Here is a 45,291-nt window from a genome sequence, read left to right on the forward strand (position 1 = left end):
AGAACAGCTTTGACGGCAAGCCCGTGGCTGTGATCGGAACCTCGCCGGGGGCCATTGGTACGGCGGTGGCGCAATCGGCCCTGCGGCCTATTCTGGGTTTCCTTAATGTGGCGCAGCTGGGCCAGCCCGAGGCCTATATCCAGTTCAAGCCGGACCTGATCGACGCCGACCATAAGGTGACCAATGCGGACACCGAGGGCTTCCTTCGCAAATATATGCAGACCTTTGTGGACTTTGCGTCCCAGCACAAAGGCTGAGTACCGCGCATTAAAAAAGGCCCGCTGTTTCCAGCGGGCCTTTATCTTTAGGGCTCTGTGCCGATCAGGACAGGCTGCTACGCGCGGCCAGCGAACGGTTCCAGCGCAGCACCAGCAGGGTGACGATGGTGCCCGACAGCAGATAGGCACCGCCAGCCCACAGGCCGAACTGGGCCGAGATCCACAGCGCTGCCAGCGGCGCGAAGCCCGCGCCGAACAGCCATGCCAGATCCGACGTCAGCGCCGAGGCGGTATAGCGGTTACGCGGCTTGAAGCTGGAGGCGATGACGCCCGAAGCCTGACCAAAGGCCAGACCCAGCAGGATGTAGCCGATGACCAGATAGGCCATCTCGCCCATCGGGCCGCCGTCCAGCAGGGGCAGGGCGGCGACGGCGAAGATGCCGATACCGACCGAGGTGGCACCCAGCAGCTTGCGGCGACCGAAACGGTCCGCCAGCACGCCCGAAGCGACAACCGAGGCCACGCCGATGGCGGCTGCGATCAGTTGCAGCACCAGGAAGCGGGCCACGCTGTCCTCGGTGTAGAGGAAGACCCACGACAGCGGATAGACGGTGACCATGTGCACCATGGCGAAGGTCGCCAGCGGGGCAAAGGTACCGATCAGGATGCGCGGGCTTTCTTCCTTCAGCGTCTGGCCGATCGGGCTGGGCTTCAGCTCCGAGCCATGGAAGGCCGACTGGAAGGTCGGCGACACCACGATGCGCAGGCGGGCGAACAGGGCCACCACGTTGATGGCGAAGGCCACGAAGAACGGATAGCGCCAGCCCCATGCGAAGAAGTCCTGCGGGGTCAGCTTGGAGATGAAATAGGCAAACAGGGCCGAGGCCACGATCAGGCCCAGCGGAGCGCCGAGCTGCGGGACCATGGCGTACCAGCCCTTTTTGTTTTCCGGTGCCGACACAGCCAGCAGCGAGGGCATGCCGTCCCAGGTGCCGCCCAGGGCGATACCTTGAGCCACGCGCAGCACCATCAGCATGACAGCAGACCAATAGCCTGCGCTCTGATAGCTGGGCAGGAAGCCGAAGCAGACCGTCGACAGACCCAGCAGCATCAGGGCGATGGTCAGCTTGGTGCCGCGGCCGAACTTGCGGTCAATGGCGATGAAAAGCGAGGAGCCGATCGGGCGGGCGATGAAAGCCAGCGCGAAAACGGCAAACGAAAGAAGAGTTCCGCCCAGCGGACCCGCGTACGGGAAGATCAACTGCGGGAAAACCACAACCGAGGCGATGGCGTACACGAAGAAGTCGAAAAACTCCGACGTGCGCCCGATAATTACGCCAACAGCAATTTCACTCGCGTCGATTTTGCCATGTCGCGCGTTGATCTGACTGGCGTCCCGTTCGAGGGACTCGGAAGAAGGCGCGCCTGAAGCGTTCATGACAGATGCCGTTCTCTGCGACCGGGCGTCTAAGCGCCCATATTGATAGAATGAATGAGCCGCTCCTTTGCTCCGCTGCGTGTGCGCGGGGGATAGGACGGATTGTCCAATGTAAGTGGTTTGTCTTTGGGCCTACGGGGCCGTGGCAATGACCGAAACCTTGCCTGCAACCCCCGTCAATCCGGTCCGCCGCGCGCTTAGATCGCGTTTGCTGCGGCCGCTCGCCCTTGCGCCACTGATGGCCGCCCTGTCGGGCTGTGAGGCGATCGTTCTGGCTCCGGCCGGCGATATCGCCATGCAGCAACGCGACCTGCTGGTGGTTTCGGTGCTTCTCATGCTCATCGTCATCGTGCCGGTTATGGCCCTGACGATCTTCTTTGCGTGGAAGTACCGGGCCTCCAACAAAAAGGTCGAAAAAGACTACGACCCCGACTGGGATCACTCGACCCACCTTGAGCTGGTGATCTGGGCCGTTCCGCTGCTCATCATCATCTGCCTTGGCGCTGTGACCTGGGCCGGTACCCACCTGCTGGACCCGTACCGCCCGCTGGACCGCATCCATGAAACCCAGGCCGTCACCGAAGATCACGAGACCCTTCAGGTCGAAGTGGTCGCTCTGGACTGGAAGTGGCTGTTTATCTACCCGCAATACGGGGTGGCCACGGTCAATGAGCTGGTCGCGCCGGTGGATCGTCCGATCCGCTTCCACTTGACGTCGTCGGGTGTGATGAACAGCTTCTACGTCCCTGCCATGGCCGGCCAGATCTATGCCATGCCGGGCATGGAGACCAAGCTGCACGCCGTGATCAACCGTCCGGGTGACTATGTGGGCTTCTCGGCCAACTATTCGGGCGACGGCTTCTCGAACATGCGCTTCGCCGCCCGTGGCGTTGATGACCAAGCCTTTGAGCAATGGATCGCCAAGGTTCGCGCTGGCGGCACCCCGCTGGACCGCGAAACCTATCTGGAGCTGGAACGTCCCAGCGAGAAGGTGCCGGTGATCTATTATTCGGCTGTCGAGCCGACCCTGTTCAACGCTGTCGTCAACATGTGCGTCCAGCCGGGCAAGATGTGCATGGGCGAGATGATGGATATCGACCGCAAGGGTGGTCTGGGCCTGCAGGCCGCCAAGAACACCCTGCCGCTGGTGTATGACAAATACGCCCGTCGCGGCGATGCCGTCTTCGGCTCGGGCGAAAGCTATGTGATGCAGATCTGCACCCCGCTGCAGGCTGAACGCGCTGCCGTCGAGGCCAATATGCGCCGCGCCAACACCTCGCGCGTCATCTCGCAATCCGAACCGCTGAACCGTCTGACCGGTGCCGGTCTGTCGGCCCCGGGTACCAAGCCGGCGCTGGAGCGCGTTGGCTTCCAACCCCTTACTGACGCGACGGGCCGTACGCCTGTCTCGCAATCCTGAGTGCCGTCATGGCTGTTGAAGAAACCATAAACCTCTCGCCCCTGCTGGGGCGGCTAAGTTGGGATGCCATTCCGCACGAGCCTATCGTGTGGGGCACCTTCGCTGTCGTGGCGCTGGGGGGCATCGGCCTCCTTGCCCTGCTGACCAAGTTCAAGCTGTGGGGCTATCTCTGGAAAGAGTGGTTCACCACGGTCGACCACAAGAAGATCGGGATCATGTATATGATCCTGGGTCTGATCATGTTCCTGCGCGGCTTTGCCGATGCGGTCATGATGCGCCTGCAGCAGGCGATCGCTTTCGGCGGTTCCGAAGGCTATCTGAACGCGCACCACTACGACCAGATCTTCACCGCCCACGGCGTGATCATGATCTTCTTCGTGGCCATGCCGATGATCACGGGCCTGATGAACTATCTGGTTCCGATGCAGATCGGCGCGCGTGACGTGTCCTTCCCCTTCCTGAACAATTTCTCGTTCTGGATGACGGTTTCGGGCGCGGTGCTGGTCATGGCCTCGCTGTTCGTGGGCGAGTTTGCCCGCACCGGCTGGCTGGCCTATCCGCCGCTGTCGGGCATCGCCTACAGCCCGGGTGTCGGCGTGGACTACTATATCTGGGCGCTGCAGATCGCGGGCGTCGGGACCACGCTGTCAGGGATCAACCTGATCGCCACCATCGTGAAGATGCGCGCTCCGGGCATGGGCATGATGAAGATGCCGGTGTTCACCTGGACCTCGCTGTGCGCCAACGTCCTGATCGTGGCCTCCTTCCCGATCCTGACCGCGACGCTGGCCCTGCTGACCGCTGATCGTTACGTCGGCACCAACTTCTTCACGAACGACTTCGGCGGCAACCCGATGATGTACGTGAACCTGATCTGGATCTGGGGTCACCCGGAAGTCTACATCCTGATCCTGCCGCTGTTCGGCGTGTTCTCGGAAGTCGCCTCGACCTTCTCGGGCAAGCGCCTGTTCGGCTACACCTCGATGGTCTACGCGACCGTCTGCATCACCATCTTGTCGTATCTGGTGTGGCTGCACCACTTCTTCACCATGGGCTCGGGTGCGTCGGTGAACTCGTTCTTCGGCATCACCACCATGATCATCTCGATCCCGACCGGTGCGAAGATCTTCAACTGGCTCTTCACCATGTATCGCGGCCGCATCCGTTTCGAGCTGCCGATGATGTGGCTGGTGGCCTTCATGCTGACCTTCGTCATCGGTGGCATGACCGGCGTGATGCTGGCTGTTCCGCCGGCTGACTTCGTGCTGCACAACTCGCTGTTCCTGATCGCCCACTTCCACAACGTCATCATCGGCGGTGTGCTGTTCGGCCTGTTCGCCGCCATCAACTACTGGTGGCCCAAGGCCTTCGGCTTCAAGCTGGACAAGAAGTGGGGCCTCGTCAGCTTCTGGTGCTGGGTGGTCGGCTTCTGGGTCGCCTTCACCCCGCTCTATGTGCTGGGCTTCATGGGCGTGACCCGTCGTATGCGCGTCTTTGACGATCCAGCCTATCAGATCTGGTTTGTCATCGCCGCCGTCGGCGTCGGCATCATCGCCTGCGGTATTCTGGCCATGCTGATCCAGTTCGCTGTGTCGATCATCAAGCGCGAGCAACTGCGCGATGAATCGGGCGATCCGTGGAACGGCCGTACGCTGGAATGGGCGACCTCGTCGCCGCCGCCGGCCTATAACTTCGCCCGCACCCCGATCGTGCATGACACCGACACCTGGGCCGACATGAAGTCGCGCGGCTATGTCCGTCCGACCTCGGGCTTCGAGGCCATCCACATGCCGTCCAATACCGGCACGGGCGTGATCCTCGCAGGTCTGTCGACCGTCTGCGGTCTGGCGCTGATCTGGTACATCTGGTGGCTGGCTGGCCTGAGCTTCCTGGCCATCATCGGCTACGCCATCTTCCATACCTTCAACTACCGCCGCGACTACTACATCCCGGTGGAAGAGGTTCAGGCGACCGAGGATGCTCGCACCCGCGCCCTGGCCCAACTTCAGGCAAAGGGGTAATCCGATGAGCGCTGCACAAGCTCCCATCCATCCCGACTACGTCGATCCCAAGGGCGGCCCGCTGTGGCACGCCGACCATGACCCGCATCTGCCGGAAGGCCACAGCACCTCGCTGGGCTTCTGGATGTATCTGATGAGCGACTGCCTCATCTTCGCGATGCTGTTTGCGGTCTTCGCCGTGATCGGTGGCAACTATGCCGCCGGTCCGGCACCGAAGGATCTGTTCGACCTGAACCTGATCGCGGTGAACACGGCCATGCTGCTGTTCTCCTCGATCACCTACGGCTTCGCCATGCTGGCGATGATGAAGGGCAAGGTCGGCCAAACCATGGGTTGGCTGGCCATCACCGGCCTGTTCGGTCTGGCCTTCCTCGGCATCGAACTCTACGAGTTCCGCCACCTGATCCATGTGGGCGCGACGCCGCAACGCAGTGGCTTCCTGTCGGCCTTCTTCATCCTTGTCGGCACCCACGGCCTGCACGTGACCTTCGGTATCATCTGGCTGGTGACGCTGATGGTGCAGGTGAAAATGAAGGGCCTGATCCCGGCCAACAAACGTCGCCTGATGTGCCTGTCGATGTTCTGGCACTTCCTCGACGTGATCTGGATCGGCGTCTTCACCTTTGTCTATCTGATGGGGATGCTGCGATGAGCGGACACGACACCCACAACGAACACCATGACGACCACCACGAGGCCGAGGGCTATCACGGTTCCTACCGTGACTATCTGATCGGCTTCATCGCCTCGGTGGTTCTGACGGCCATTCCGTTCGCTCTGGTCATGACGGGCGTCCTGCCGCCCCAGACCACGGCGCTGACCATCGTGGCCTTCGCCGCGGTGCAGATGGTCGTTCACATGATCTATTTCCTGCACCTGCATCCGAAGTCGGAAGGGGGCTGGAACATGCTGGCGATCATCTTCACCATCGTGGTGGTGGCGATCGCGGTCGGCGGCTCGATCTGGGTGATGTGGCACATGAACACCAACATGATGCCGGTTCACCAGATGCCGTCCTTTGGCTGAGGTCATGACATGATAGACGGGAAGTTCATTCCTCCCGCGCGTAACGAAGGCGGTCACCCGACGGGTGGCCGCCTTTGGCGCGTTATGGTGGTCACGGTTTTTCTGCTGGTGTTCGCCGGCTTCATGGGGCTGGGCATCTGGCAGGTGCAGCGGCTGGGCTGGAAGCTGGCCCTGATCGAGCGGGTCGAGAACCGCATCCATGCCGATCCGGTCGATGCCCCCGCGCCCGATGTCACCATCACCCGCGACGGTCACGAATACCTGCGGGTCAAGGCGGGCGGCACCTATCGCTATGACCTTGAGGTGCCGGTGAAGGCGGTCACCGAACTGGACGGCGGCTGGTGGATCATCACCCCGCTGGAAACCGACCGTGGCTTTACCGTTCTGGTGAACCGGGGCTTTGTGCCCAATGACATGAAGAGCGCCGCCCCGCGCCCCGATGGCGAGGGCAGGGTCGAGGTGACGGGCCTTCTGCGCCTGTCTGAGCCCAAGGGCGGCTTCCTGCGCGAAAACGATCCGGCGGGTGGAAACTGGTATTCCCGCGACGTGGCTGCCATCGCTGCCGCCAAGGGCATCGACGCCGCGCCCTATTTCATCGACGCCCAACCCGCTGATGGCACCGCCGCCTCTGGCTGGCCGCGCGCGGGCATGACCGTGGTGAAGTTCGCTAACAGCCATCTTGTCTATGCCCTGACATGGTTCGGCTTGGCAGCGGGCACGCTGGTGGGCATGGTCCTCATGCTGCGCGAGCGCCGTCGCAAGGAGAAGGCAAGGCTGTGAAGATCGGGTCCCTGTTCGACCTCCTGACCGGACAGACCGACGGGGCACCGCTCCCGCCGGGCGCGGCAGGACGGCGCAATATGCTGCTGCTGATTCAGCTGCGCTGGTTCGCCGTGATCGGGCAGGCCCTGACCATCGCCATCGTCCACTGGGGATTTGGCCTGTCGCTGCCTTTGGGCTGGCTGTTGCTGGCGCCTGCGGCACTGGTGGTGCTGAACCTCGTCAGCTATCCGGTCGTGTCGCGCCGCGCCGCCATTACCGACGGCGAAATCTTCACCGCCCTGTGTATCGATGCCGCCGCCCTGACGTGGTTGCTGTATTTCAGCGGCGGGGCCAGCAATCCATTCTCCGCCCTGTTCGTCATGCAGATCGTGCTGGCGGCGGTTCTGCTGCGCCGCCGCTATGTGTGGATCTTCGTCCTGGGTACCAGCGGCATCCTCGCCGCCCTGACCCTGTTCCACAAACCGCTTCCCCTGCCCGAGGGGGCGGACGAGCGGCTGGGGCTGTTGGTGCAGGGATCGCTGATCAACTTCATGCTGATCGCCGTGCTGCTGGCCGCCTTCGTCAGCCGCACTATCCGCAACGTCCGCGCTCGTGACGCCTGGATGGCCGACAGCCGCCAACAAGCTGCCGAACAGGAACACATCGTCCGCATGGGCCTGTTGGCCTCGGGCGCAGCGCATGAACTCGGCACGCCTCTGGCTTCCATTAGCGTGCTGCTGGGCGACTGGCGGCACATCGACGCCATCCGTTCCGATCCCGAACTGGTCGCAGACGTCGAGCAGATGCAGTCCGAAGTGGACCGCTGCAAGGTGATCGTCACCAACATCCTGATGGCGGCAGGTGCGGCGCGTGGCCAGTCGCCCAAGGTGATGCGCCTGTCGACCTTCCTCAATGACGTGGCAAGCGAGTGGCGCGAACGCGGCGTCGGCACCATGACCGTGGATGTTCTGGGCCCCAATCCACGCGATCCGCACATCATCGCCGACGAAGCCTTCCGTCAGGTACTGAGCGCCCTGATCGACAATGCCGCCGAGGCCGATGCCCGCGCCCTGACCCTGAACGCGGTGGCCGATGGCGAACAGATCATCCTGACTTTCACCGACGACGGCCCCGGCTTTCCCGAGGAAATCCTGTCGCGTCTGGGCCAGCCCTATCAGAGCACCAAGGGGCGGGCAGGGGCCGGACTGGGCCTGTTCCTGCTGGTAAACACCATGCGTACGCTGGGCGGCGAGGTCGTGGCCGAAAATCGCCGCGAAGGTGGGGCAAGCATACAGCTGCGCTTGCCGACCGAGGCCCTGACCCCGAAATGAGCACCATGACCGATGATGCCCGCAGCCTGCTGATTGTCGAGGACGACGAGTCCTTCGCCCGCACCCTGCGCCGTTCGTTCGAGCGGCGCGGCTATCAGGTGCTGTCGGCCCGCAGCCCCGAGGATATGCGGCTGGTGCTGGCCAACCAGCGCCCGCAGTACGCCGTGGTGGACCTGAAACTGGGCACGTCCTCGGGCCTGACCTGCGTACAGGAACTTCATGCCTTCGATCCGGAGATGGTGATCGTCGTCCTGACGGGGTTCGCCAGCATCGCCACAGCGGTCGAGGCCATCAAACTGGGTGCCCGCCACTATCTGGCCAAGCCCGCAGGTACCGACGAGATCGAGGCAGCCTTCTCCCGCGAGAGCGGCGATGCCTCGGCCCCGCTGACCGCCCGCCCCACCTCGATCAAGACACTTGAGTGGGAGCGCATCCACGAAACCCTCGTGGAAACCGATTTCAACATCTCCGAGGCCGCTCGCCGCCTCGGCATGCACCGCCGCACCCTCGCCCGCAAACTGGAAAAACGCCGCGTGACCTGAGGGCTCGCCCAAGGGCTGGCTTGGTCTGGGGGGCGTGCTCGCGTATAGGGTCGCCCTATCTTCCCTAAAGCCTGTTCCAGAGTTTGATGACCTATCCCGCGCACAGATTGTCCGTCGCCCCGATGATGGACTGGACCGACCGGCATTGCCGGGCGTTTCATCGTGCGCTGTCTAAGCGGACGCTGCTCTATACGGAGATGGTGACGGCTCCGGCGGTTATTCATGGGGATCGTGACTATCTGCTGGGCTTTTCGGACGCCGAGCATCCGGTGTCGCTGCAACTGGGTGGATCCGATCCCAAGCAGTTGGCCGAGGCTGCCAAGATCGGCGAGGACTATGGCTATGACGAGATCAATCTGAACGTCGGCTGCCCCTCGGACCGCGTACAGTCGGGCCGTTTCGGTGCCTGCCTGATGAAGGAGCCGGAGCTGGTGGCCGAATGCATGGCCGCCATCAAGGCCGCTGTCTCGGTGCCTGCCACGGTCAAATGCCGCATCGGCGTCGATGATCAAGACCCGAACGAGAGCCTGTTCGCCACGGTTGATGAATGCGCCAAGGTCGGCATCACCGACTTTACCGTCCATGCCCGCAAGGCGTGGCTGAAAGGACTTTCGCCAAAGGAAAACCGCGACATCCCGCCGCTGGACTATGATCTGGTGAAGCGCCTGAAAAAAGAGCGCCCGCACCTGACCATCGGCATCAATGGCGGCATCGCCTCGCTGGAACAGGCGCTGGAGCTGCTGGCTCCCTATGACGGCGTGGCGCTGGATGGCGTGATGATCGGCCGTGCCGCCTATCACGAGCCGGCCCTTCTGGGGCAGGCCGACCGCCTGATCTATGGCGAGGACGTCGCCGACACCGACATCTTCGACGCGCTGGAAGCCTATAAGCCCTATATGGCCGAGCAACTGGCGCGCGGCATCAACCTTGTGGCCATGACCCGCCACATGCTGGGGGCCATGCACGGTCGCCCCGGCGCGCGGGCCTTCCGCCGTATCCTGACGGTCGAAGGGGTGAAGTCGGGCGCGGGTCTGGATGTTCTGGACCGCGCCATCGAGGCCGTGCGAGAGGCCGAGGCCCGCCGCGCGCAGGACGACCAAGCCGCGTGATCGACGTTTCCCTGACCGAACTGGTGATGATGCTGGCTGCCCTTGTGGGGGCAGGGGCGGTTGCCGGCGTGATCGGGGGACTGTTCGGCGTGGGCGGCGGCACGGTTCTGGTGCCCGCCCTGTTCTATGCTTTCAGCGTGCTTGGGGTTGGCGGCGAGCACAATCTGCATGTCGCCATCGGCACCAGCCTTTTGACCATTGTCGCCACCTCGCTGCGATCGCTGGCCACGCACCGCAAACATGGCGCGGTGGACGAGGTGGTGCTCAAGACGTGGACGCCGTGGGTGGCGCTGGGCGGTTTGGTCGGGGCCTTTATCGCGGGCGGCTCGCCCATGTCGGCTCTGGCCATTGTCTATGGCGTCTGCCTGTTGGCCATCGCGGCGCAGATGGGGCTGCTGCCGGAACACGTCACGCTTCGCAAGGACTTGCCGACCGGATGGGGACGCCGGATCGTCGCCAGCATCATCGGTGTGCTGAGTGCCATGATGGGTATTGGCGGGGGCAGCTTTGGCGGCCTGACCATGACCCTGTGCGGGCGACCGATCCATCAGGCGGTGGCTACATCCTCGGGCTTTGGTCTGGCCATCGGGGCGGCGGCGTCTTTGGGCTATCTGGTGTTCGGTTGGGGGGCTTCGGGCGTGCCGCCTCTGACGCTCGGATACGTTAATATTCCGGCCGCCATCATCATGGGTCTGTTAACGGGTTGGACCGCGCCTTACGGGGCGCGATTGGCGCACAGGCTGGACCGCAAGCGTCTAAGAAAAGCCTTTGCAATCTATCTGTTAACGACTGCCGTACTGGTGGTTGTAAAGGCTCTGGCCTGACAATCCGGCCTACGTATATCTACGTAGTAAATAGCTAAGTTTTGTAAAAGCATCGTTGGTCTAACAGCGGATGCCCGATTGTGGCGTCTTTGTGAGTAACCGCGTGCTTCAAAATCTCTCTGTGCCGAAGAAATTGGTGCTGTCCTTTGCCACCGTGATCGCGGCCTGCGGCGTGGCGACACTGGTCGTACTGTGGGCCGTCATGGCCATCCATAAGGCGCAGGAGGCAGACGAGGTTTCGCGTGACATCACCGATGCCATCTATGAACTGCAGCACGCCCTGCTGAGCCAGCAGATGAGCATGCGCGGTTTTGTGGTGAACCAGAAGCCGGAGTTCAAAGACGCGTTCGAAACCCATACTCTGGCCGTCGACAAAGGCCTGACCCATTTCGCGGCGGCGGACGTCGAGGGCAGCTTTGCCGAGCAGCTGGGCATCCTCACGGATGCGACGACCAAAAACACCAACGACCTGAAGCGGATGATCAGCCGCGCGGATGATCCGGTCGAGCGCGAGAATATGATGGGAGTATTCGGCGTGACCGGAAGCCCCAATATCCGCGCCATTCAGGAAACCATGGCCCAGACCCAGAAGGTGCTGGCCGAAGTGGGCGAACAGAACCGCGAGCGCCGCGCCCGCGCCTATGCCAGTGCCTATACGGCCTTTGCGGTCGGTGGCGTTCTGGCCTTTCTGGTGGCGATCGGTTCGGCCATCTGGCTGACCCAAGCCCTGTCCCGACCGGTGGTGGCCATGACCCGCGTGATGACCCGTCTGGCCAAGGGCGAGACCGATGTGAGTATCCCGGCTGTCGGTCGCGGTGACGAGATCGGAGCCATGGCTGGCGCGGTCCTGACCTTCCGCGATCAGGCGATTGAAAACGCCCGTCTGGAAGTCGAGGCGGAAGAAGCCCGCCAACTGGCCGAGCGCGAGCGCCAGAAGCATGCCGCCGAAGCCGCCGAGATCGCGCGCTTGGATGAAATCGCCATGACGGCTGTGGGGCAGGGTCTGGCCGCCTTGGCGGGCGGTGACCTGAGCCATCGCGTGACCATCAATGTGCATGCCAAGGCGCAGGCCCTGAAGGACGACTTCAACACCGCCGCCGAGCGTCTGGATGCGGCTGTGCGTGTGATCATTGATCGCGCCTCGGCCATCGGTGCCGCCGCCCAGCAGGTCAGCGATGCCGCCGACGAACTGTCGCGCCGGACCGAGCGTCAGGCTGCCTCGCTGGAAGAGACGGCGGCTGCCGTGGACCAGATCAGCACGACCGTCGCCTCGTCCGCAGAGGCGGCGCAGGAATCGGGCGCAGTGGTGCGTGAAGCCCACCTGATGGCGCGCGACGGTCAGGATGTCGTGGGCCGTGCGGTGACCGCCATGGGCCAGATCGAGGATTCATCCCGCCAGATCGGGGCCATCATCGGCGTGATCGACGAGATTGCCTTCCAGACCAATCTACTGGCGCTGAACGCGGGCGTGGAAGCCGCGCGTGCGGGTGATGCGGGGCGTGGCTTTGCCGTGGTGGCGTCCGAAGTGCGTGCGCTGGCGCAGCGTTCGGCGGATGCCGCCCGCGAGATCAAGGGCCTGATCCAGACCTCGGGCCAGCATGTGGAGCAGGGGGTGCAACTGGTCGCCCGCAGCGGCGAGGCCCTGTCGGACATCGCCCGCCAGATCGAGAAGGTCACGGCGCTCGCGGAATCCAGCGAGGCCTCCGCGCGTCAGCAGGCGCTGGGCCTGTCGGAGGTTAACGCCGCCGTGAACCAGATGGACCAGATGACCCAGCAGAACGCGGCCATGGTCGAAGAGTCGACCGCCGCCAGCCGTTCGCTGGCACAGGATGCCAGCGAGCTGGATCGCCTGATGGGACAGTTCCGCATCTCGCAGGAACAGCGCGCAGTGATGGCGGCCTAGGCCAAGTTGTCGGGGATGCGGTTGCTGACATAGGGGCGGTCAGTAACCGTGCGCCCTCCTTGCTCGCAACGCGCGCATTCCATCCGCCTTTCAAGGCCTTAGCCAAAAGTCGTAAGTAGATTACCCTGCCTTATTGCTAAGGTTTGAAACAGACAGGGGCATGTATCGGGGGCGCAGTCAGATTTGCGTTTTCGAGTACTCCCCCGTGCTACAAGATCTATCCGTACCAAAGAAATTGGTACTCGCCCTGACCGCGGTCATCGCGGCGTGTGGCATTGCCACCATCATCGTTCTTTGGGCCGTCCTGGGCATCCAGCGTGCCCAGCAGCAGGAAACCGAAGCCCGAAATATCACCGCCGCGATCAGCGAGGTGCATGTCGCACTGTTGAACAAGCAGATGGCGATGCGCGGCTATGTCGCGACCCTGAAGCCTGACTTCAAACAGATGTTCGAACAGCACGCCGCCGCCTATCGCGCCGGTGTGGTCAATCTGGCCGCCGCCGATGTCGACGGTCTGTTCAAGGAACAGCAGGCCGTTCTGTCCGAAACCGGCGAAAAGGTGGATGCCGACCTCTTGGCCATGATGGACCGCGCAGCGCGTCCGGAAACCCGTCAGGAAGTTCTCGACCGCCTGAGCGTGCGCGGCTCGTCCGAAATCCAGGCTGTGAACGCGGAAGGCCGCAAGGTGCTTAACGCGCTGGAGGATATGCGCGTTGAAAACGACAAGCGCCGCGAAGCCGCCTATCGTCAGGCCTATCTGGCGTTTGGTCTGGGCGGGCTGGTGGCCTTTGCCGTTGCCGTCGCCTCGGGCGTGTGGCTGACCGGTGCCCTGTCGACCCCGGTTGTGGCTATGACGCGCGTCATGACGCGTCTGGCGCAAGGGGACATGGACGTCGTTGTGCCGGCGGTCGGTCGCAAGGACGAGATCGGCCAGATGGCCGATGCCGTTCTGACCTTCCGCGAGCAAGGCCGCGAGAAGGCCCGTATCGAAGCCGAGGTCAGCGCTGCCCGTGCCGCAAGCGAACAGGAACGCCTCGCCCACGAAGCGGAAACCGCCGAAATGGCCCGTCTGGACGGCATCGCCATTGGTGCCTTGGCCGAGGGGCTGTCGCGACTGGCGGGGGGTGTGCTGTCGCACCGCATCACGGTCGATGTGCACGCCAAGGCCCAGCCGCTGAAGGATGACTTCAACGCCGCGGCCGAGAAGCTGGAAAGCGCGGTCGCCATTATTGTGGATCGCGCATCGGCTATCGGTGCCGCCGCCCAGCAGATCAGCGAAGCATCCGACGACCTGTCCCGCCGCACTGAACAACAGGCCGCCTCGCTGGAAGAAACCGCCGCTGCGGTCGAACAGATCACCTCGACGGTCGCCCGCTCCGCCGAAGGCGCGCTGGAGGCTGGCAGCATGGTGCGCTCGTCCCAGACCTTTGCGCTGGAAGGCAAGACGGTGGTGAACCGTGCGGTTCAGGCCATGGGCCAGATCGAGAATTCCTCGAACCAGATCGGTGCCATCATCGGTGTGATCGACGAGATCGCATTCCAGACCAACCTTCTGGCTCTGAACGCCGGTGTCGAAGCGGCCCGTGCGGGCGATGCCGGTCGCGGCTTTGCCGTGGTGGCATCGGAAGTCCGCGCACTGGCCCAGCGTTCGGCAGAAGCGGCCAAGGAGATCAAGACCCTGATCCAGGCTTCGAGCCAGCAGGTTGTGGCGGGTGTCGATCTGGTCAACCAGACCGGCCGCTCGCTGGAGCGCATTGCCGAGGAGATCACCCGTCTGACCTCTATCGCCGTCGAGATCGAAGCCTCGTCGCGTGAACAGGCAACGGGCCTCGCCGAGGTCAATGTGGCTGTCTCGCAGATGGATCAGGTGACCCAGCAGAACGCTGCCATGGTTGAGGAATCTACCGCGGCCAGCCGCTCGCTGGCACAGGACGCTTCCGATCTGGATCGACTGATGAACCAGTTCCAGATCTCGCGACAACGTCTTGCTGCTGCCGCCGCCTAATTAGGCATAGTCTAAATATTTTGATGTTATGAATAGCGCAGTTTTTGGGATAACAAGTCTATCTCGATAACTGCGCTATTTGTATTATTATGTATATTCACTTATAAGCACGCTAATATTTGAAATAGACTAAGGTCTTAAAAGCGTCGATCGTAACTTTGTTGTGTAAGTAACCGATCGATGTTCATCCAAAATTTGTCAGTACCAAAGAAGTTGGTGCTTTCTTTCGCGGCGGTCATAGCGGCCTGCGGTGCCGCGACCCTCGTTGTCCTCTGGTCCTTCCTGGCGATTCATAAGGCGCAGGACGAGGAACACCGCGCTAAGGAAATCACCGCTGCCATTACCGAGGTTCAGGTTGCACTGCTGAACGAGCAGCTGACCCAGCGCACCTTCATGGCCACCCAGAAGCCCGAGTTCAAAGAGGCCTTCGAAGGGTATGTCCAAGCCTATAAGACCGGCGTGACGAATCTGGCGGCTGCGGACGTGGAGGGCCTGTTCAAGGAACAGCAGGCCGTGTTGGCGCAGGGCGGCGAAGCCTTCATTAACGATGCGCGCAACCGTATGGCGCTGGCCGCCGATCCGGTTCAGCGCGCAACCCTGATGAATGAACTGACGGTCAATGGCACCGGCGACATCGTCGGTGTGAAGTCGAACGGTCGTGCCGTGCTGAACGCGCTGGCCGAAATGGACAAGATCAATATCGAGCGCACGCGTGCGGCCTATGCCAAGGGCTATACCGCCTTTGCTCTGGGCGGTGCGCTGGCCTTTGCGATCGCCCTCCTGTCGGCCGTTTGGCTGACCCGCAACCTGTCCACGCCGGTCGTGGCCATGACCCGTTCGATGAACCGTCTGGCCCATGGCGATCTGGACGTTGCCATCCCCGCTGTCGGCCGCAAGGACGAGATTGGCGAGATGGCGTCTGCGGTGCTGACCTTCCGCGACAATGCCATCGAGAACCGCCGTCTGGCCGACGAGGCTGCGGCCACCCGCGCCGCTGCCGATCAGGAACGCGAGGCCGTCGAAGCCGAACGCGCCCGCCGCCAGCAGGAATCCATGCATGCCGTTAACGCGCTAGGGGAGGCGCTGGCCGAACTGTCCAAGGGCAATCTGACCTATCGCATCACCACGGACATCACCGGCAATGCCAAGCCGCTGAAGGATGACTTCAACGCCGCCGCTGACAAGCTGGAGAATGCTGTCGCTGTTATCGTCGACCGCGCCTCGGCCATCGGTTCGGCGGCCCAGCAGATCAGCCAGGCTTCGGACGACCTGTCGCGCCGTACCGAGCAACAGGCCGCATCGCTGGAAGAAACTGCCGCTGCGGTGGAACAGATCACCGCGACCGTCAGCCGCTCGGCAGAAGGTGCGGTCGAGGCGGGCATGATGGTCCGCACCTCGCAGGACTATGCCAACCAGGGCGGTGCCGTGGTGGAGCGCGCCGTTCAGGCCATGGGCCAGATCGAGGACTCCTCCAACCAGATCAGCGCCATTATCGGTGTGATCGACGAGATCGCCTTCCAGACCAATCTGCTGGCTCTGAATGCCGGTGTGGAAGCGGCCCGTGCGGGCGATGCCGGTCGTGGCTTTGCCGTCGTCGCCTCGGAAGTTCGCGCGCTGGCCCAGCGTTCGGCGGAAGCGGCCAAGGAGATCAAGGCCCTGATCAATGCCTCGACCACCCAGGTCGGGCAGGGCGTCAATCTGGTGAACGAGACCGGCGAGGCGCTTCGCCGTATCGCCGACCAGATCCAGCAGCTGACCCATATCGCGGTGCAGATCGAGTCGTCGTCCAAGGAACAGGCGACGGGTCTGGCCGAGGTCAATGTGGCCGTCTCGCAGATGGATCAGGTGACCCAGCAGAACGCCGCCATGGTGGAAGAATCCACCGCTGCCGCCCGCTCACTGGCGCAGGATGCGATGGAACTGGATCGACTGACCCATCAGTTCCAGATCAGCAACCAACGCATCCAGTCGGTCGCCGCCTGATCGGCGGACGACAAGTTACGTTAAAAAGAAAGCCCCCCCGACATCGTCGGGGGGCTTTTTATATGGGCAAAGCCGCCGGATCAGGCCGCTTGGCTGACCACAATGGTGTCCAGTGCGGCGATCAGGTCGTTGATGATGTCGTCCTCATGCTCGAGGCCGACCGAGATGCGGATCAGGCCATCGGTGATACCAGCGGTGACGCGGGCTTCGGGCGTCATGGCGGCATGGGTCATGGTGGCCGGATGGGCGATCAGGCTTTCCACACCGCCCAGCGATTCCGCGAGGGTGAAGATGCCGACCGTGTTGATCACGCTGCAGACGGCATCGATACCGCCAGCAATCTCGAAGCTGAGCATGGCACCGAAGCCGCGCTGCTGGCGGGCGGCCAGCGTATGGCCGCTGTGCGACTTCAGGCCCGGATAGTGGACGGCCTTGACCGCCGGATGGGCTTCCAGACGGGCGGCAAGGTTGCTGGCCGTGGTCTGCTGGCGCTCGATACGGGTGAACAGGGTGCGCAGGCCGCGCAGCGTCTGATAGGCATCGAACGGCGAGCCGGTGATGCCCAGACAGTTGGCCCACCATGCCAGTTCCTGATGCACCTCGGCATCGGCGCTGATGACCGCACCGCCGACCACGTCGGAGTGGCCGTTGATGTATTTGGTGGTCGAATGGACGACGATGTCCGCGCCCAGCGACAGCGGGTTCTGAAGCGCGGGCGACAGGAAGGTGTTGTCGGCCACCACCTTGGCCCCGACCGCATGGGCGCGGCGCGCGACATCGGCAATGTCGGTCACGCGCAGCAGCGGGTTGGACGGGGTCTCCACCAGCACCAGCTTGGCACCATCGGCGAGGGCGGCATCCAGTGCCGCGCCGTCGTTCTGGTCCACAAAGGCCAGACGGAAATGACCCTTGCGGGCGCGGGCCGACAGCAGGCGGTGCGTGCCGCCGTAGCAATCGTGCGGCGCGATCAGCAGGTCATCCGGCGACAGCAGGCTGAGCGGCAGGTCTACCGCGGCCATGCCGGTGGCAGTGATGACAGCCCCTGCGCCGCCTTCCAGCTCGGTCAGGGTCTCGGCCAGCACGTCGCGGGTCGGGTTGCCCGAGCGCGAATAGTCGTATTGGCGCTTCTGGTCGAAGCCCGCGAACGAATAGTTGGACGACAGGTACAGCGGCGGCATGACCGAGCCGTGGGCCGTATCGGTATCGACGCCCGTGCGGGCGGCGATGGTGCGGGGATCGGCGAAGCGGGCGCGGGTCATTGGTCAACGTCCTTGAGTACTGAAGTCAGGATATCGCCCACGAACTTGTCTTCCTTCAGGAAGGCGTCGTGGCCGTAAATGGAATCCGCTTTCACAAAGCGGAACAGGTTGGGCAGGCGGTTGGCCAGCTCCTCCATGTCCTCGATCGGGCACAGGCGGTCGCTGTTAAAACCGATCAGGGTGACAGGCGCGGTGATGGCTTCCGGCTCGATCCGGTGGCGGTCGATGGAGTCCGACAGGGTCAGCCAGCGGGCGGGCGTGGTGCGGTCGCGATAGGCCTTGCCGCGCGCCGTCAGATAGTCGCAGACGGGATAGGCCTGACCCGCGTGGCTGGGAGCCTCGTTGTCGAAACGGGCGTCGAACTCCTCGGGCGTGCGATAGGTGGTCATGGCCAGCTCGCGGGCCAGACCGATGGCCTCGTCGATCTTTCCGGTTTCCAGACCCAGCTGCAGGATCCGGCGCTGGATGCCGCGCCATGCGGTAGCCAGCGGATGTGGACGGTGGGCCGCCGAGACGACCACCAACTGATCGGCCCAGTCGGGGAAAAGCTCGCCAAAGGCCAGCGCGATCATGCCGCCGTAGGAACAGCCGATGAAGGCGGCCACCTTCTCGACGCCCAGATGGTCCAGCAACAGCGCCAGCAGGCGGGCCTGATCCTGGGTGGTGATGGTCAGCGGCTCTTTGGGCTCGGACACGTCCGGCCCAAATTCTGGAGCAAAATCAAAGGCCAGAACGCGATAGCGGGTCAGGTCGATCGGGGCGCGGACGCCGACGGCACCCGACCACCAGCCCAGACCCTTGGTTTCCGTGCGGTGGACATAGCGGTCAGCGGAAATACCGCCGGCGACCACCACCAGCGGGGCATTGGCCTTGCCGTGCAGGCGGCCCACGACCTGTTTCTGGGTCAGCTTGCCGCCGAAATCGAGTTCGAAATCATCGGGGATGGGAACGAAGACATCATGGGCCCCGTCACGGCTCAGCAGCTCGGAGGGACGACGCGCAGGTTTGGCCCGACAGGAAGGGTCGGTTTGCGGCGTGTCGTTGGTTTTCAGGGCCAGGGTCATTGCGGGGGTCGTTTGCTCTGCGTTTCAGTCTCGGCTCACCCCGAAACTCTTGCAGTGACAGACCCGTGGTGCGCCGCCTTGTCGACGCTCCACTCATCTCTCGCGGTGTTCGAAAACACCCCGCAGGAGTTGGCACCGTTTCGGCTGGAAACCGATGGTTGCCCCGACGTCAAAGGGCCTAATCCCTCGGTCGGTCTTGATGAGTGAGCGCAAACTGATGTTTGGAAGAGCGCGGGTCAAGTGGAAAATTTCACCTCGTTTCGATTTCTATTGGTAAGCGGACGCCATAACCGGTCTTCGGCAGGCGGATTTTAAAAAATTTTGCTGAACGGGGGTTGACGCAGTGCAGCATCGTCCGTCACCCTAGGATCAACGAAACGCAACCTTGGACGCCTCTCAGTGGTGAACCGCATCGACAGCTTCGGCCTTACCCGCATCGCTTCGGCGATGGGTTTTGGCGCGTCTGTGATTACCGGCACTACCACTATTGGTACCACCACCATGCCCGTCCGGGCGGGAACAGGTTGACGCGCGCCGACTAGGCGAAAAGCACGAAACCCGAACCCCGCCCGGAGCACCCGAGGCGGGTTTTTTATTGCCCGATCCATCCGACTTCCCTCCCGAAAACGAATACCGATCCCAGGAAAAAGCCCATGTCCGCCAATCTTGCCCTCGTCGCTGAAAATCAGAAACCGCAACCGGCCCTCGATGCCGAGGTGGTGGTGCTGAAATTCGGGTCTTCCGTCCTGAAGAGCCCCGCTGACGCTCCGGCGGTGGCCAGCGAGATCTATGGCCATGTCCGTCGTGGTCGTAAGGTGGTGGCCGTGGTCTCGGCCCTGGCCGGCGAGACGGACAAGCTGCTGGGCGAGGCCCGCGCTCTGGGTCTGGATCACGACAATGAACTGCTGCCCGCCTATGTGGTTCTGGGCGAGGAGCGTGCAGCAGCTCTGGTGGCGATCGCCTGTGACCGCGTGGGTCTGGATGCGGTCGGCCTATCGGTACAGCAACTGGGGATTTCGGCAGAGGGCCCGTCGCAGCACGCCCGTCCGGTGGCGTTGAAGAACAACAACCTGCGCGAGGCTCTGGCCCAGCATGAGGTGGTTGTGGTGCCGGGCTTTGGTGCTGTGCGCGAATGTGGCCGTGTGGCGCTTCTGGGCCGTGGTGGCTCGGACCTGACGGCGGTGGTTCTGGCTGTCGAACTGGGTCTGGACAAGGTGCGTCTGGTCAAGGACGTAGACGGTCTCTACGACCGCGATCCGGCTTCGGCCTCGGGCACGCCGCAGCGTTACCGTCGCGCTTCGTGGGAGACGGCCCGCCAACTGGGCGGCGCGCTGGTCCAGCATGACGCCATCGATCTGGGCGAGGCCCGCAATGTCGAAATCGAAGTGGCGGCTCTGGGCCGCGCCGAGGGTACGGTGGTGGGCCACCGCAACGCCCCTCCGGGTCCGGTGGTGGCTGAAAAGCCGCTCAAGGTGGTGGTTGCCGGATGCGGCGTGGTCGGCGGCGGCCTTCTGAACCGCCTTCTGTGGGACAGCGGCTTTGAGGTGGTCGGTGTTCTGGTGCGCGATCCGCTGAAGCGCCGCGATGTGGAATGTCCGCAGGAACTGTTCAGCAATGACGTCGACGCCCTTCTGGCCAAGAAGCCCGATCTGGTGGTCGAGGCCCTGTCCGAAGGTCAGGCTGGCCATGACCTGATCCGCCGCGCTCTGGAGCAGGGCTGTGACGTCGTCAGCGCCAATAAACAGGCCGTGGCCCTTGATCCGGAAGGTCTGCAGAAACTGGCCGACGCCAATGGTGCCCGCGTGGCATGGTCGGCCTCGGTCGGCGGCGGCTCGCCGATGATCGAGACGCTGCGCGCTGCCCGTGCAGCAGGCGAGGTGGCCGGTTTCGAGGCCGTTCTGAACGGCACCGTCAACTTCATGCTGCAACGTCTGGGCGAGGGCGCAGCCTTCGCTGATGCTCTGGCCGATGCCCGCGCCGCAGGCTTTGCCGAGGAAGATCCGTCGTCGGATCTGGAAGGCCGCGATGCTGCCGCCAAGGTGAAGCTGCTGTCCTATGAAGCTTTTGGCCGCGTGCCGGACGAGGTGCCCAGCGACGTGCTTTCGGCGGCAACGCCGGTCGGTCACGCGCCGGTGCGCCAGATCGGTGCCTGCTTCAACAAGGGCGGCCAGTTGGACGCCAGCGTGCGCCTGAACGACAACCTTCAAGATGCCCTGTTCCAGTCCTTGAACGGCGAGCGTAATGCGCTCAAGGTCCACGGCGCGGACGGTCGTGTCTGGCTGTGCAAGGGACGCGGTGCGGGTCGCTGGGCGACGACGGAAAGCGTTCTGGCTGACGTCGCCGACATCGTCCGCGCACGACGCGCAGCGGCAGAGTTGGTCTAAACCTTATGGCAGTTTTCACGCCCGTTCTGGATGCCGAGGCCAAGACCTTTCTCAAGGCTTGGCCCATATCGGAAGTGATTGAATTCACACCGATTGCCGAAGGTGTTCAGAACACGAACTATCGGGTCTGGACCCGCGACAGCGCCTATGTCCTGACCCTGTTTGAGGGGCGTGAGGAACAGGCCGGACTGCCGTATTGCCTCGGCCTGATGCAGCATCTGGGGGCGGCGGGTTTTGCCACGCCGTCGCCGGTGGCCGATCTGGACGGGCGCTTGCAGGGCGAGCTGAAGGGCCGTCCCGCAGCACTGGTCGAATGGGCGGCAGGTGCGTGGAAGCGCCGTCCGTCCGAGGCTGATGTGCGTTTGGCCGGAGCGACTCTGGCTGATCTTCATCTGAAATCGCGCGGCTTTGGCCAGACGCGGGACAACCCCGTCGGGCCTCGCCGCTGGCGCGAACTGGCCGACCGCATCGCCGAGCGGGCGCAAGGGGCGGATGCCGCCATGCTCGACCAGATCGAGCAGTTGATGCCCGAACTGGAAAAACTGTTCGATCCGCAGCTTTTGCCGCAGGGCGCGATCCACGCCGACTATTTCCCCGACAATGTCCTGTTCGACGGCGACAGGATCGGCGGGGTGATCGACTTCTATTTTGGCTGCACGGGCGCGCTGGCCTATGATCTGGCTGTTGCGCTCAGCGCGTGGGGCTTTGACGCCGAGGGGCGTGCCGACGAGGCGGCGCTGTCGGCCTTCCGTGCCGGTTATGAATCAGTACGCCCGCTGTCGGCGACGGAGGCAGAGCTTCTGCCGCTATTGGGTCAGGCCTCGGTGGTGCGCTTTACCCTGACCCGCCTCCATGACCGTCTGTTCCATGATCCGGCGCATTTCGTGACGCCCAAGGATCCGAATCCCTTCTGGAAGCGGATGGAATGGTGGCAGTCCCCCGTCAGCGCCTGACGGGGGTTTTGCCGGTTACAGGCGGGCCAGCATCCAGATGGCCATGCCGATCATCATCAGGTTTTCCGTCAGCGACAGCGCGCCTAGGGGCACGCGGCTGTCCGAACCGACGCAGGCGCATTTCAGTTCGCGCTTGTCGATATAGACGGCCTTGAACACCGACCACGCGCCGATGGTGGCGATGAACAGGGCGACGGGGGCGGAAATCCACGTCAGCACATGGGCCGTCATCAGAACGCCCGCGCCCAGTTCCGCGAACGGATAGACCCATGCATAGGGCACCCAGCGGCGGGCCAGCAGGTCATAGTTCAGGAAACCCGTGGCAAAACCGTCGAGATTCTGGAGCTTCAGCATGGCCAGCGCGCACATGCTCAGGCTGATGAACCATTCGGCGGCATGCAGGGTGAAGGGCGATTGATAGGCTTGATAGCTGACCGCCATCGCCATCAGGGCGGTGACGAAGAACACCATCAGTACGGGCGTATAGGTGGTCGATTTCGGATCGGGCACCTTCACCCCCAGATAGCGGCGGGTGTCGTCAAAGCCGCCGATCCGCTTGCCATCGATGAAGATCTGCGGGGTGGATTTGACATCGTGCTTGGCCTTGAACGCGTCGGTTTCCTCGCGCGTCAGCAGCAGATGATCTTCCACCTTATAGCCCTTGGATTTCAGCAGCGATTTGGCCCGCAGTCCCCAGGGACACATGCTCTTGCCTATCGCCATCCGATACAGGACGGCCTTCTTTTGTGGTGCAGCCATTTCGGCGCTCCTCATCTTGATGCGTTACGACTGCACCCTATCTAGCCCCTGTACCATGGTACGGAGTCAACATGGCGGGAATGACAATTGGAAAACTGGCCGAGGCGGGCGGTGTCGGGGTCGAGACCGTGCGTTTCTACCAGCGCCGCGGTCTGCTCAAGACGCCGCCAAAATCGGGCGGGTTCCGCTATTATGACGATGCCGACCTGGAGCGCCTGCGTTTCATCCGTTCGGCGCAGAAGGCGGGGTTCACCCTGACCCGGATCGAGGAGCTGGTGGCGCTGGACCCGACGCGCGACCGCAGCGAGGTGCTTCATCTGGCCCGCGAACGCCTGGCGGAGATCGAGGAGCGCCTGCGCGAGCTGGAGAGCGTGCGCGATGCCCTGCGCGATCTGGCATCGCACTGTGCCAGCGGGGACGGCGAGGTCTGCCCTATCCTTGACGCCTTTCAGGGACCGACAGCGCACTGCAGGGCCTAGACCCCGCTGCACCATCGCCGTAAAGCCGTTGGCGGGGGTGGCGTATGCTGTTCAAGGAAAAGATGTTTCTGGCGAACTGTGACCCGGTTCGCCGTTTGCCGCCGTTCGAGCTGGAAAAGCGTTTCCTGATGTCCATCGCCCTGTCCAAGGGCGCGATCCTGACACCGAACCTGCTGCTAGATAATGCGGGCATGGGGCGGTTGCTGGACAATTCGCTCGTCCGGCGCTGGTCCATGAGCAAGGAAGGGCGCGGGGGTGTGGTCATCCGCGTGCCGGGCGCATCGGCTCCGGAGTCGATGGAAGACTATTTCGACAACCTGCCGCCCCACCACTATCTGACACGGTTCCAGTGCCGCAAACAGGACCTGTCGGGGCTGGACCTGGCGCAGTTCAAGTCCGAGCTGCACCGGCTGGATCGCAATCTGCGCCGCATCAGACCCGTCTATAGTCCGGTCAGACTGCACGGCCAGTCGCTGTCCGATGCCATCATGGCCTCGGCCTCCTTCACTCAATGGTGCGAGGACAAGCCGGAGCTGGAGGCCCCGCTGCGACAATTGCAGGACCGGGCACCCGAGCTGGGATCGCGCTCGCTCTGGTATGGCGCGTGCGAGGAGCTGCTGGGGGCCGATGCACCGCAGTTCAAGCTGGAGGTGATCGACGCCTGCTACAACGGGCTGTTCGTCGCATCGGGCGAGGCCTTCGTGATGGACCGCATCCCCGTGCTCGACAATGTGCCGGTCAGCCTGCTGTCGGTGGGCGTCGGCGCAGTTGCCTTTAGCGAGCAGCGCAAACTGTTTGAGTATGCGCTGAAGGGTTTTGATCTGGTCACTGCCTTTGGTGCGGGGCAGTTGGTCGAGTTTCTGACCGACGAGGCGGCCAGTTTTGTCGAGAACAAACTTCAGGATACATCGTTCAAATGGGCGACACGCCGGAACTGGTTCGGCCTGTACCCGCGCCTGACCCAGTCCATGGGGATAGAGATACGATGATCGTCTATGAAAACCCGTGGTTCCGCGTCGTGAAGGACGGCCCGTTCCATATCGTTGAGGAAAACACGGGCGGCGAAGGGGCGGCGGTACTGCCGCTCGTCGGAGACGCCATCCTGTTGCTGGAGATGAAACGCCCGTCGCAGGGTCATCAGCTGACCCTCGAAATCCCGCGCGGTTTTGGCGAGGCCGGCGAGGATGCCCTGACCTGTGCGCGGCGCGAACTCAAGGAGGAGACGGGTTACGACCTGCCGCTTTCGGCCTTCACCCTGCTGGGCCATGTGCGCCCCAATACGGGGATCATGTCCTCGCGTATTGCCCTGTTTCTAGCGCGGATCGATGCCGCGACCCCACACGCCGAACCGGACAAGGAAGCGGCGGGGCGCAGGCTTTTGCCGCTCGCGGATGTGGACACCGCCTTGGCTGAGGGCCAGATCGAGGACGGCTTTACCCTGTCGGCCCTGGCGCTGTTTCGCGCCAAGGCCGCGGGTTCACTCTAGAAACTGCCGACGGCGTCGCGGGCCGAGGCATAGTCGCTGTCGATGATCGACAGGCGCTCGGGCTTGTCGCCCAAGGCGGCGATCACCGGAGCAGGCTCGGGCGTGATGCCCAGAACGCTTTCGACATAGCCGCCGAACTTCGACGGGTGCGCCGTCGACAGGGCGACGACCGGTGCGCCGTTGCGGTCGATCTTGCGGGCCGCATGAAGGGCCACGGCGGTGTGCGGACAGACGACACGGCCCCACGCCTCATAGGCATGGCGGATTTCGGCGGCGGTGGTCGCTTCGTCCACCGAGACCGCAGCCGTCTCGCTGTTCAGCGCCTTGCGAAGGTCATCGGGCAGGGTGACGGTGCCGTCGCGGGCAAAGCCCTCGAAGATATCGCGGGTCTGGTCGGCATCGCGGTTCGAGGCTTCAAACAGCAGTCGCTCGAAGTTCGACGGGGCTTGCACATCCATCGACACACTGGCGCTTTCGACCGCCGGACGACGGTCATAAAGGCCCTCGTTGATGGCGCGGGCGAGGGCGTCGTTCTGGTTGACCGCGGCGGTCATACCGGCGACGGGCAGGCCCATCTTGCGCGCGGCGATACCGGCAAAGGCATCGCCGAAGTTTCCGGTCGGCACCACGAAATGTGCGGCCTGTCCCAGTTGCAGGGTGGCCGAGACATAATAGGGAATCTGTCCGGCCAGACGGCCCCAGTTGATCGAGTTGACCGAGGAAAGTCGCCCGCGTTCGCGCAAGGGTTCATCGGCCAGAAGCTGTTTGACCAGACGCTGGCAGTCGTCGAAATCGCCTCGGACGGCAAGGTTCAGGATATTGTCCGCCTCGACTGTGGTCATCTGTTTGCGCTGGATCGGCGACACGCGATCCAGCGGGTGCAGAACGACGAGCTTGATCCGCTTCTTGCCCGCAAAGGCGCGCACGGCGGCGGCACCGGTATCGCCGCTGGTGGCCGTCAGCAGGGTCAGCGTCTCGCCCGAGGCTTCCAGCGCCTCGTCCGACAGGGCCGCGACCAACTGCATGGCCAGGTCCTTGAACGCCGCCGTCGGACCACGGAAGAGTTCGAGCACGAACAGCCCCGATTCCAGTTCGACCAGCGGCGTCACCAGCGGGTGGTCAAAGCCCTTGACCAGATGGGCGACGGCACGCTCGACCGCGCCTTCGGGCAGGCTGTCACCGACAAAGGGGCTCAGCACTTCGCGGGCGATAACCGAATAGTCGGCGTCCTTTGTCTGTTTCAGGCTGGATAATGTCGGCCATGCGGTCGGCATATAGAGACCGCCGTCGGGGGCGATCCCGCGCAGCAGCGCATCGGCAAAGGTTTCATTGGCGGCGTGGCCGCGCGTCGACAGGTATTGGTCAGGCGATTGGGTCATCACCCTGCATGTCTAGACTGATAGAGGGGCGGCGTCATGGATTATGTTGCGCTGCAAAGCATGGATTCTGTCTTTTCGTGCAAGAAGTTGCCTGTTCTGCGATGGGCAGTGGATTTTGGGGCACATTCAGGCCAAGGGTAGGGCCATGAACCGTCGCTCCCTCCTTATGCGCGCTGCGTTTTTGGCCTCTGCTGTCGCGGGTGGTTTCTGGCTCAAGGACAAGCTTGTCTGGTCACGTCCCGAGCCGGGTTTTCACGGTGACGACCGTTGGCACCCGCTGTTGCGGACGGCCAGCGATGTTCCGGTGATCGATGCGGTGGTGAACGGTCGGGCGGTTAAGGCCCTGATCGACACGGGGGCGCAGTATTCGGTTCTGGACGCCCGCTTGGGACAGGACCTTGATGCGCCGCTGATCGACATGCCGACGGTGGCCTATGGTGTCGGCGGCGGTGCGGTTGTGGGCAAGGGGCGACAGGTCGATATGACAATCGCCAATGTGCGGATCGAGGCGTTCGAACTGGCCCTGCTGGATTTGGGACCGCTGGCCACTGATCCGTCGATCGGTGTCGGGCTGGTCATCGGGCGCGATCTGATGCGGACCTTGGTCATGGAGTTGGACTGGGGGCAGAAGCGCCTGCGTTTCCTGCCCGCCTCGGGCTGGCGGGCGTCGCCCGATCTGTTTGCCGCGCCTGTTCGAGCGGACGGCGATGCTCTGGCCGCAGAAGCAATCGTCGAGGGCAGGGCCGTGACGGCGGTGGTCGATACGGGGGCGTCCTCGCTTCTGTCGGTGACCGAGCCGGTGGCCCAAACCGTCGGGCTTCTGGATGGCCGAAGGGCTGAAGGTGGCACCAGTTTGGTGCTGGGTGGCATGACGCAGGCCCGCTGGGTCAGGGCTGAGCAGGTGGCATGGGGCGAGCGCACATGGGCCAATGCCCGCGTGGCGATCTTCCCGCCGTCACCGATCGCACAGGCCCCTGATGCCCTTTTGGGCATGGCCGCGTTTAAAAACAAAAAGCTGGCCCTGAACCTTGGTCAGAGCCAGCTTTTCGTCAGTCGTGATCTGGACCTGACGGTCGGCTAGGGCCGGTTACAGGTTCTCGAACGTATTACAGGCGTTGGGATCGCCGGTCTGATAGCCGCGACGCAGCCACTGCATCCGCTCTTCGGACGAGCCGTGGGTGAAGCTTTCAGGCGAGACGCGACCGCCGCCACGGCTCTGGATAGCATCATCGCCAATGGCGGCTGCGGTCTTCATGCCCTCGGCCAGATCGCTGTCGGTCACGCTGACTGCACCACCGGAGACGGCGCTGGCATTACGGGCCCACATGCCTGCGAAACAGTCGGCCTGCAGTTCCAGCGCGACCGAATAGCGGTTGCCCTCGGCCAGGGTGCGGGCGTTCTGCTGCGCCCGCTGGACCTGTTCGGTAGCCCCGACCAGACGCTGGACGTGGTGTCCGTATTCATGGGCGATGACATAGGCCTTGGCAAAGTCGCCCCCCGATCCGCCCATGCGCTGAAGCTCCTGCCAGAAGCTGAGGTCGATGTAGACCTTCTGGTCGGCGGGACAATAGAAGGGGCCCATGGCGGCTTGACCATAGCCACAGCCGGTCTGGGTGCCCTGTTCGTACAGAACGGTCACCGGCGGACGATAGCCGTCCAGCTTTTGCGACCACACATCATTCAGATTGGTGCCGATCACGTCGACGAACTGTCCGGCATCATCCTCGGGCGTGCCGCGACGGCCTTCCTGCGATCCGGCCTGACCCAGACCGCCCAGCTGTCCGGCGACCTGCTGGGTCGTCTGTGGGTCAACATCGAAGAAGAAATAGAGCAGCCCGGCAATGATCAGCGCCCCGATGCCGCCGCCCGCCACGGCTCCGCCGCCCATTCCGCGACGATCCTCAATGCCGCCACCGCGACGTCCGCCTCGCCATTCCATTGGCCCAGTCCTTCCCTGTCTTTGCCATAGCGTAAGGCAGGACACCTGCGTTCGCCAAGCAAAGCCTTGCATAGATCAATCCAGTGACCAGACCCTTGAGCGTTTGACCTCCCGGTCTTCCAGCTCGCGCGTGGTCGGCACCGTATACTCACTGAGGAAGGTAAGGCCCGATTTGGGGAAATAGTTTCGTCCCGGATCGCCAACCAGCACGCGCGTGCCGTTTTTTCTGGCCGCCAGCAGCCATTCCAGCACCGCTTCGGCCATGGGCTTTTCGTAGAAAACGTCTCCGGCACAGATGACGTCCACCTGTGGGGGCGGGCTGTTCAGCAGATTGGTGTCGGTAAAGGCGATCTCGACGCCATTGGCCTTGGCATTGAGGGCGACGGCCGCCTCGCAGAAGGGATCGATGTCGGCGGCCAGAACCGAGGCTGCCCCCGTCTTCATGGCCGCCACGGCCACAAGGCCCGATCCGGTCGCCAGATCGACAACGGTCTTGCCCGCACATTCTTCCGGGTGGTCCAGCAGCCAGCGCGCCAACGCCTGACCGCCCGCCCATGCAAAGGCCCAGAAGGGTGGCGGCACACCCATTTCATCCAGCTCTTCCTCGGTCAGACGCCAGATGGGCGTGATCTCGTCGGCCAGCCACAGCTGGATTTCCGGCGTGTGCGAGACGGGCTGAAGGCGGGTGTTGCCGAGGATGAATTCGGTGGGGTTCTTGATGCGCGACAAGGGTTTGCGACCGGAATGGCAAGACGGAAAACGGCGGCAAACTGGGCGTGCGCGCAAGGAAAGGCAAGACGTAATGCGGGCCTTACAAAATGTAAGGTTGACATGACATATCGCCAATGTCAGGTTGACCTTACATAAGAGGAGATGATCCATGAACGGACGTGACGCAACACCCAATGGCCGCAGCTATGCGCGTGGCACCATGCTGACCATGGGGCTTTATGTGGCGGGTATTGTGGCCGCCTCTCTGGCTGTGCGCAGTGGCTCTGTGCATGGCGCAGCGCTGATCACACTGGCGCTTGTGCCGGGCCTCGCCATCGTGGGGCAGATCGGCGTGACCCTGAACTATCTGCGTAAGGCCGACGAGTTCCTGAAGGCCCTGACCGCCCGTCGCCTGATCATTGCCAGCATGGGCACCTTGGCCATCTTCACCGTCTGGGGCTTCCTTGAAACCTTCGCTGGTGTCGAAGGGCCTGCGGCGTGGGCGGCCTATTGCATCATGTGGGGGCTGTTCGGCGTGGTTTCGTGCGTCGAGAGGTTCGCCCAATGAACAATCGGCTCAAGCTATTGCGCGTCGAACGCGGCTGGACTCAGGAACAACTCGGGGAGCAGTTGGGCGTGTCCAGACAGGCCGTGATCGCACTGGAAAACGGCAAGCACAACCCGTCTCTGGACCTCGCCTACAGGATCGCGGCCCTGTTCGGAAAGCCGGTCGAAGAGGTCTTCGAAAATCCCCACGTTTAGGCTGGCGACCTTAATCAACCAGAGCGCCTGAACGCTCTGATCGATCGGTTCTGCAGCCCTGATTATTCCGGCGACAGGGCGTTGGTGACGTCCCCCGTCTTTCCGGTGCCGCCGAAATCGGCCGCGAAGACGGGGTTCAGCCCCTTGCCCAGGGTGGCAAAGGGAATGGTCAGGTAATAGGCACCCTCGACATAGGGGCCGACGTCATAGGCATTGAGCAGGAAGGTAATGCCCGAGGCCTTGCCCGCCGCATCGCTGGCGGCCAGCACGACCGGCACCTTCTTCAGGTCGGGGCAGGTCCACATGCCGTCGCTGCCACCCAGCGGAATGGCACCTTCGCGGCCCTTCTTGGCCTGGTTGACGGCATCGCACAGGGTGCGGCCCAGCGCGGCCTTGTCCGCATCGGCGGCGAACAGGTCGGCGGCGGTCAGGAATTTTTTGGACGTCTTGTCCCACAGAAGTCCGGTCGCATAGGTGTTGGGGTGCGCGCCGCCCGAATAGTCAAAGTCGGTGCGCAGCATGCTGAACAGACGGTCCGTCTCTACAGGGTTGCTGTAGATGATCTGTTTCTCATACGGCGGCAGGTCTGCGCTGCCGAACTCGCTGCGGTCGGACTGGGCCCCTTCGGTATAGTCCTTCAGCTTGCCGACTTCTTCGGAATAGAGCTTTTGATAGAGCTCCGGAAACGCCTTTACCGCTTCCGGCAGGGTCAGTTTGACCTTGGCGTAGGGCGTGGCGGACTCATAGCTCAGCGGACCCTCGGCAGCGGCGCTGGCCTCGGCCTGTTGGCCCTCTGCGGGCTTGGGGTCGCGGTTGCAGGCGGCAAGGCTCAGGGCAACGGCAGTCCCGAGAAGGGCGAGGCGGAGGGTAGGCGAGGTATTCATGCAGATGTCCACTTACTCAGTGATCAGAATCCAATCCAACTAAACGCGATAGCGGCCAGAAGGATCAAACCGGCCTCGCGGTTGGACTTGAAAAGTTTGAGCGCCAGAACCGGATTTGCGGGGTCAAGTTTCACCACCTGCCACACAAAATGGGCAGCGTAGAGCGCAAGGAAGGCCCAGAACAGCGGCCCCACATCGGCCACCCATCCTGCGGCACCGGCCAGCAGAACCGCCAGCACATAAAAGACCGCCACACCCTCACGCACCTTGGAGCCAAGGCGGCGGGCCGAGGACTTCACGCCCGCCATGGCATCGTCCTCGATGTCCTGCAGGGCGTAGATGGTGTCATAACCCAGCGTCCAGAACAGGCCACCGATATAGAGTAGCGCAGCGGACAGACCCAGTGAGCCATCCGTGCCCAGCGCCACGCCATAGCTCGCAGCCGCAAAACCCAGCAGTGCGCCCCAGTTGAAGGTCAGGCCCAGCCACGCCTGCGGCCACCACGTAATCCGCTTCATGAACGGATAGGCGGCGACAAGGAACAGGCTGAGGAAGCCCAGACCGATCGCCAGCAGATTCATCGTCAGCAGGATGCAGAAGCTGACCAGAGAGATGCCGACCACAAAGGCAGCGGCCTGTTTGGCGCTGATCTGGCCTGACGGGATGGGGCGCGAGGCGGTGCGGGCGACCTGCGCGTCAAAGTCGCGGTCCACGATATCGTTGACCGCACAGCCAGCCCCGCGCATCAGCGCCGAGCCGAGTGCAAAGCCGAGCACCAGCCACGCCTCGTACCAGCCAAAGCCCTTGCCGTTCTGGATCAGGGCCAGCGCAATACCTTGCCAGCCGGGCAGCAGCAGCAGCCAGGTGCCGATGGGACGGTCAAACCGCCCCAGCTTCAGCCACGGCTTCAGCTTTTGCGGGGCATGGCGGTCGACCCAGTTATCGGCGGTCGCATCGGGCAGGGGGGCAGTCGTCATACCCTGTCTTTAACCCCGATTGGCCGATCGACAACCTTATCTTATGCCGCAGGCGAAGACGGAGCCTGTTTGGCGCTCTCGGCGGCGATCTGGCGAAGGGCCGAAGCGAACACTTCCGCAGGCTGGCCGCCCGAGATCAGATACTGGTCATTGATCACGATGGCAGGCACCGAGGAGATGCCGCGCGAACGCCAAAGCTGTTCTGCATCACGGACCTCGCGGGCATAACGGCCCGATGCCAGAACCTCTGCCGCCTCGGCGCGGTCAAAGCCGGCCTTTTCGGCCGTCTGGGTGAGGACACCCGCATCCGAGACATTGAGGCCATCGGTAAAGTGGGCGGTGAACAGTGCCTTCTTCAGGGCTTCCTGACGTTCGGGTGCGACTTCATGCGCCCAGTGCAGCAGGCGGTGGGCATCAAAGGTGTTCCAGATGCGCGAGTTCTCGCCCATCCGCATATCGAACCCGACCTCGGCGGCGCGCTGGCGGATCATTTCGCGGTTGGCGGCGGACTGTTCGGGCGTCGATCCGTATTTGCGGCCGATATGCTCGACAATATTCTCGCCTTCGGGAGCCATGTCGGGGTTCAGTTCGAACGGCTGGCAGGTCAGGTTGGCCTGAATGCCTTCCGGCTTCAGTTCCTCCAGCGCCTTGTTGAGACCGCCCAGCCCGATGACGCACCACGGGCACATCACGTCGGAAACGAAATCGATCTTCAGGGGTGCGGTCTCGGCCATGGAATCTGCCTTCTGGAACAGCTGGTGTTGCATTCCATATGGAGACTCGACCTTGGTCTGCAAGGGCCGCTGTCTATTTCATTGACGCCCATTCGTGTTCGAGGATGGCATAGACATACTCGCTGCCCCAGATGCCGCTGAAACGCTCGTTCTGGACGAAGTGCGCCTCGCGCCGCAGCTTCAGCCGCTCGACCACGCCGATAGAGCCGGTGTTGCCGGTATCCAGACGGGCGAAAATGCGGTGCAGGCCGAACTGCTGGAAGCCATAGGTGATGATGGCACGCGTGGCCTCGGTGGCAAAGCCGTGACCGGCATAGGTGGGATCGAAGATATAGCCGACCTCGCCCTGAAGTGCCTGTTCATTGGCAAATTTCAGCAGCACCTCGCCAACCAGATAGTCGCCGTCCTTGGCAATGACGGCCAGTTTGAACACGTCGCCCTGCTGCACAAAGACGGGACGGATCACCGAGGTGTACTGGCGTTGAAGCGTCTCCCGGTCCGGCGGGGCGGCGTACAGGTAACGATAGACGTCACCGCGCACGTGATAGGCACAATAGGCGGCAAAATCTTCGGGTTCGAACGGTCTCAGGATCAAACGTTCGGTTTCAATAATCGGGTCGCGGACGGATACGGGAGACATGGCATCTAGAGTCTGTCAGGGCGCAGCCTGACGCAACACATAGATTGCCGCAGGCAAGCCGAAATCACTGCCTCAGACGTAAAATATTGAAATGTAATGAAATGGGGGGCGGCCCGGTTTCTCAGTCGGGGGGCGTGTTGACCGGGCCGCCGGGAAAGCGCGGATTGGGGGGTGGGGGAAATCCGCGCTGTTCCGATGTAAAGAACTGCGTCATGGCGGTTAGGTTCCCGCAGCTCAGCGCATAGAAATTTTAGTTTTTTACGACAGCCTTCCGGCATTGGTCGAAATGGCTTCAGCTATGGGTTGCGTTGTCCGCCAAGCCAGAGCAGTGAGGGATTGTGAAGACGACCCTTATTATTGACTGCGACCCCGGGGTGGATGACGCCACGGGACTTCAGATGGCCTTTGCGGCCGACCAGATCGAGCTGCTGGCGGTGACGACGGTGGGCGGCAATGTGCCGGCTGCCGCGACAGCCCGTAACGCCTGCATCCTGCGCCAGATCGCCGGACGCGAGGATGTGCCGGTATTTGCGGGCGCGGACCGTCCGCTGCGCCGCGACCCTGCCGGTGCCGGAGAGTTCCACGGGGCCGAGGGTCTGGGTGACCTATCGCCTTTTGAAGCCCGCAAGGGCGTCGAGGCCGAGCATGCCGCCGATGCCCTGATCCGTCTGGTCATGGAACGCCCCGAGGGCGAGGTGACCCTGATCATGATGGGGCCGATGACCAATCTGGCGCTGGCCCTTCGCAAGGAACCGTCGCTGGCCACCCGCCTGAAACAGGTCGTGGCCATGGGCGGCGCGCGCAGTGAAGGCGGCAACATCACCGCCAGCGCCGAGTTCAACATCTGGGCCGACCCCGACGCCGCACACGAAGTGCTGAGCAGCCCTGCCAAGGTGGTCATGCTGGGACTGGACGCGACCCATCAGGTCCGCGTCAGCGAAGAGCGCATCCAGACCATCGAAGCCATCGACAACGATCCGGCCCGCACCGTGGCCGCCATGTTGCGCTTTTCCCAGCGCATCGAGCGCGAGATTGTCGGCTGGCATTCGGCCCCGCTGCATGATCCCTGTACGGTCGCCTATGTGCTGGCACCGGAACTGTTCGATGTCGTCCCCGCCAATATCCGCGTGGAGTGCGACAGCGACCTGACCCGCGGCCACACCGCGGTCGAGTTCCGCGTGAAGCCGGAGGACACCCGCCACCTGTGGGCCAAGGGCGTGCGCGACCGCGAGGTGTTTTATTTGATCGGCCAGCTGCTGGCCCGTGCCGGAGAGCCGAAATGAGGATCACTGTCGTCGGTTCGATCAACCTCGACTATGTCGCCACCTGCGCCAGCCTGCCCAAGGCAGGCGAGACGGTGACGGGCGCGACGCTGGCCCGCCATCCGGGCGGCAAGGGTGCCAATCAGGCGTTGGCCGCCCGCAAGCTGGGGGCCGAGGTGTGCATGATCGGTCGCGTGGGCGATGACGAGATGGCGCTTCCGGCCACCGCCCTGCTGGACGCCAACGGCGTGGACCTGAACGGTGTGGTCACCGATCCGGACGAGCCGACGGGCGTCGCCCTGATCTCGGTCGATGCCGAGGGCGAGAACCAGATTACCGTCGCGGCGGGGGCCAACCACAATGTCCAGCCCGAACAGCTTCCGGCCCGTATCGAAACCCCGCTGATTGTTCAGCTGGAACTGCCAATCGCCACGGTCGAGGCAGCCGTGGGCCGTGCGACCGAGTTCGTCTGTGCCAACCTCGCCCCCGCCGCTCCAGTGTCGGATGCGCTGCTGCGCCGTGCCGACCTGATTGTCGTCAACGAGACCGAAGCGGCCTTCTATGGCGATGCCCTGCACCACGGCGGTGGTCGCGTGGTCATCACCAAGGGCGCGCGCGGCGCGGCCATGTACCAGCGCGGCGTGGAAATGGCCTGGGCTACCCCGCCGCAGGTCAAGGCTATCGACGCCGTCGGTGCCGGTGACGCCTTTGTCGGAGCCATCACCGTCGCCCTTCTGGAAGGCATGGAGCCGCAACAGGTGCTGGAGTTTGCCTGTGCCGCAGGCGCTGTCGCCTGCACCCGCGCGGGCGCGCAATCCTCGCTGGCCTCGAGAGAAGAGGTCGAGGCTCTGCTGGACGCCTAAAGCTTGATGATCTGGCGCACGGCCATGCCGTCTGCCAGGGCGTCAAAGGCCGGATTGATCTGGTCCAGTGTCAGCGTGCCCGACAGCAGGCGATCCACCGGCAGACGTCCGTCCTTGAACAGGCGGATGAAGCGGGGGATGTCGCGGCTGGGCACGCAGGCCCCGATATAGGAGCCTTTCAGCGTCCGCTCCTCGGCGACCAGCGAGACGATGTTGACCTCCAGTGCGGCATGGGGCGGCGGCAGGCCCGCCGTGACCGTGGTGCCGCCGCGCCGAGTCATCCGCCATGCGCTGTCGAGCGCCCGCGCCGATCCGGCCATTTCAAAGGCAAAGTCCGCCCCGCCATTGGTCAGGGCGCGCACCTGTTCGATGGCGTCGGCATCCGCGCCATTGACGGTTTGGACGCCGAAGCTTTCCGCCAGCGCCAGCTTGTCGGGGTTCAGATCGACCGCCACAACCGGACTGGCCCCCGAGGCCAGAGCCCCCAGCATTGCCGCCAGACCCACACCGCCGAGGCCGATAACCACGGCAGACTGTCCGGCCTTGATCTGGGCGGTGTTCACCACGGCCCCCACGCCCGTCAGCACTGCACAGCCGAACAGGGCGGCGTGCTCGAATGGCAAATCCTTGTCGATCTTCACGACCGAGCGGCGCGACACGACCGCATGGGTGGCAAAGGCCGAACAGCCCAGATGGTGGTTCAGCGTCTCGCCGTCCTCGCACACAAAAGCGCGGCGACCGCTCAGCAAACGTCCCTCGCCATTGGCGACAGCCCCCGGCTCGCACAAGGCAGGGCGACCCTCCGCGCACGGATTGCAATGCCCGCACGATGGCATGAACACCATCACCACATGGTCGCCGACCTCAAGATCGGTCACATCCGGCCCCAAGGCCTCGATCACACCCGCCGCTTCGTGACCCAGCGCCATCGGCATGGGGCGCGGGCGATCACCGTTGATGACCGACAGGTCCGAATGGCACAGCCCCGCCGCGCGGATACGCACCAGAACCTCGCCCGCCTTGGGATCATCCAGCGTGACCTCGCGGATCTTCAGCGGCTGGCTGTCGGCATAGGGGGTGGCGTGGTCCATGCGGTCCAGCACGGCGGCGCGGGCGGTAATGGGCATGCTTGTCTATTCCCCCATGGTCAAAGCGACGGCTCTGCGCCACGCTAGGCTGACTATCGGGGACCGCCAAGAGGGAGATCGGGGTTATGTCACGCGAAAAGCCCGCAAACCGCGCCGACTATCGCCAGTTCGTCGCCCTGACGACGCGCTGGGCCGACAATGATGTTTACGGCCACATCAACAATGTCGCCTATTACGGCTTTATCGATACGGCGGTGAACCAGCTGCTGATCGAGGCGGGCGTGCTGGACGTAGAGGCATCGACCCAGATCGGCGTGGTGGTAGAATCCGGCTGTCGTTATCACGCCTCGGCCCACTATCCTGACACCATCCATGCGGGCGTGCGCGTGGGCCATCTGGGCAACAGCAGTGTGCGCTATGAGGTCGGCCTGTTCAGGAATGACGAGGATCAGGCCATTGCCGAGGGCTTCTTTGTCCACGTCTTTGTGGGCCGCGAGGATCGCAGGCCCCAAGCCATGTCTGCGGCCCTGAAAGCCTATCTGCAGACCCTGACTTGATCTGTGTCCGGGGGCGCAAGGACCCCCGGTCAACAGCCAGCGCGATCAGTCGCGCGTATTGCGCATCAGTGCCATGATGCCCACGGCGGTCAGTGCGCCCAGAGCAAAGGCACCCACAACCGAACCGGTCGCAGCAGCGGTCGAAACCGTAACCGGACGACGGGCGTAGCGCTCGACGATCTCGGTGGCTTTCGGATCGCTCAGACCTTCATCGTAGGCGTCGTCCAGATAGGTGTCGTCAACTGCGACCATGATCGTCCTCCAAACATAAAGTGCGCCTTTTTGAAAACCTGTGGCGCGATAGAGCGGTTCCCTGTGGTGACAGAGAAAGCCCTATCCGGTAAAGGGCGCCCCTTAGCATATTCGATTTCGGGCAAGCGACACCATGGCCGGCCACTCAAAATTCAAAAATATCATGCACCGCAAGGGGCGCGCCGATAAGCTCCGCGCCAAGCTTTTCTCGCGTCTGTCGCGTGAAATCACCGTTGCGGCCAAGTCGGGCATGCCCGACCCGTCGATGAACCCGCGACTGCGTCTTGCCGTGAACAACGCCAAGGCCGAGTCGATGCCGAAGGAAAACATCGAACGCGCCATCAAGAAGGCATCGGGCGGCGAAGTCGATGCGATGGAAGAAGTCCGCTACGAGGGCCGTGGCCCCGGCGGCGTCCAGATCGTGGTCGAATGCCTGACCGACAACCGCAACCGCGCCGCCTCGAACGTGCGTACCGCCTTCTCCAAGAACGGCGGCGCACTGGGTGAAGCCGGTTCGGTCACCTTCATGTGGGACCGCGTCGGCAAGATCACCTATCCGGCCGAAGCCGGTACCGAGGACGCCGTCATGGAAGCCGCCATCGAGGCCGGTGCCATGGACGTCGAAAGCGATCTGGTGAAGCCGGACATCTACGAAGACGCTCCGGGCCACACCATCTGGACCGCCTTCGAGGACCTGAACGAAGTCGCCGAGAACATGTCCAAGGTTCTGGGTGACCCGAAGTCCACGGCTATTGTCTGGAAGCCACAGTCGGAGATCCAAATCTCCGGTGAACAGGTCGGAACCCTGTTTAAGCTGCTGGATGCACTGGACGCCGAGGACGATGTCCAGCAAGTCTATTCCAACGAAGACATCTCGGAAGAAGACGCCGCGAAATACGCAGGCTGATCTTTTCGAGGTTGGGGCTGGGAAAGGGCGGCGCCGTCAGGGCGACGCCCTTTTTCTTTGTCCGGTTAGGGAAAGCGACATTGGTTCGGGTGTTTTCTGTCTGTGTACTGCACAGGACAGGAGACGCTGGATGCTGCCTTGGTACGAACTGGTCTGGCCCATTGCGGGGGCCGTAGTCGCGGGCGGACTGATCGGGCTGGAGCGCGAATGGCGTGGCCGTCCGGCGGGGTTCCGCACCCATATTTTGGTCAGCCTGTCGTCGTGCCTGTTGATGCTGGCGGCCCTGCACCAGCCGATCTGGGCGTTCGACAACATCCCCGCCGACAACATCATGACCGACCCGACGCGTATGGCGCACGGCATACTGACGGGCATAGGCTTCCTGTGCGCAGGCGTGATCGTCCGGCAGGGCTTCTCCATCCACGGACTGACCACGGCGGCCTCGCTATGGATGACGGCGGCCATCGGCATGCTGTTCGGGGCGGGGTTGCCCGTGGTGGCCATCACCGGCGCAATCGTGACGGCGGTGATCCTTGTGGGCCTAAAGCTGATTAGCTCACTGGTGCCATCGCGCGTGACCGCCGAGATCAGGGTCGAATGGAAGCGTGGCGACCGGCAGGCGGCAGAGCGTGTGCAATCCATTCTGTCGGTTCCCAAGGCGGGCCTTCGCTCGGGCCGCTATGCCCTGAGTGCCGACGGCGCGCACGAGGTCCGCTGCTGGCGTTTCCGCATCAATGACCGCAGCCGTTTGACCCAGATCGCCAGCGATCTTTCAAACGAACCGGGTGTCACTGGCTTCGAGATATCGCCCCACGACGATTGATCAGGTGCAAAAGGCGATGGCCCGCTCGACCCAGATGATCAGGCCCTGACGCTGCCACAGGGCCAGACCGCCCAGCACCAGCGCGATGGCTCCCGCGCCGAGCAGGGCGGGGATCAGGCGTTCGGGCTTTTGCGGTTCTGGCTTTTGCGGTTCTGGCGTCATGCGTGGGCGGGCTGTGGTGCGGGCGGGGTCTGGCGGATAGGCAGGTTGGCCACGGCGGCGATGAAGCCTAGCGCAATCGCAATATACCACACCAGTTGGTACGAGCCGGTCGCATCAAAGATCAGCCCTGCCAGCCATGCACCCAGAAACGCCCCGATCTGGTGTCCAAAGAAGACCAGACCCGTCAGGGCCGACAGGTTCCGCAGGCCATAGATCTGGGCCACCAATCCATTGGTCAGTGGCACAGTGCCCAGCCACAGAAAGCCAAATGCCGCCGTGAACACCAGTGCGCTGGCCGAGGTCAGCGGCACCATCAGAAACACGATGATGGCCACGCCACGCAGGGCATAGAGCACGGCCAGCAGATGCTTTTTGGAGTATTTCCCGCCCCATGCACCCCACATCCACGAGCCGAGGATGTTGAACAGGCCGATCAGCGCCAGCCCCGTGGCGCCGACACTGGCAGGCAGGCCTTGATCGGTGATGTAGGCGGGGAAGTGGATACCCACGAAGGCGACATGGAAACCGCAGACGAAATAGCCACCGAACAGCAGCCACCAGCTGTGGTCGGCAAAGGCCTGTTTCAGGGCCTGACCCAGCGGCAGACCTTCGGGGCGGGAAGCGGCAACGGCACCGCGCCGCGTCATCAACCCAAAGGCCAGCGGCACGATCAGCAGCAGCATGGCTGCTAGCGCCGTCAAACTGTTCTGCCAGCCGATGGCGTCAATCAGCGCCTGTGCCAGCGGCACGACGAAGAACTGGCCCAGCGAGCCGCCCGCGGTGATGATGCCAAACGCGAGGGTGCGTTTGTGCGGGGGCACGATCTTGCCGACCGCACCCATGGTCACAACAAAGGTGCAGCCCGACATGGCCATGCCCACCAGCGCGCCGAAGCCGATACCGATCCCCAAGGCATTGGTGGCATAGGCGGTGATCACCATGCCTGCCGCATACATGGCGGTACCGATCAACAGCACGCGCCCCGCGCCATGCTTGTCGGCATAGGCCCCGACAAAGGGCTGGACCGCCCCGAACAACAGGTTCTGCAGGGCCAGCACAAAGCCGAAGGTCTGGCGGCTGATCCCCAGATCCATAACCATCGGCGTCAGATAGAGCCCGAACGACTGGCGCACGCCCATGGCCAGAGTGACGATGGCGGCGCTGGCGGCGATCATGATCCAGGCTTGCCGTGACAGGACCGGAGCGGGGGAGGATGTCATGCGGTACCCTTACTTCGGCTGTGCGCCGTCACGCTGTAAAAGCTGTGCGGCTGCGTCACATCGGGCGTGGCTTCCGCAATCTCTGGTAGGCCAACCTTGGCGAGGTCATGCAAGGGGAAAAGCGGCATCCGGTCATTGTCTGCTAACTATCTTTGGGGCATGACGTGAACAGATGACGAACGAAACCATCAGAATCGTCGGGATCGACCCCGGCCTACGCAAGACCGGCTGGGGCGTGATCGCAGCCGAAGGCTCGCGTTTGCGTTGGATCGCGCATGGCGTGATCGCGCCTGACGATACCCTGCCGTTTTCGGAGCGGTTGCTGGCGCTGATGAACGGCATCCACGCCATCTGCCACGATTATCAGGTCGACGAGGCGGCGGTCGAAGAGGTGTTCGTCAACGTCAATCCCGCCTCGACCCTGAAACTGGGTCAGGCGCGCGGGGCCGTTATCCTCGGGGCTGCCACCTATGGCCTGTCGGTGGGGGAATACCCCGCCAACCTGATCAAAAAGGTCGTGGTCGGTGCCGGTCACGCCGACAAGACCCAGATCGCCTATATGGTGGCGCGCCTGTTGCCGACTTCCAAGGGGGCCAAGGCCGACGCCGCCGATGCCCTGGCCGTCGCCATCACCCACGCACAGCTTCGCAAGCGTGCGCTGTTGGAATCTCTAGTTAAAGGTGCCGCGTGATCGGTCGTTTGAAAGGCATTGTTGCCGAGGTCGAGCTGGACCACTGCATCATCGACTGCGGCGGGGTCGGCTATGTCGCCACCTGCGGATCGCGCACCCTGTCGCGTCTGGCCCCCAATGCCGAGGCCACCGTCTATATCCATTCGCAATGGTCCGAGGACCAAGGCCCGCGCCTTTACGGCTTCTTCAGCCGAGACGAGCGCAAGGCGTTTACGACCCTTCTGGCCATTCAGGGCGTCGGCCCCAAGGCAGCGCTGGCGGTTCTCGATGTGCTGCCGCCGTCCGATCTGGCCAATGCCGTGGCGCGTGAGGACAAGGCCGCCGTGGCCCGTGCCAATGGCGTGGGGCCGAAACTGGCGCTGCGTATCGTGACGGAGCTGAAGGGCAAGCCGCTGGGCGATACCACCTTCACCCCGACCGCTGCGGGCGTTCATACCGAGATTGCCGCCGCGCCGGTGCCCTCGATTGCGGGCGAGGCCGTGGCCGCGCTGCTGGGTCTGGGCATTGCCGAGGTCAACGCCCGCCGCGCCGTCGAGGTCGCGCTGGAAGCCAAGGGCGAGGAGGCGGGCCTGTCCGCCATCATCCGCGCCGCGCTTCAGGAACTGGGTAAATGAGCGAGCGTATCCTGAGCGGCGAGGCCATGGCGGGCGAGGCATTCGACCGCGCCCTTCGTCCGCAAACCCTGTCGGAGTTCGTCGGCCAACCCAAGGCCAAGGACAATCTGTCGATCTTCATCGAGGCCGCGAAAAAGCGCCAAGAGGCGATGGACCACGTCCTGCTGTTCGGGCCTCCGGGGCTGGGCAAGACGACGCTGGCGCAGATCGTGGCGCGTGAGCTGGGCGTGGGTTTCCGCGCCACCTCCGGTCCCATTCTGGGTAAGCCGGGCGACCTCGCGGCCATCCTGACCAATCTCGAACCGCGCGATGTGCTGTTCATCGACGAAATCCACCGCATGTCGCCTCAGGTCGAGGAAGTCCTCTATCCCGCGATGGAAGACCATGTGCTGGACCTGATCATCGGCGAGGGACCCTCCGCCCGCTCGGTGCGGATCGATCTGGCCCCGTTCACGCTGGTGGGGGCGACGACCCGCGCGGGCCTGCTGGCCACGCCCTTGCGCGACCGTTTCGGTATCCCCCTGCGGCTGGAGTTCTACAGCCCAGAAGAACTGACCATGGTGGTGCGCGGCACCGCCCGCAAAATGGGCGCGGAGATCGACGCCGAGGGCGCGTTCGAGATCGCTTCGCGCTCGCGCGGGACGCCGCGTATCGCGGGCCGTCTGCTGCGCCGCGTGCGCGACTTCGCCGATGCGGCGGGCGCTCCGCTCATCAATCGTCTGGTGGCCGCGCAGTCGCTGGCCCGTTTGGAAGTCGATGAAGCGGGTCTGGACAGCAATGACCGCCGCTTCCTCAAGGCCCTGATCGAAAACTATGGCGGCGGTCCCGTCGGCATGGACACCCTCGCCGCCGCCATCGCCGAAGCCCGCGACGCCGTCGAGGACGTGATCGAACCCTATCTGCTGCAACAGGGCTTCATCATGCGCACTCCCCGCGGCCGTATGGCGTGTGCGCGCGCGTATGAACATCTGGGCCTGTCAGCGCCGCCGCCTACGCCCAGTTCGCCGGATCTGTTTGGGAAGTAGGGCGCGTACAAGAATCGACACCTGTCATCTATAGTTGACAGTCTGGCAAACAGGGGTATGCTGGATGGCGTTTGAAGTACGAAGCACAGTTCGGTTTGATCAGTGGCTCGATGACCTGCGTGATCGCAAGGCACGCTCCAAAGTTCTGTTCGCCATCCGCAAGATGTCCTTGGGCAATCTTGGGGACGTGAAACCTGTCGGGGCTGGCGTCAGCGAGACCCGCATTCACTTTGGGCCGGGCTATCGATTGTATTTCGTGCGGCGTGGAAGCGAGGTCATCATTCTTCTGTGTGGCGGAGACAAAAGCTCCCAAACGCAGGACATCAAGACGGCCATCGCTTTATCTACTGAGGTTTGACGCCATGTCCGATATCGCAACTAAGGCTTTTGATGTTTCCGAGCATCTACGAACGCCTGAGGATATCGCCGACTATCTGCAAGCTGCGCTGGATGATGGCGAGGGTGACACCCGCCTGTTTCGTGCGGCGTTGGCAGACGCGCTCAAGGCGCATAACCGGATAAGCGGAGCGGCGGCATCCGCAGGTATCAGCCGTCAGGGCGCATACAAGGCGCTGTCGGCTGAGGGGAACCCTTCGTTCGACACCATCCTCAAGCTGATGAAGGCTGCGGGATTGAGCTTTGAGATCAAGGCCGCTGCCTAGGCTGCGCTTGCTTCGCCCTCAAATAAGCGCGAAGTCAGGGGTATGACCGATCTCCCCACCGCTGGCCGTTTCGAGGCTAAGGATCACCTGCTGCCTGTGCGTGTCTATTACGAGGACACCGATTTTACGGGCGTGGTCTATCACGCTAACTATGTCCGCTATTTCGAGCGCGGGCGGTCGGACTTCCTGCGGGCGGCGGGGATTGGCCATACCGACCTGCTGGAAAGCGATGATCCGCTGGCCTTTGTCGTCAGCGAGTTGAACATCAAATACGTCCGGCCGGCCAAGATCGACGACGCCCTGATCGTGCGCACCCGCTATGAGGTGGTGAAGGGCGTTCGCATGTTGATCAAACAGACGATCGAGCGTGACGGCGAGGTTCTGGCCAAGGCCGATGTGGTCGCCGCCTGCATCCACATGGATGGTCGTCCGCGTCGCCCAAGCAAGCTTTTGATGCAAAAGGTCGAGCCGTGGCTGTCGGGACCGTCCGACGCGTCCTAAACCGTTAAATTCCGTTAAGAAATAAGCCGATAACGCTTATGTCAGAGCCTTATGGGGTGACGTGTGCGTTATGGTTGGCTAGATCGCCGATATTGCCTTGAATTCGCCATCTGTTGCGTCTCTCAAAGGTACAGGATTTCCGGAAGCGACCAAGGATCATTGAATGGCTCCCCCTGTCGACGCCTCGCTGTTGAACCCCATCGAACTCTTCATGTCCGCCGACTGGGTGGTGAAGGTGATCATGATCGGGCTGGCGATTGCCTCGCTCTGGTCGTGGGCGGTGATCCTCGACAAGGCCTTCCGCTTCAGCGCCATGTTCAAGCGCGCCAATGAGTTCGAACAACTGATCGAGACGCGCTCGCTGGAAGAGGCCGCCGCTGCCGCAGGCCCGCATCCGGCCGATCCTCTGCCGCGCATGCTGCAGATTACCCTGCAGGACTGGAAAGAGGCCCGCCAGCGTGGTCCGTTGACCGATGCACAGGGTCAGGCCCTGCTGAACCGCATCGACCGCGCGATGGACTCGGTGATCTCGCGCGAGACGCAAAAGATCGAAAACGGTCTGGGCGTTCTGTCGGTGGTCGCCACCGCCTCGCCCTTCATCGGCCTGTTCGGCACCGTCTGGGGCATCATGAATGCCTTTGACCGCATCGCCGCCGCCGGTAACACCAATCTGACGACCGTGGCTCCGGCCATCGCCGAGGCCCTGTTCGCCACGGCCATCGGTCTGGCCGCCGCCATTCCGGCCTATATGGCCTTCAATGCCTTTTCGGTGACGGCTGGCAAGTTTACGGGCCGTCTCGAAACCTTTGCCGACGACCTGTCCGCTGCGCTGGCCCGCCGTCTGGCCGGTCCGGCCACCCCGCCGCCGCCGCCTGTTCCGTCTTCGGACCTGAACATCCGTCGGGGCCACTAAGCCATGGGTATGGCCGCAGGAGGATCGGGCGGAGGAGGCGGTCGCGGCCGTCGCCGCGCCCGCAAGCGCCCGCTGAGCGAGATCAACGTCACGCCGCTGGTGGACGTGATGCTTGTGCTGCTGATCATCTTCATGGTGTCGGCACCGCTGATCACGGTCGGCGTTCCGGTGGAACTGCCCAAGACCGAGGCCAGCGCCGTCGAGGTGAACGACAAGCCGGTGTCTGTCTCCATCAAGGATGACGGCTCGATCTATGTCGGCGAATCCGAGGTCAGCTGGGAACAGCTTCCGGTCCGCGTCGGCGAGGAAGCGGGCGAGAACGCGCGCGAAAAGCAGATCTTCATCCGCGCCGATGGCCGTGCCCCCTATCAGGCCGTGGCCCGCGTCATGGCCCGCCTGTCGGCGACCGGCTTCACCAAGCTGAACCTGATCACAGACACCGCAGAGGCGGCAGGAGCCTAAGGCTGGATGCGTAGGCCGTCCCCCGCCCTGATCGGATCGCTGGCGCTTCACGCCGGCGTTGTGCTGCTCAGCCTTCTGACGCTGAGCAACCGCAAGGCCGAGCCCTTGCCGCTGGTCAATTCGGTGCCGGTCAGCATTGTGTCCGATGTCGTGATTGAAGCGGCACCGGCAGACAATCCGCAGCCGGACCACAGCCCCGAGGACGGATCGACCTCGCCGCAGGACCTGCCGCAGGCCGCTGAGCCTTCGCCCCCGCCGCCCGAGCCGACGCCGACCCCGCCCAAGCCGGAGCCGACG

General features: G+C 63.4%; 49 protein-coding genes, 1 pseudogene and 1 riboswitch. Of the genes and pseudogenes, 35 read left to right on the forward strand and 15 right to left on the reverse strand.

Annotated features, from left to right (window positions below; all coding sequences use genetic code 11):
• On the forward strand, positions 1–257 hold a 257-nt coding region (locus Q0Y42_RS07280), incomplete at its 5' end, for an NAD(P)H-dependent oxidoreductase (RefSeq protein WP_366108166.1).
• Positions 258–321: 64 nt separating this feature from the next.
• On the opposite strand, the gene Q0Y42_RS07285 is transcribed toward Q0Y42_RS07280, so the two are convergent.
• Complete coding sequence (locus tag Q0Y42_RS07285; RefSeq protein WP_297801802.1) at positions 322–1,656, reverse strand: MFS transporter; 1,335 nt, start codon at positions 1,654–1,656, stop codon at positions 322–324.
• A 148-nt stretch (positions 1,657–1,804) separates the two neighbouring features.
• Between Q0Y42_RS07285 and cyoA the strand changes: the two genes are divergently transcribed.
• From cyoA to Q0Y42_RS07345, 12 genes are all read left to right on the forward strand, one after another.
• Positions 1,805–3,076, forward strand: coding sequence for a ubiquinol oxidase subunit II (cyoA, locus tag Q0Y42_RS07290; RefSeq protein ID WP_297801804.1), 1,272 nt, complete (start codon positions 1,805–1,807; stop codon positions 3,074–3,076).
• Positions 3,077–3,084: 8 nt separating this feature from the next.
• Entirely contained in the window at positions 3,085–5,097 is a 2,013-nt protein-coding gene (gene cyoB / locus Q0Y42_RS07295) for a cytochrome o ubiquinol oxidase subunit I (protein WP_297801806.1), read from the forward strand.
• A gap of 4 nt (positions 5,098–5,101) precedes the next feature.
• A complete protein-coding gene (gene cyoC, locus Q0Y42_RS07300; protein ID WP_297801807.1) occupies positions 5,102–5,749 on the forward strand; it encodes a cytochrome o ubiquinol oxidase subunit III in 648 nt (215 codons plus the stop codon).
• Positions 5,746–6,123, forward strand: coding sequence for a cytochrome o ubiquinol oxidase subunit IV (cyoD, locus tag Q0Y42_RS07305; protein ID WP_297801809.1), 378 nt, complete (start codon positions 5,746–5,748; stop codon positions 6,121–6,123). Before cyoC ends, cyoD begins: the two co-directional genes overlap by 4 nt.
• A 9-nt stretch (positions 6,124–6,132) precedes the next feature.
• The gene (locus tag Q0Y42_RS07310) at positions 6,133–6,903 is read left to right on the forward strand and encodes an SURF1 family protein (protein WP_297801811.1); all 771 of its coding nucleotides are present in this window, start codon (positions 6,133–6,135) and stop codon (positions 6,901–6,903) included.
• Positions 6,900–8,216: an ATP-binding protein gene (locus Q0Y42_RS07315; protein WP_297801813.1), complete on the forward strand. Its 1,317-nt coding sequence runs from the start codon at positions 6,900–6,902 to the stop codon at positions 8,214–8,216. Before Q0Y42_RS07310 ends, Q0Y42_RS07315 begins: the two co-directional genes overlap by 4 nt.
• 5 nt (positions 8,217–8,221) lie before the next feature.
• The gene (locus Q0Y42_RS07320) at positions 8,222–8,758 is read left to right on the forward strand and encodes a response regulator transcription factor (protein ID WP_297801815.1); all 537 of its coding nucleotides are present in this window, start codon (positions 8,222–8,224) and stop codon (positions 8,756–8,758) included.
• Between the two features lie 86 nt (positions 8,759–8,844).
• Complete coding sequence (gene dusA / locus Q0Y42_RS07325) at positions 8,845–9,867, forward strand: tRNA dihydrouridine(20/20a) synthase DusA (RefSeq protein ID WP_297801817.1); 1,023 nt, start codon at positions 8,845–8,847, stop codon at positions 9,865–9,867.
• Positions 9,864–10,691: a sulfite exporter TauE/SafE family protein gene (locus Q0Y42_RS07330; protein ID WP_297801819.1), complete on the forward strand. Its 828-nt coding sequence runs from the start codon at positions 9,864–9,866 to the stop codon at positions 10,689–10,691. Before dusA ends, Q0Y42_RS07330 begins: the two co-directional genes overlap by 4 nt.
• A 121-nt stretch (positions 10,692–10,812) precedes the next feature.
• Complete coding sequence (locus Q0Y42_RS07335) at positions 10,813–12,594, forward strand: methyl-accepting chemotaxis protein (RefSeq protein WP_297801820.1); 1,782 nt, start codon at positions 10,813–10,815, stop codon at positions 12,592–12,594.
• Positions 12,595–12,829: 235 nt separating this feature from the next.
• Positions 12,830–14,599, forward strand: coding sequence for a methyl-accepting chemotaxis protein (locus tag Q0Y42_RS07340; RefSeq protein ID WP_297801822.1), 1,770 nt, complete (start codon positions 12,830–12,832; stop codon positions 14,597–14,599).
• 216 nt (positions 14,600–14,815) lie between these two features.
• Complete coding sequence (locus Q0Y42_RS07345; protein ID WP_297801824.1) at positions 14,816–16,582, forward strand: methyl-accepting chemotaxis protein; 1,767 nt, start codon at positions 14,816–14,818, stop codon at positions 16,580–16,582.
• Positions 16,583–16,662: 80 nt separating this feature from the next.
• Here Q0Y42_RS07345 and metB read toward each other — a convergent pair whose 3' ends face one another.
• Together metB and Q0Y42_RS07355 are read right to left on the reverse strand one after the other, a co-directional pair.
• Positions 16,663–17,841 (reverse strand): cystathionine gamma-synthase, encoded by a 1,179-nt coding sequence (metB, locus tag Q0Y42_RS07350; RefSeq protein ID WP_297801826.1) that lies wholly within the window; start codon positions 17,839–17,841, stop codon positions 16,663–16,665.
• The gene (locus tag Q0Y42_RS07355; protein WP_297801828.1) at positions 17,838–18,905 is read right to left on the reverse strand and encodes a homoserine O-succinyltransferase; all 1,068 of its coding nucleotides are present in this window, start codon (positions 18,903–18,905) and stop codon (positions 17,838–17,840) included. Before Q0Y42_RS07355 ends, metB begins: the two co-directional genes overlap by 4 nt.
• 90 nt (positions 18,906–18,995) lie before the next feature.
• Positions 18,996–19,111: riboswitch (SAM riboswitch) on the reverse strand.
• A 447-nt stretch (positions 19,112–19,558) separates the two neighbouring features.
• Here Q0Y42_RS07355 and Q0Y42_RS07360 point away from each other — a divergent pair.
• Positions 19,559–21,289: a homoserine dehydrogenase gene (locus Q0Y42_RS07360; RefSeq protein WP_297801830.1), complete on the forward strand. Its 1,731-nt coding sequence runs from the start codon at positions 19,559–19,561 to the stop codon at positions 21,287–21,289.
• Between the two features lie 5 nt (positions 21,290–21,294).
• Positions 21,295–22,242 (forward strand): homoserine kinase, encoded by a 948-nt coding sequence (locus Q0Y42_RS07365; protein ID WP_297801832.1) that lies wholly within the window; start codon positions 21,295–21,297, stop codon positions 22,240–22,242.
• Between the two features lie 15 nt (positions 22,243–22,257).
• Here Q0Y42_RS07365 and Q0Y42_RS07370 read toward each other — a convergent pair whose 3' ends face one another.
• Positions 22,258–23,001: a glutaredoxin gene (locus Q0Y42_RS07370; RefSeq protein WP_297801834.1), complete on the reverse strand. Its 744-nt coding sequence runs from the start codon at positions 22,999–23,001 to the stop codon at positions 22,258–22,260.
• 80 nt (positions 23,002–23,081) lie between these two features.
• Between Q0Y42_RS07370 and Q0Y42_RS07375 the strand changes: the two genes are divergently transcribed.
• From Q0Y42_RS07375 to Q0Y42_RS07385, 3 genes are read left to right on the forward strand one after another with little or no spacing between them, the layout of a single operon-like run.
• Positions 23,082–23,480 (forward strand): MerR family transcriptional regulator, encoded by a 399-nt coding sequence (locus tag Q0Y42_RS07375; RefSeq protein WP_297801836.1) that lies wholly within the window; start codon positions 23,082–23,084, stop codon positions 23,478–23,480.
• A gap of 44 nt (positions 23,481–23,524) precedes the next feature.
• Positions 23,525–24,469, forward strand: a complete 945-nt coding sequence (locus tag Q0Y42_RS07380; protein WP_297801838.1) for a hypothetical protein — start codon at positions 23,525–23,527, stop codon at positions 24,467–24,469.
• The gene (locus Q0Y42_RS07385) at positions 24,466–24,966 is read left to right on the forward strand and encodes an NUDIX hydrolase (RefSeq protein ID WP_297801840.1); all 501 of its coding nucleotides are present in this window, start codon (positions 24,466–24,468) and stop codon (positions 24,964–24,966) included. Before Q0Y42_RS07380 ends, Q0Y42_RS07385 begins: the two co-directional genes overlap by 4 nt.
• Here Q0Y42_RS07385 and thrC read toward each other — a convergent pair.
• Positions 24,963–26,345 (reverse strand): threonine synthase, encoded by a 1,383-nt coding sequence (thrC, locus tag Q0Y42_RS07390; protein ID WP_297801842.1) that lies wholly within the window; start codon positions 26,343–26,345, stop codon positions 24,963–24,965. The genes Q0Y42_RS07385 and thrC overlap by 4 nt on opposite strands.
• Positions 26,346–26,490: 145 nt before the next feature.
• On the opposite strand from thrC, the gene Q0Y42_RS07395 reads away from it, so the two are divergent.
• Entirely contained in the window at positions 26,491–27,426 is a 936-nt protein-coding gene (locus tag Q0Y42_RS07395; RefSeq protein ID WP_297801844.1) for an aspartyl protease family protein, read from the forward strand.
• Between the two features lie 6 nt (positions 27,427–27,432).
• Here the strand turns inward: Q0Y42_RS07395 and Q0Y42_RS07400 are convergent, their stop codons facing one another.
• The gene (locus Q0Y42_RS07400; protein ID WP_297801846.1) at positions 27,433–28,284 is read right to left on the reverse strand and encodes a neutral zinc metallopeptidase; all 852 of its coding nucleotides are present in this window, start codon (positions 28,282–28,284) and stop codon (positions 27,433–27,435) included.
• A 75-nt stretch (positions 28,285–28,359) separates the two neighbouring features.
• On the reverse strand, positions 28,360–29,013 hold the full coding sequence (locus tag Q0Y42_RS07405; protein ID WP_297801848.1) for a methyltransferase: 654 nt from the start codon (positions 29,011–29,013) through the stop codon (positions 28,360–28,362).
• A gap of 151 nt (positions 29,014–29,164) precedes the next feature.
• On the opposite strand from Q0Y42_RS07405, the gene Q0Y42_RS07410 reads away from it, so the two are divergent.
• Positions 29,165–29,563, forward strand: coding sequence for a hypothetical protein (locus tag Q0Y42_RS07410; RefSeq protein WP_297801850.1), 399 nt, complete (start codon positions 29,165–29,167; stop codon positions 29,561–29,563).
• Positions 29,560–29,757, forward strand: a complete 198-nt coding sequence (locus Q0Y42_RS07415) for a helix-turn-helix transcriptional regulator (protein WP_297801852.1) — start codon at positions 29,560–29,562, stop codon at positions 29,755–29,757. Before Q0Y42_RS07410 ends, Q0Y42_RS07415 begins: the two co-directional genes overlap by 4 nt.
• Before the next feature lie 62 nt (positions 29,758–29,819).
• Here Q0Y42_RS07415 and Q0Y42_RS07420 read toward each other — a convergent pair whose 3' ends face one another.
• From Q0Y42_RS07420 to Q0Y42_RS07435, 4 genes are all read right to left on the reverse strand, one after another.
• Positions 29,820–30,641 carry a DUF3298 and DUF4163 domain-containing protein gene (locus Q0Y42_RS07420; RefSeq protein WP_297801854.1) on the reverse strand — a complete coding sequence of 274 codons (822 nt, stop codon included), beginning with the start codon at positions 30,639–30,641 and terminating at the stop codon, positions 29,820–29,822.
• 23 nt (positions 30,642–30,664) lie between these two features.
• Positions 30,665–31,618 (reverse strand): 4-hydroxybenzoate octaprenyltransferase, encoded by a 954-nt coding sequence (ubiA, locus tag Q0Y42_RS07425; protein ID WP_297801855.1) that lies wholly within the window; start codon positions 31,616–31,618, stop codon positions 30,665–30,667.
• 41 nt (positions 31,619–31,659) lie between these two features.
• Positions 31,660–32,352 carry a DsbA family oxidoreductase gene (locus Q0Y42_RS07430; RefSeq protein WP_297801857.1) on the reverse strand — a complete coding sequence of 231 codons (693 nt, stop codon included), beginning with the start codon at positions 32,350–32,352 and terminating at the stop codon, positions 31,660–31,662.
• Between the two features lie 73 nt (positions 32,353–32,425).
• Positions 32,426–32,992, reverse strand: a complete 567-nt coding sequence (locus Q0Y42_RS07435) for a GNAT family protein (protein ID WP_297801859.1) — start codon at positions 32,990–32,992, stop codon at positions 32,426–32,428.
• A gap of 338 nt (positions 32,993–33,330) precedes the next feature.
• Between Q0Y42_RS07435 and Q0Y42_RS07440 the strand changes: the two genes are divergently transcribed.
• Both Q0Y42_RS07440 and Q0Y42_RS07445 read left to right on the forward strand, forming a co-directional pair.
• Positions 33,331–34,275, forward strand: a complete 945-nt coding sequence (locus Q0Y42_RS07440) for a nucleoside hydrolase (protein WP_297801861.1) — start codon at positions 33,331–33,333, stop codon at positions 34,273–34,275.
• Positions 34,272–35,117, forward strand: coding sequence for a ribokinase (locus tag Q0Y42_RS07445; RefSeq protein ID WP_297801863.1), 846 nt, complete (start codon positions 34,272–34,274; stop codon positions 35,115–35,117). Before Q0Y42_RS07440 ends, Q0Y42_RS07445 begins: the two co-directional genes overlap by 4 nt.
• Here Q0Y42_RS07445 and Q0Y42_RS07450 read toward each other — a convergent pair.
• Positions 35,114–36,244: a zinc-dependent alcohol dehydrogenase family protein gene (locus tag Q0Y42_RS07450; protein WP_297801865.1), complete on the reverse strand. Its 1,131-nt coding sequence runs from the start codon at positions 36,242–36,244 to the stop codon at positions 35,114–35,116. The two genes, Q0Y42_RS07445 and Q0Y42_RS07450, sit on opposite strands and share 4 nt — an antisense overlap.
• Positions 36,245–36,330: 86 nt before the next feature.
• On the opposite strand from Q0Y42_RS07450, the gene Q0Y42_RS07455 reads away from it, so the two are divergent.
• Positions 36,331–36,762, forward strand: coding sequence for a thioesterase family protein (locus tag Q0Y42_RS07455; RefSeq protein ID WP_297801867.1), 432 nt, complete (start codon positions 36,331–36,333; stop codon positions 36,760–36,762).
• 45 nt (positions 36,763–36,807) lie between these two features.
• Here the strand turns inward: Q0Y42_RS07455 and Q0Y42_RS07460 are convergent, their stop codons facing one another.
• Entirely contained in the window at positions 36,808–37,014 is a 207-nt protein-coding gene (locus Q0Y42_RS07460; RefSeq protein ID WP_297801869.1) for a hypothetical protein, read from the reverse strand.
• A gap of 133 nt (positions 37,015–37,147) precedes the next feature.
• On the opposite strand from Q0Y42_RS07460, the gene Q0Y42_RS07465 reads away from it, so the two are divergent.
• Together Q0Y42_RS07465 and Q0Y42_RS07470 are read left to right on the forward strand one after the other, a co-directional pair.
• Positions 37,148–37,921: a YebC/PmpR family DNA-binding transcriptional regulator gene (locus Q0Y42_RS07465; protein ID WP_297801871.1), complete on the forward strand. Its 774-nt coding sequence runs from the start codon at positions 37,148–37,150 to the stop codon at positions 37,919–37,921.
• A 130-nt stretch (positions 37,922–38,051) separates the two neighbouring features.
• Positions 38,052–38,744 carry an MgtC/SapB family protein gene (locus tag Q0Y42_RS07470; protein WP_297801873.1) on the forward strand — a complete coding sequence of 231 codons (693 nt, stop codon included), beginning with the start codon at positions 38,052–38,054 and terminating at the stop codon, positions 38,742–38,744.
• Here the strand turns inward: Q0Y42_RS07470 and Q0Y42_RS07475 are convergent, their stop codons facing one another.
• Positions 38,745–38,906, reverse strand: coding sequence for a hypothetical protein (locus tag Q0Y42_RS07475; protein WP_297801875.1), 162 nt, complete (start codon positions 38,904–38,906; stop codon positions 38,745–38,747).
• Positions 38,903–40,126, reverse strand: a complete 1,224-nt coding sequence (locus Q0Y42_RS07480) for an MFS transporter (RefSeq protein WP_297801877.1) — start codon at positions 40,124–40,126, stop codon at positions 38,903–38,905. The genes Q0Y42_RS07475 and Q0Y42_RS07480 overlap by 4 nt, the downstream gene beginning before the upstream one ends.
• A gap of 172 nt (positions 40,127–40,298) precedes the next feature.
• On the opposite strand from Q0Y42_RS07480, the gene ruvC reads away from it, so the two are divergent.
• The 9 genes and pseudogenes from ruvC to Q0Y42_RS07525 all read left to right on the forward strand — a co-directional run.
• Positions 40,299–40,817 (forward strand): crossover junction endodeoxyribonuclease RuvC, encoded by a 519-nt coding sequence (gene ruvC, locus Q0Y42_RS07485; protein ID WP_297801879.1) that lies wholly within the window; start codon positions 40,299–40,301, stop codon positions 40,815–40,817.
• On the forward strand, positions 40,814–41,431 hold the full coding sequence (gene ruvA, locus Q0Y42_RS07490) for a Holliday junction branch migration protein RuvA (RefSeq protein WP_297801881.1): 618 nt from the start codon (positions 40,814–40,816) through the stop codon (positions 41,429–41,431). Before ruvC ends, ruvA begins: the two co-directional genes overlap by 4 nt.
• Positions 41,428–42,456, forward strand: a complete 1,029-nt coding sequence (ruvB, locus tag Q0Y42_RS07495; RefSeq protein ID WP_297801883.1) for a Holliday junction branch migration DNA helicase RuvB — start codon at positions 41,428–41,430, stop codon at positions 42,454–42,456. The genes ruvA and ruvB overlap by 4 nt, the downstream gene beginning before the upstream one ends.
• Before the next feature lie 64 nt (positions 42,457–42,520).
• Entirely contained in the window at positions 42,521–42,814 is a 294-nt protein-coding gene (locus Q0Y42_RS07500) for a type II toxin-antitoxin system RelE/ParE family toxin (protein ID WP_297801884.1), read from the forward strand.
• 4 nt (positions 42,815–42,818) lie between these two features.
• Positions 42,819–43,118, forward strand: coding sequence for an addiction module antidote protein (locus Q0Y42_RS07505; RefSeq protein ID WP_297801885.1), 300 nt, complete (start codon positions 42,819–42,821; stop codon positions 43,116–43,118).
• 42 nt (positions 43,119–43,160) lie between these two features.
• A complete protein-coding gene (gene ybgC / locus Q0Y42_RS07510; RefSeq protein ID WP_297801887.1) occupies positions 43,161–43,619 on the forward strand; it encodes a tol-pal system-associated acyl-CoA thioesterase in 459 nt (152 codons plus the stop codon).
• A gap of 163 nt (positions 43,620–43,782) precedes the next feature.
• Complete coding sequence (gene tolQ, locus Q0Y42_RS07515) at positions 43,783–44,532, forward strand: protein TolQ (protein ID WP_297801889.1); 750 nt, start codon at positions 43,783–43,785, stop codon at positions 44,530–44,532.
• 9 nt (positions 44,533–44,541) lie between these two features.
• Positions 44,542–44,994: a biopolymer transporter ExbD gene (locus tag Q0Y42_RS07520; protein ID WP_297801891.1), complete on the forward strand. Its 453-nt coding sequence runs from the start codon at positions 44,542–44,544 to the stop codon at positions 44,992–44,994.
• A 6-nt stretch (positions 44,995–45,000) separates the two neighbouring features.
• A pseudogene (locus tag Q0Y42_RS07525) lies at positions 45,001–45,291 on the forward strand (hypothetical protein); the annotation flags it as partial.

The organism is uncultured Brevundimonas sp., from assembly GCF_947305955.1.
GTDB lineage: Bacteria > Pseudomonadota > Alphaproteobacteria > Caulobacterales > Caulobacteraceae > Brevundimonas.

Coding starts and splice junctions, on each gene's coding strand:
- Q0Y42_RS07285 (WP_297801802.1), bottom strand. CDS start 1,656: ATGAACGCTTCAGGCGCGCCTTCTTCCGAGTCCCTCGAACGGGACGCC.
- cyoA (WP_297801804.1), top strand. CDS start 1,805: ATGACCGAAACCTTGCCTGCAACCCCCGTCAATCCGGTCCGCCGCGCG.
- cyoB (WP_297801806.1), top strand. CDS start 3,085: ATGGCTGTTGAAGAAACCATAAACCTCTCGCCCCTGCTGGGGCGGCTA.
- cyoC (WP_297801807.1), top strand. CDS start 5,102: ATGAGCGCTGCACAAGCTCCCATCCATCCCGACTACGTCGATCCCAAG.
- cyoD (WP_297801809.1), top strand. CDS start 5,746: ATGAGCGGACACGACACCCACAACGAACACCATGACGACCACCACGAG.
- Q0Y42_RS07310 (WP_297801811.1), top strand. CDS start 6,133: ATGATAGACGGGAAGTTCATTCCTCCCGCGCGTAACGAAGGCGGTCAC.
- Q0Y42_RS07320 (WP_297801815.1), top strand. CDS start 8,222: ATGACCGATGATGCCCGCAGCCTGCTGATTGTCGAGGACGACGAGTCC.
- dusA (WP_297801817.1), top strand. CDS start 8,845: ATGACCTATCCCGCGCACAGATTGTCCGTCGCCCCGATGATGGACTGG.
- metB (WP_297801826.1), bottom strand. CDS start 17,841: ATGACCCGCGCCCGCTTCGCCGATCCCCGCACCATCGCCGCCCGCACG.
- Q0Y42_RS07355 (WP_297801828.1), bottom strand. CDS start 18,905: ATGACCCTGGCCCTGAAAACCAACGACACGCCGCAAACCGACCCTTCC.
- Q0Y42_RS07360 (WP_297801830.1), top strand. CDS start 19,559: ATGTCCGCCAATCTTGCCCTCGTCGCTGAAAATCAGAAACCGCAACCG.
- Q0Y42_RS07365 (WP_297801832.1), top strand. CDS start 21,295: ATGGCAGTTTTCACGCCCGTTCTGGATGCCGAGGCCAAGACCTTTCTC.
- Q0Y42_RS07370 (WP_297801834.1), bottom strand. CDS start 23,001: ATGGCTGCACCACAAAAGAAGGCCGTCCTGTATCGGATGGCGATAGGC.
- Q0Y42_RS07375 (WP_297801836.1), top strand. CDS start 23,082: ATGACAATTGGAAAACTGGCCGAGGCGGGCGGTGTCGGGGTCGAGACC.
- Q0Y42_RS07380 (WP_297801838.1), top strand. CDS start 23,525: ATGCTGTTCAAGGAAAAGATGTTTCTGGCGAACTGTGACCCGGTTCGC.
- Q0Y42_RS07385 (WP_297801840.1), top strand. CDS start 24,466: ATGATCGTCTATGAAAACCCGTGGTTCCGCGTCGTGAAGGACGGCCCG.
- thrC (WP_297801842.1), bottom strand. CDS start 26,345: ATGACCCAATCGCCTGACCAATACCTGTCGACGCGCGGCCACGCCGCC.
- Q0Y42_RS07395 (WP_297801844.1), top strand. CDS start 26,491: ATGAACCGTCGCTCCCTCCTTATGCGCGCTGCGTTTTTGGCCTCTGCT.
- Q0Y42_RS07400 (WP_297801846.1), bottom strand. CDS start 28,284: ATGGAATGGCGAGGCGGACGTCGCGGTGGCGGCATTGAGGATCGTCGC.
- Q0Y42_RS07410 (WP_297801850.1), top strand. CDS start 29,165: ATGAACGGACGTGACGCAACACCCAATGGCCGCAGCTATGCGCGTGGC.
- Q0Y42_RS07415 (WP_297801852.1), top strand. CDS start 29,560: ATGAACAATCGGCTCAAGCTATTGCGCGTCGAACGCGGCTGGACTCAG.
- Q0Y42_RS07420 (WP_297801854.1), bottom strand. CDS start 30,641: ATGAATACCTCGCCTACCCTCCGCCTCGCCCTTCTCGGGACTGCCGTT.
- ubiA (WP_297801855.1), bottom strand. CDS start 31,618: ATGACGACTGCCCCCCTGCCCGATGCGACCGCCGATAACTGGGTCGAC.
- Q0Y42_RS07430 (WP_297801857.1), bottom strand. CDS start 32,352: ATGGCCGAGACCGCACCCCTGAAGATCGATTTCGTTTCCGACGTGATG.
- Q0Y42_RS07435 (WP_297801859.1), bottom strand. CDS start 32,992: ATGTCTCCCGTATCCGTCCGCGACCCGATTATTGAAACCGAACGTTTG.
- Q0Y42_RS07445 (WP_297801863.1), top strand. CDS start 34,272: ATGAGGATCACTGTCGTCGGTTCGATCAACCTCGACTATGTCGCCACC.
- Q0Y42_RS07450 (WP_297801865.1), bottom strand. CDS start 36,244: ATGCCCATTACCGCCCGCGCCGCCGTGCTGGACCGCATGGACCACGCC.
- Q0Y42_RS07455 (WP_297801867.1), top strand. CDS start 36,331: ATGTCACGCGAAAAGCCCGCAAACCGCGCCGACTATCGCCAGTTCGTC.
- Q0Y42_RS07460 (WP_297801869.1), bottom strand. CDS start 37,014: ATGGTCGCAGTTGACGACACCTATCTGGACGACGCCTACGATGAAGGT.
- Q0Y42_RS07465 (WP_297801871.1), top strand. CDS start 37,148: ATGGCCGGCCACTCAAAATTCAAAAATATCATGCACCGCAAGGGGCGC.
- Q0Y42_RS07470 (WP_297801873.1), top strand. CDS start 38,052: ATGCTGCCTTGGTACGAACTGGTCTGGCCCATTGCGGGGGCCGTAGTC.
- Q0Y42_RS07475 (WP_297801875.1), bottom strand. CDS start 38,906: ATGACGCCAGAACCGCAAAAGCCAGAACCGCAAAAGCCCGAACGCCTG.
- Q0Y42_RS07480 (WP_297801877.1), bottom strand. CDS start 40,126: ATGACATCCTCCCCCGCTCCGGTCCTGTCACGGCAAGCCTGGATCATG.
- ruvC (WP_297801879.1), top strand. CDS start 40,299: ATGACGAACGAAACCATCAGAATCGTCGGGATCGACCCCGGCCTACGC.
- ruvB (WP_297801883.1), top strand. CDS start 41,428: ATGAGCGAGCGTATCCTGAGCGGCGAGGCCATGGCGGGCGAGGCATTC.
- Q0Y42_RS07500 (WP_297801884.1), top strand. CDS start 42,521: ATGGCGTTTGAAGTACGAAGCACAGTTCGGTTTGATCAGTGGCTCGAT.
- Q0Y42_RS07505 (WP_297801885.1), top strand. CDS start 42,819: ATGTCCGATATCGCAACTAAGGCTTTTGATGTTTCCGAGCATCTACGA.
- ybgC (WP_297801887.1), top strand. CDS start 43,161: ATGACCGATCTCCCCACCGCTGGCCGTTTCGAGGCTAAGGATCACCTG.
- tolQ (WP_297801889.1), top strand. CDS start 43,783: ATGGCTCCCCCTGTCGACGCCTCGCTGTTGAACCCCATCGAACTCTTC.
- Q0Y42_RS07520 (WP_297801891.1), top strand. CDS start 44,542: ATGGCCGCAGGAGGATCGGGCGGAGGAGGCGGTCGCGGCCGTCGCCGC.